This window comes from Lactobacillus fornicalis (assembly GCF_055362665.1).
The window spans coordinates 1-57,671 of the sequence record NZ_JBLTIM010000016.1 but is presented as its reverse complement, the minus strand read 5'-3'; the positions used below and the strand labels follow the sequence as shown (position 1 = coordinate 57,671).

Sequence of the window (57,671 nt, the reverse complement as noted above, 5' to 3'; positions counted from 1 at the left end):
TGATTGTTAACAATAGTTGTTATTTGATTATTAGTGATATTTGAACCATATTTAGCCATATCAGCTTTTGCTCCAGCAACAGCATTATTTAATTGTGCATCACTGTAGCCATCTTTATTTTTGTTATCTTGAGTGATTGAACTTAAAGTGTTTAATTCACTTTGTGCGGCATTTACTTGACTTTGATTAAGAGTATTGCCGGATTGCGCATAAGCAGCATATATACCAGCTAAAGCCCCAGAACCATCAATTGGCGTAGCACTAGTAATATAAATATGGGCATCAGTAATTCCGGCAGTTAAAGCAGCATTTTTATACTGGTTAGCTGTAATAGTAGTAATATTATTTGAACCATTATAATTCAAAATTTTTACATTAATACCACTGCCACTACTTGTCTTTTGAATCATTGCACTGGACCAGACACCAGATGAATTAGTAAAGGTTTCACCTGATGGATTAAGATATTTAACTAAGTCACTCCCTGTAACCGTAATTGTTTTGTAAGAAGCGCCATTTAATGACTGAGTTAAGGTATTAATAGTACCTTGTTTTTGACTGCTAGTTAAGGATGAACCCAAAGTTACAACTGGTGTTGTATCATCATCAGCTTTAGCAGTATTTTTGTTAGCGAAGCTGAATCCTGTTGCAATTATTGCTGCAACTAAAAATGCCATAAATTTTTTCATAATAACATTTCACTCCTTTATGGTTATATTATACCTATTTTGATAAATGAGAAGCTAACTTCGCAAAGAAAGCTTAATAGTTTTACAACTTCCTTTAACCTTTTACTTAAAATAGGAATTAAACTGGTTCGATGATATAATTTTAAGAAAAGGAGGAGCCGAATTTTGCAACAACCAAAGTTGACCGTGATTATGCCGGTCTATAATTTAGCAGAATATTTACCACGAGCTTTAGATGCATTACTTCATCAAGATGAATCTAATTTTAAGCTTTTGATTATTGATGATGGTTCTACTGACAAGACTAGCGAAATTTTGCAACAATATCGGCCAAAATTTCCATATTTTACTGTAATTAAAACTAAGAATGGTGGGCCTTCTTCAGCAAGAAATATTGGTTTAAGTCAGGTGGATACTCCATATTTTACTTTTCATGATGGGGATGACTTTGTTGATCCAGGATATGTTTCCTTTTTTATTAGAGCTTTTAAGCTTCATCCAGATTGTGATATGGTTTCTTGTGGTTATTATATTGATCGTCCTAAGGGAAGAAGCCATGTTGTAGGTAAGCCTGAAAGTGGAGTGTTGACTAAAGGAAATGCCTTTATGAAACTTACTGATATCTTTGCTTCTCCAATGAAGGGCTATTGCTGGAATAAAGGATATCGAACTAAATTAGTTAGAAAGCATAACTTGCTTTTTGATGCAGATGTAGCATTTATGGAAGATCAGATTTTTAATGTTAAATATATTTCAATAGCAAGAAAAGTTTACTATACACAAAAGCCATATTATCATTATTGGCAACGGTCTGATTCAATTGTCCATAAGCCTAATTTAAAGAAGACATCAGATTTACTTATGGGAAATTATTTAATTTGGAGTAAAATTATAAAAAGTATTATGAAAGAACGTGAGCAAGAAAAGGCAAAGAAAAAAGCTAATAAAATCTTGCTCAAGAATTCAAATATTGACTAAGGATATTTAGGAATAAGAATGAAAGTTACTGTTAATAATGTTGAATTGTATTATCAAAAATTAGGCAAAGGTGAACCGTTGATTTTACTTCACGGTCATCATTTAGATGGTGGAATGTTTGATAAAATTTTAGCACCGCTTTCTTTATACTATACTGTTTATGTCTTAGATATGAGAGGACATGGTCTAAGTGAAGGAGATGCTGCAGAGCATTATCAAGAAGAAGTTAGTGATTTGGCAGCTTTTATCCGTAAACTTGATTTAAAACAGCCATATATTTATGGCTATGATGCTGGTGGGGTTGTAACTCTAATGTTAGCTAGCCAATATCCTAATATGCTAAAAAAAGCGATAGTGGCAGGGGTCTTTGTACATGGTGCGGGAATTAAGCCATATCATTATGCTGTTGAAGGAGTGAAGCGTTTCATTAAACGTGATCCAGATAGCCAAGTTGAATTAACAGAAACACTCATTGAGCCAGAAAAATTAAGAAAAATTATTACTCCAACCTTGTGTGTTGTAGGAGAAAAAGACTGGGTAAAAGTTGAACATGTAAGATGGTATTCTCAAATTATGAAAAATGCACGATTGGTAATTATGCCTAGACAAACCCATGATAGTTATACAGTTCATAGTTTTAAAATGCTGGATTTAATTAAAGATTTTTGTAGATAAAAAGATAGCGATATATATCGCTATCTTTTTACATATATAAGCTCATGCAACTAATAATTAAAGCAATCAGTCCGGGAGTCATTTGAACAAAATAAATTTTTTGGTTAACAGTTAAACCACCAAAAAAACCAACTACACTAACAAAGCTTGAGAATAGCAAGTTTGCGTATATTGTATTAGTTCCAGTGAAAACCCACTGACCTAAAATAATAATTACAGCTAGCATTGCATTATAAATTCCTTGATTTGCCATAGAAATTCTAGCATCAGCTTGTTTGAGAAACTCTACATCAACTCCGAAAGCTTTTGCTTGTTTTTTTGGATTAGCAGTCATTTCTAAAAAAGCGATAAATAAATGCTCAATTGCAATTATCAATAATAAAACAATACTAAAAGTTCTCATAAAATCCTCCTAAATAATATATTTGGATATTATAGCAAAAAATATTGAAAGAAATTCAATATTTTTGGAAGCCTTTGTTTATCCAACGTCTTTTTTTGTCTATAATAGAATTGTATATAGATTTTTCTAAAGGGGCATACAATGAATAAAGAAGAACTCCATCAAATGTTACACCCAATGAAGTTAATCGGTTTAGGTGGTAATAAGGCTTTAAATGAAAAGTTTGCTAATATCTTGCATATGCCTTTGCTTGAAACAACTGTACATCATTTTAGCGATGGTGAAATTGCGGTAAACATTGCTGAAACTGTACGTGGTTGTGATGTATTTGTTATTCAATCAATTCAAGATCCAGTTAACGAAAACTTTATGGAATTGGAAATAGTTTGTGATGCTTTACATCGTGCATCAGCTCACCGTATTAACTGTGTAGTGCCATATTTGGCATATTCTCGTTCTGATACTAAGAGCCGTTCTCGTGAACCAATTACAGCTAAGTTAGTTGCTAACTTACTTCAATTAACTGGAATTGATCGGTTAATTACTTTGGATTTACATGCTTCACAAATTCAAGGATTTTACAATATTCCAGTTGACCATTTACACGCTTTGCCATTACTTGCACAATACTTCTTAGATAACGGGATTGCTACTAGCGATGATGATAATGTAGTAATCGTTTCACCAGATCATTCAGGCACTAAGTTAGCTCGTAACTTTGCGACTAACTTTAATGCACCAATTGCAATTGTCGATCAACGTGGTGCTCATTACGATGATTCAGTTCACGATATGATTGGTGATGTAAAAGGGAAGAAATGTATCATTGTCGATGATTTAATTGATACTGGCTCACGGATTGCCTCATCAACTCACTCTGTTTTAGCAGCTGGTGCAACTAAAGTTTATGTTGCAGCTAGTCATGCATTATTATCACATGATGCAGTTGATGTTTTGAATAAGTTGCCAATTGAACAAATCGTAGTTACTGATACTATTAAGCACGAAAAATATCCTGATAGAATTGTTAGAGTATCAGTCGATCAATTGCTTGCACGTGGAATTGATTATGTATACAATGATCGTTCAATTCACCAAATTTTTGATGAACAAAATAGAATTAAGTAATTGCTAGTTAATAATTAAGAAATTGAAAAACTGACTCTTATTAGGAGTCAGTTTTTGCTTATTACTATACAAAGCTAGAAGTAATTGATATAATTCTTTATAATTGTATAGACAAATTGATAGAGAGGATGACTATTGTGGCAAGACATAAAAATATGAAGCGGAGAAGAATTATTTTAGATAATACTTTCAAATTGATTCGTGAATATGGAATCGATAATGTATCGCTTCAAATGATTGCAGAAAAATCAGGAATTTCTAAGTCTTTACTGCAATCTTACTATCCACATAAACAAAAGTTAACCACTGATATTATGCATAATCTATTCAACACTTTGTGGGATGAAGTTTATACAAATGTTGTAGATCAAAAACAAAATTTATTTACTCAAGTGAAGGCATTTTGCTATATTATTGGTTCTTTAGGAATTCGTGATAACGGATTAGATCAAGTAATTAGACAGGCATTTAGTGATAATACTACTCTTGATTCATGGAGCCAAATGCTTAATTCATGGATTGTTGAAAGAAATTTGATTTCAGAATTTACACCTGATCAAATTGAAAGAATTCGTTCCGGGATTTCTTTTATTGCAGCTGGAGGTGGCCGACTTTACCTTAAACGCAAAACTCATAACCTTAACCCTGAAGAAATTGCTGATTTCATGACTTCAACTTTAATGGGAGTATTTATGAATTATGATACTTCCGAAATTAAGGAAGTCCTCGAAGAAGGGCATCAAGTAATTCGAAATGCAGATATTGGTAGCATTCATTTTGCTATTGATCACATGTTTGACGAAGGTAAAGAAATTTACAGTTAGGGAGAGTAATATGGCAGAAACGACGCGTTCAGAGATTAGACGTCTTGATGCTGAGCAAAATAGATCATATAAAAGATCCTTTATTGCAACAATTTTTGTAGTTGTAAGTTTAATATTATTTAGTTTTACATTAATGAATCCTTCTTTTATGAAGGGAATTACTCGGACAAGTAATGGGCAAGCAGTGGTTGATGCACAAATTAATGCAAAATTTGATCGCTTGGCAGTGTTAGTTAATGGTCAAAAAAACAGCAGTTCTAACTTATTGACAGCAGATCAAACTCAAGTATTATCTGATGAATTGATAGATTATACATTAGGAATTCATTGGTTTAAGACGGATAATGCTAATTTAGCAAATAAGATTTATTCTACTTTGAATAAAGAAATTAATTCTAATTCAGCAACAGAAGCTCAAAATGTTTTAAAGAGTTTAAAAAAACAAGGAGATAGTTCTGTATATACTATTATTTCGGCCTTTGAATTAGCTGATGTTACACAACAAGCAAATTTAGTAACTATGTTTTTAATCATTAATACTGTTTTGGTAATAGTTTTAATCTTATCATTGATTTCTACATTGATGGAAATGAGAGAAAAGCTACGTTTGAAGGCTATAATTCATGAAATAACAGGTGCAGGTATGTGGACAGGAGCTTTAATGATTGTTATCTATGTCATTTTAGCGATGATACCACTAATCTTTAATGTTGAAAGCATAAGTATTTTGGACTTTGGATACTGGTTAGAATTAGCAAGTTCTGTATTTTTAGAATATGTTATGTTCGGTGCAATTATTTTTGTAATTAATACTATTCCTTGGCAATTAACTTCTACAAAATAGGATTATTTCAGGAGATAAATTTTATGTTGCTTTTTTCAATATTGGTTTTAATTATTTTAGCTAATTCGATAAGAACTAAGTATTCAGATAATCCGACTATTAAATTTTTGAAAAAACATCGTGGATTAATATTAACAGCTTATTCTGTTTTAGTGTTTAGTTATTTTGTTTTAAAAAATGGATTTAATGTTCTTACAAGCACCTATATATTTTTTATACTTATCGGAATTTTTTATTTAATTCATGATAGGAATAAAATAAACGAGAGAATAGTAGAGCAATACAAAAAACGTTGATAAAGTCTTAAAAAACTTATCAACGTTTTTATTTATTATTTATTTAAAATGTTTTTTCTATGCTGGATTTTTACTTGGGATTTTTTGAACCCATTGATTTGGTCCGAGGTAATACCAAGTAATTCCGCCAATTATTATACTTTGACCATATGCATAACTAGTTTGTGGTTTGAGATAAGCATATGTTTTTGTTTGTAAGTTAGCATATGGACTAGTATAAATTTGTTTATCAAGCATGTTATCATCTGAATCTAAAATTCCAGCACTAATTAATGGATTTGAAACACGATAAAAGTCTCTAAACCATTGGTTTTTGCCAAGATTATAGAAGTTTTTACCATCTTGATAAGATCTTCCAAAAATAGCGGTATTTGTAATTCTATCTTTCATAAGTGTGTCGCTGATTTCTTCAGCCTTTAGTAATAAAGCTGATTTGATCTTGACATCTTTTTCTGCAGGAGTTGATGACTGGTTATTTGCGATTTGTTCAACTTGATTCTGAACATTAGTTGATGATTTAGTTGTTGTAGTGTTTAAACTAGGCTGGTTAGCGGCAACTTGATTAAATAGTTTAAAACTATAGGAGTAGATACCATTAATGTTTACTTGATATTGGTGCCCAGAAATAAGACTAATATTGCCAGGCTTATAAGTTATATTGGTTGAGAAGTTCCCATAAAAACTAGAACTATAATTATGAACATCTGTTGCAGTTACCTTTTGACCGGTATCTAAGTCAGTAACAGTAATTGTTGGAGTTGATTTAATTTGTTCATTTGCTAAATAAAATGACCAATAAATATTTTGTCCACTTAATAACTCTATTGGGAAAACTCCTTCACTAGGATAGGTAATAGTAGATTTAGCAGCGGTTTTCATTACATCTGATAGATTAATAACTCTTTGAACAGAATAACGATAGCCATTTGCTCCATAAGCAGCACCTATTCCTGTTGTATAAAGCCAAGGTGAAAGAATCCAAGCTCTGTGACCAGTGTCTCCACCTGTTAAATTGTTTCTGTCAGTCAAAAAGTCGGTAATTACATCTCCAGCTGATTGATTTAAGATATTGAAGTTAAGATTGGAATTTTTGGTTAAATCAACTGCTGTATCCCAGTCGCTCTCACTAATATAACTAGGCTTAGACTCATTTGGTAAACCGTGTTGATTTTGGAATGGGTTTGCGCCAATGGCAGCCATAACTGCAGCAGCAATTTGTGCATTTTGATTTTCAGTCTTACTTGCAGTGACACTTGGCAAACCAAAAAGTGCTCTATAATAATTAATCCAGGCTAATTGAGAGTCAATGTAATTTTGAGATATTTGCCCTGCAGAAAATGGTTCAGTTAAGTTAGGAGTAATTGTATATAAATTGCTTTTACTATATGGCGTTTGATCCAAACTTGCATAGCGATTTTGGAATGAACGAATAGTATTAAGTTCAGAGCTAGTAAAAGTTGCTGCACTAGCAATAGGTGTAGCAATAGTTGTAGTAAATGTTGGAGCTAACAACATGATACTTGCTGAAATAGTAGCAAGTTTTCGCTTGAAATTCATGGATTGAAGCCCTCCTTTTCTATAGATATATGATATCACATTTCTTTTGTAACAGTTTTGCAACATTTATGTAACAATTTAAACACATTTGCTAAAATTTTTCTAGTTTTTTTCCTAATAAATACGCCAATTAAGCTGTAAATGCGTATAATTAAAGATTGAACGATATAAGGAGATAAAAACGAACAATTAAAGGAGAAAAAAATGACAGATAAAACCAGAGTTGGCTTAATCTTTGGTGGTAACTCCTCAGAATATGAGGTCTCCATTGTTTCTGGCCACAACATTTATAACGCAATTGATAAAGAAAAGTATGATGTATATCCAATTTGGTTAACAAAAGATAATTATTTTGCAAGTTTAGAAGATTCCAAAAAGGTTTGGGATGATCCTACTTATACTATCAAAAATCCACACAAATTAGCTAATGTTTCAAACTTTGAACAATTAGCTAATTTACCTGAAATGGATGTTTACTTCCCAATTGTTCATGGAAATATTGGTGAAGATGGTGTTATTCAAGGGTTCTTTAGAATGCTTGATAAACCATTTGTTGGTGATGATGTATTAGCAGCAGCTGTCACAATGGATAAAGAATTTACTAAAATTTTGGCACAAAGAGCTGGGGTACCTGTTGCTGATTGGGTTGCTATTAAGCGCTTTGAGTACAATGATAAAAATAACTCTAAGCTTGATTACAATTATGTTTCTAAGAAATTAGGAACTGATTTATTTGTTAAGCCTTCTAACCAAGGTTCAAGTGTTGGAATTAGTCATGTTAAATCAGAAGCAGACTACTTACCAGCTCTTGCAGAAGCTTTTAAATATGATGATAAAGTATTAGTTGAAGAAGCAATTGATGGTACTGAAGTTGAAACAGCTGTTTTAGGAAATGATGATATTATTGTTTCAGGTGTTGGTCAAATTATTAATGCCAAAGGATCATTCTACAGTTATAAAAATAAATATGATGATTCTTCAACTACTACCTTACAAATTCCAGCAGATTTACCAGCAGAAATTGTGGAAAAAGTTCGCTCAAATGCAGAAAAAATTTATCGTGCAACTGAGTGTAGTGGAATGGCTAGAATTGACTCTATGTTAAGAACAAGCGATCATGAAGTTATTTTTAATGAATTGAATGCGCTTCCTGGTTTTACTAATATCAGTATGTATCCTAAATTGTTTGAAGAAGCTGGTATTAAGTATACCGATCTTATTTCTCGCTTGATTGAATTGGCTGTTGAACGCCATAATCACAAAAAAACTTTGCTTCATAAGCCTGAATAGGGGAAGAATTGATGAGTTTGAATGAAAAAGAATTAGTAAATCCAAGCACAGCAGCAGCTGAACTCAAAATTAGTGTAGCAACATTGAGAAAATATTCTTTGATTGTTGAAAAAACAACTGGGGATTCAGAATATTATGCACGTACTAGTCAACGTGCACGGTTATATTCTGCTAAGAATATTGAAGACCTTAAAGCTTTTCATAAATTAGCTAAGCAAAGTGGTTTAACGTTGAGTGATGCAGCGCAACAAATATTTGCAGTAAGTGATAAAAAAGTTGAGGACCAAAAAAAGGCTGATAAAAAAATCGAGGAACAAGCTAATGCCTTGATGGATTCCAAACAAGTAGTTAAGTTGTTATCAGCCTTGCAACAAACTATTGTCAATCAAAATCAAGCCATTGCCGATTTACAAAAGCAAGTTGCTGAAGTTCAAAAACAAAATGCAGCATTGATTGATAGTCAAAAGCAATTAGCTGCTCCACAAGCAACTGCAGATTTGCCTGAAATGGATGATGATTTCTTTGATGAAGAAATTGATGAAAAAACGCCTGAACAAAAGCGTAGTGAAGTTGCAAAGGATATGTCAAAAAGTGAAGATGAAGTACGTGGTGCAATTTTAAAGAAGGCCCAAGAAAACGCCGCAAAGCGCGCCAAAGAAAATGTTCACCGAACTTTAGCAGATATGCAACTTCCTAAGAAAAAGCACTGGTGGGAAAGATTTCTTGGTTAAGAAATGAATAAGAAGATGACCTATTTTTAGGCCATCTTTTTTTTGTAGGTAAAATAATAACAGGAAGGAAGAACATGATGTGGAAAAAGCAGATAACTAAGAAAAATTTGTTCACACTTTTTGTTTTGTTTTTAGGGTTAATAATAACTAGTTGGGTTTATTTTAAACCGTCTTCTTATGCAGATACGGCAATTATTGTAAACAAAAATTTAAATGATAAGGTTACTGATAAGACCGAAGATGAATATAAAAATTATGATGAAAAGCGCGTACAGACGTTAAAGCTAAAAGTGATTTCTGGTAAGTATCAAGGAAAAATTTACACAGTAAAAAATCATTATGTGAAATCGCAATTAGAAACGCAAGCTTATCGCTCAGGAGAAAGGGTATTAGTTTCATTCAATAAGGGACAAATTAGTTTATTAAGTCCAAAAAGAGATTGGATTTTGGCTTTAGCTACTACAATTGTACTGACACTACTTTTAATAATTGCAGGAAAAAATACTTTCTGGTTAGTATTATCCTTAGTTTTAAGTTGGATTATTTTTTACTTCATCATAAAGTTTGATATTCAAGAAAATGGGACAGAAATATTTGCAATTTATGGATTAGGGGTTGTTTTGTTTGCTTTTGTATCTTTGCTGATTGTGCAAGGATTTAATAAGAAAATGCTTGCAACTTATTTTGCAACATTGGTCGGGGTATTTGTTTCATTTGGAATATGTTATTTGATAATGAAATTAACTGGTGAAGCGGGGATGAAATATGAAACTGTTGACTATGCCACGCAATCACCACGTTCACTTTTTTTAGCTCAAGCCCTATTGGGGGTATTAGGTGCTGTTATGGATGAAGCGACAGATATAGTTTCTAGTCTTTATGAATTAACTCAACATAAAAAAGATTTAACAGCTAAGCAATTATTATTAAGTGGTAGAACTATGGGACAAGAAATTATGGGGCCACTTATTAACGTATTAGTTTTAATTTTTATTGCTGAGGCTTTACCAATGACTATTTTGTATTTACGAGATAATAATACCTTGGCTTTTAGTTTCGAATTTACTTTATCACTTGGTGCTATTCAAAGTTTAATGAGTGCTATTGGAATATGTTTAACAGTAATTTTTGCTAGTTTGACTAGTTTAGTCTTTTTAAAGAAAAGAGGGGAATAAGATGACTACTTTAACAGCATTGGTTTTACTCTTATTTGCCTTAATGGTGTTAATTGGTGGCAAAACTGGTTTTAATAGTTTTTTGAGTGTGATGGTCAATGGAATTTTGCTTGTCTTGGTAGCTTTGTTAATATCATGGGGAATCAATATCTTGGTTCTAACATTAATTTTTATTCCTTTAAAATTAGCAGCAATTATTTTCTTAGGTACACATGATATGATAGTTGCTAAAAATTCTTTTTATGCTGCAATTTTGGTTGCAACAGCTACGATTTTAATTATTATTTGTTTACAATATTTTGCCCAAGCAGCTGGATTTGGAGACGAAGCAGGAGAAGAATTGGTTGGTCTATCTCCGTATCCAGGTTTAAGTTATCCAGAAATAGCTATTACTGTTGCAATATTTAGTACATTAGGTGCAATAAGTGAAGCGAGTGTGGCAATGAGTAGTGGTATTTTAGAATTAAAAAAGCACAATCCAGAGATTACCCGCATTCAACTTGAAAAAAGTGGTGCTAATATTGGAAAAGATGTTTTAGGGACTAGTGTAAATACTATTTTATTTGGATTGTTCGGTAGTTTTTTGCCACTGTTTATTTGGTATATGCGTTTAAACTATCCTTTGGGGAAAATTTTAAATGACAAGTTATTTGTTAATGAAGTTTTGATAATGGTTTATTCGATAATTGGAGTAGCACTAACTATTCCTTTAACAAGTTATTTGTTAGCTAAAAAAGTTAGTAAAGAAAAAGCATAAGCAACGTGAAGAAAGTAAATCACGTAAGCTTATGCTTTTTTATACTGAAATTATTTTTTTGGCTTGAAGAAGTAGAATTGCTTAGCTGCTATCAAGCCATCGCTAGATTCAGTAATGTGCATTTGAATAGCTTTAGCTTTGACATCTCGCAAACCAACAACTTTATTTTTAGGATCATTAGGCCAATTAATTTCATTACGATATAGTTCAAAATGAATTCCATCTTTAGAAATAGCTAAACTAGCTTTAGTAATCCGTCCAACTTGATCGACTGTTCTTGGAAGATAAACCATTCTTGATAATTCTTCTTCTTTTGCAAAATTGAATGTTAAAGTTAACCCATCATTAGTCATTTTATCAGCAGTTCTCCATTCGCTGGCTAGAAGCATATCAGTAGCTAACGCCACATCGTGGCCTTCTTGACTAAGCATAGAAGAATGCATCTGGACATTTTTAACTGCAAACTTATATTGACTAGGTTTAGTTCTACCACCAAAGTAATCAGACCATTCTGAAACCTTATTATGTGATAAGTAACGCAAGCGCATTTTGTATAGAGTTTCTGATTTTAAATTGTTGAAAGTGAAATTCTTGCCACTGATTCCATCATAAATTAGGTCATTTACCTCAATTTGAACTTGAGCATCATTAGGCCAAATTGCTGTTAAACTGTGAGCTGTTGTCTTATCAGGATTAATTGAAGGCTTCCCAGGAGCACGTAAAGCAGAATCAATAATTGCATGAGCTTCATTTGCTTTAACATAGTGGGAGTTATCAATAAAGATATCAATTTTGGTATCAGTAATATCACGCTTGGCCAGTTTGATTTGTAAGGCAGTTTGGCGTTGCTTAGTGAAATCACTAAAAGCAGGAGCAGCAATAAAGTTAGTATTAAAGTAATATCCTTCTTTAGCAGTTAAAAAGGCATTGAAAGAACCTGATTCATTAAGGCGAACGGGTTCATCATTTATTTTAAGACTAACGTTTCCAGGATAATGATCAATTAAGATATTTAAATAAGTTGCTTGATCTTTAGCAGCATCTTCATGAAGATTTTCAACTGGTGCAAAAGATAAGTGTAACCGATCATCATTTAAGTTAGAAGTAATTGTAGTAGTATAAGTTTCTGATTCGCTTAAGTTATTATCATTTACAACTTCTGTAACTGTCTTTCCTTGAGGATAGATAGTAAAAATTCGATTACCTTGACTTAAAATTGCGCCTGAACGAATGAAGACAGGCAAGTGCCAAAGTGGAAATGATAAGTTGTTATATACTCTACCACCTGGATACTTCTTTCCAGTAAATAAATCAATCCAAATAGTGCGGTGATTTGGTAAATATAAACGATCCTTAATTGCATGACCTTTTTCATCTTCACGACCATCTGAAATTGGTGCAATTAATAAGTCTTTTCCTAGCATAAATTCACTAGACCATTCATCTGAATAGTTTGTTTTTTCATGTGGAAATTCCATGAAAAGAGGACGCATAATTAAGTCACCAGCTTGCGCTTTTTTAACTAAAGTATACAAATATGAACTAAATTGCTTTCTTAGAGCTAAATAGGCGCGATTAATTTTGGAAATTTTATTGTTGTAAACAAAAGGAAGCTTAGGAGTAGTTCCTTGACCATCCATGTTAAATAATAATGGTGTGAAACTTTTCCATTCAAAGTCACGGACACTTACTGTCGCATTTCCTCCGCCACGAATACCATCTACTGCACAGCCACTAATAGGTTGTCCTGAAAGAGATAAACCAAGTAAACTGGCTATTTGATCTTTCAAAGCGTCCCATTCACCACCATCTTCTCCAAAAGCTAATGCACTAGTGTGAAGACTTTTAGCATTTCCATTGCCAGTTAAAACAAATGGTCTTTGTTTCTTTAAACTATTGGCTAAAGCAGAATATGTTTTAGCTTCGTTTTGTTTATCAGTATAAGCAAGTTGCGTATTAGCTAGTAAAGTTTCAACATGAGCGGTTCCCGGCATAACCCCTTGGCTTAAAGCATATTCATTAAACTGTTGCAATTCATCAAGCTTAGCTGGTGTTTTTGAGCCAAAATCTGGAATAAAGTAACTGAGTGGAAACTTCATTTTTTGATAACGATCAATCATTGCTCTGGCAGAAAAAATTGCATTTTCTTCACCATTTAAAGATGCTTTAGTAGCAATATCCTCTGGATTAGTGGTCTTTTCATAATAACCACCATCTTCAAATTTTGTAGCTGTACGGTTAGTATTGTCACTTTTCTTCCAAGTGAAATCTAAAAAGTTACCCAGATAACCTAGACCTAAAGCGTATTTTGGTAGATTAAAAGGCTTGCCAGTTAGCTGATAAAGTTTTTGTAAGATAGATTGAGGAGAATTTCCAATTAAATAGAATGTATCAAATTCCTCACAAGCATGGCTTAATAAGCAATTACTTGAATTTTTAGAACCGAAATCATATGTCCCGATTGCGTTGGTATTACGCAATTCTCCAAAACCAGCATTTGACCAGAAAAATGGAATAGGGTTGATAACTCCACCATTTCCTGCAACTTTCAAATCTTTGATTTGAATTTTTTTCCCTTTATGACTAAAGTGACCGCCTTGCAATCCTCCACCATAATAGTATTCATTTTGATTTTGCTTTAAAAACTCGATACTTGCACCATCACCAATTTCTAATGGGCTGGTTTGACTTAAACGATTGCGGTGGACTTGTTCATCAAAAATTGTTAAAGTTGCTGGCTTTTGGCCAAAGACTAGCTTTATTGAGCCTGTTTGAATAATGAAGGCCTCACTAGTTGCTTTTGCATTACTTTTTTCATGATAGGAATTATCAAATGAAGATAAGTTTAAATCCAATGCATTTGTTTCAAATAAGCCTTTTGGATCAAGATAAAACCGAAAAATGCCATCCGATAAAATGTATAAGCGAGCTGTTTCACCACTTGAGTAATGTAATTCATAAAAATTTTCTGTTTTTTGTGCACCAACTAAAGCACCTAGTTGATGACGACCTTGTATAGTTTGTGCCATATCTACCACCTAAATATTTCTTTAATTACTTACATTATAACGAAAAATCATGAAATTTTTTGGCTATTTAGTTGACTTTAAAGATATTTATCGTCACGATATGATTAGTAACGATAGCGCTTTTATGAAAGAAGAGATAGATATATGACTTACTACATTCATGCAGCAAAATTTTTCTTAAAAAATAAAACAGAATTAGGTGGTTATTTAGAAATAACTGATGATGGAAAATTTGGCTTTTATTATCCAGAAAATGAAAAGCCTAATGGAGAAATAAAAGAATATCCTGATAAGGCAGTTGCTCCAGGGTATGTCGATACTCATATTCATGGTCTACTTAATGAAGATGTAATGAAGAGTGATTGGCAAGGTATTAACAAAATCTCAGAAGGTTTGCTTGCAGCTGGTGTGACTTCTTGGTTACCAACAACAATTACAGCAAGTGATGAAACTCTGACAAATATTTGTAAAATGTTTGCAGACCATAAGGATCAAGAAACAGGTGCTAAGATTCAAGGCATCCACTTTGAAGGACCATTTTTTACTCCTGAACATGGAGGAGCTGAAAATCCTAAGTACATGGTTGATCCTGATATTAAATTGTTTGATGGCTGGCGTAAAGCTAGTGATAATATGCTAATTAAGATTTCAATGGCTCCTGAGCGTAAAGGTAGTTGTGAATTTATTCGAGAAGCTGTAAAAGAAGGAGTAACTGTTTCCTTGGGACACTCAAGTAGCAATTTTGAAGATGCTAATAAGGCTATTAACGCAGGGGCTAGCATGTTTACCCATACTTATAATGGGATGAATTATTTATCGCAACATGAACCTAATATTATTGGGGCCGCTTTTGCTAGTCGATTAACTGATTGTGAGTTAATTGCTGATGGGCACCATGTAGAAATTCCAGCTTTGCGAGCACTTATTCAAGCTAAGGGGTGCGAACATATTTGTTTAATTACGGATTGTATGCAAGCGGGGATGATGCCTGATGGTAATTACATGTTAGGCGAATTGCCAGTCTATGTAAAAGATGGCATGGCTCGTTTGGTTAATGGCAATAATTTAGCAGGAAGTATTTTACTTTTAAAAGATGCTGTTAAAAACTTGGTTGATTGGGACATTGTAAGTCGAGAAGATGCTGTAATGATGGCTAGTTATGTCCCAGCTAAGAGTAGTAAAATTTTAGATAAATGTGGTGTTATTGCACCTGATCGAGCAGCTGACTTTTTGATTTTAAATAATGACATGACCTTGGTAGAAACTTATTTAGATGGAATATCAAGATATAAGGTAGAAAAATAATGATTTTTGAAAAGAGTTATAACAATAGTGCTGCTTTGGTTAAGGATGAGGCTGGAGTAGAGTGGATTGTTATTGGAAAAGGTATTGGTTTTGGCAAAAAAGCCGGCGACATAATTGAGGAAAGTAAAATAGAACGTCGTTTTAAAAATACTGACCAAGATACCACTTTAAAAACAGTTACTAGTTTAAGTTCACTAGCTCTCAGCTTAACTAATAAAATGGTTGAGCTTTCTCAAATAAAGATAGGAATAAAATTTGATAATTATGCTTATACTTCATTAGCAGATCACGTTGACTTCATGTTAACTAGAAATAAAGAAAACATGATTTTAGATAACCAAATGATGCAATGGGAAGTGGTAAAGCTCTATCCTAAGGAAGTAGCTGTTGCTAGAGAATTAGTAGCTATGGTTGAAAAAGAAGCTAAAGTAACTTTGCCAGAAAGTGAAGTTGTTTTTTTAACTTATCATTTGGTTAATGTTGGCTTTGATAAAGAGACTGTTCAAGAAACTATGGAACTTAGTAAGTTATTAGATGGGATATTACGTATTGTTAGTTTAGAAACTGGTAAAAGTTTAGATCGCACATCATTTAACTACAGTAGGTTTGTAACCCATCTTCGGGCCTTGCTCATTCAAATTATTAAAAAACAAGATCGCAAAAATGATGGACTAGATCCTGTTTTTGGTCAATTAATGAAGCAAAAATATCCCGAAACTAGCAAAGTAGTAGAAAAAATTGCTTATTTTATTAAAGAAAAGACGGGATATCAATTAGGTGAAGATGATGAAGTTTATCTGATTTTACATGTATGGAGAGTAAGCAATCGATAATTTTTATTTTATCGTTGACAGCGCTTACAGAGAATAGTATTATAAAAACATAAAGTTAATATTTAACAAGTAATCACTAAGGTGTGTTATTAGTTAAGCTAAGCATTAACCCGAGAGATTATGTCTATACTAACCGGAGTTTTTCTGGAGTTTTTGGCATGATTTCTCGGGTTTTTATATTGTTAAGAGGTGTAAATTATGGCCTACGAAGACCTAAGTAAAAAGATTATCGCTGGAGTTGGCGGTAAGGATAACGTAGTTAGTGTAGTTCACTGTACTACTCGTTTGCGTTTTAAGCTAAAAGATGAAAAGAAGGCTCATGATGATGAGCTCAAAAATACGGATGGCGTTGTAACGGTTGTTAAATCAGCTGGACAATATCAAGTAGTTATCGGTAATGAAGTTGCAGATGTGTATGACACTTTAGTTAAAGTAGGTGGCTTTAGTGATGGTGGACAAGTAGACGATGATTATGTTGATACTAGCAATATGTCAATTGCTGATAAGTTTATTGATATCGTTTCAGGTATCTTTACACCGTTTTTAGGTGCGTTAGCTAGTGCTGGTATGATTAAAGGAATCGTTGCTGCTTGTGCTTCGCTTGGATTATTGTCTAAAACATCAGGTGAGTATCAAATCCTTTATGCAATTGGGGATGCTTTCTTTTACTTCTTGCCAATTTTAATTGCAGTTAATGCTGCCAAGAAGTTTAAGGTTGAAATCTTTACTGCGATGGGAATTGCGGCAACAATGGTTTATCCAGCAATTGTTGCAATTAGTAGTAGTAAGACAACCTTGATGACAGTATTTAAGGGAACCTTCTTACAATCAGATATTCACACTACCTTCTTTGGTATTCCAGTGATTATGATGAACTATTCATCAACTGTTATTCCAATAATTTTAGCAGTCTGGTTTGCAAGTTATGTTCAAAAATGGGTTAAAAGTTGGGTTCCAGCAGTAGTTAGAACTTTCCTTGTTCCGTTCTTTACTTTATTAATTGTTGTTCCACTTACTTTCCTAGTAATTGGGCCAATTGCCACTTGGTTTGGTAACTTATTATCATTAATCACTGTTTCTGCTTACCACATTAGCCCAATTTTAGCAGGGATCTTGATGGGAGCATTTTGGCAAGTATTTGTTATTTTTGGTGTTCACTGGGGATTTGTGGCTGTGTTCTTTGCTAACTTGGCTGCAAATGGCTTTGATCAAATTCTTGACTTATCACTTGCTGCTTCATTTGCCCAAATCGGTGTTGTATTAGCAATTTTATTCCAAACAAAAAATGAAAAAACTAAAGCAATTGCCTTTCCAGCTTTTATTTCCGGCATTTTTGGTGTAACTGAACCAGCTATTTATGGTGTAACTCTTCCAAGAAAAAAGCCTTTCATTATTTCATGTATTGCTTCTGCTTTGGCAACTATTATTATTGCTTTAGGTAACGTAAAACTTTATATGATGGGTGGTATGGGGATATTTGTAATCCCAGCCGCAATTAATCCTAAGACTGGAATTAATAGCTCACTTTACTATTTAATTGCTGCAATGGTTGTAGCTTTCATTTTAGGATTTGTTTTACAAATGCTTTTTGGTAAGGATGCTGTTGATGCACAAGATCAAGAACACATTGCACAAGATGTTCAAACAGCAGCTAATGAAGCAACTGAAATTAAGAAAAATGCTGCAATTGCTAAAACAAATTCTGATTACAACAAGCCAACTACTTTAGTTAGTCCATTGAATGGTGAATTAATTCCATTATCTGAAGTTAAGGATGAAGTCTTTTCAACTAAGGCTATGGGAGATGGCGCAGCTATTAGACCAAGTGAAGGTATTCTGCGAGCTCCTGCTGATGGTCATGTAGTCTTGGTTTTCCCAACTGGTCATGCAATTGGAATGCATACAGATGATGGCGCTGAAGTTTTGATGCACATTGGTATGGATACTGTTAACTTGAATGGTAAAGGTTTTGAAACTTTGGTTAAAAAAGATCAAGTTGTTAAAGCAGGAGAGCCTTTAGTTAAATTCGATATTGAAGCAATCAAAAAGGCAGGTTATGACGTAACAACACCAATTGTGATTACTAATACAAAGAACTATCATAAAATTAGCTTAACTAAACAAGGAGTAGTTCATATTGGTGATAATGTTTTAGATTTGGATTAGGAGGAAAAATATGAGTACAAAGACAAGTTTCCCAAAGGATTTTCTATGGGGTGGAGCAACCGCTGCTAATCAACTTGAAGGCGGATATGATGAAGGCGGAAAAGGCCTATCAGTAACAGATATTACAACTGCTGGTAGTTTAAATAAGCCACGAATGTTAACTTATATGCTTAATGGCAAAGCCGGAGAAACACCAGCTATGCCAGGTGCTGGGCTACCCCAAGGCGCAAAAGGTGCAATATTACCAGGTGAATACTATCCTAATCATGTGGCAATTGACTTTTATCACCACTATAAAGAAGATATTAAATTATTCGCTGAAATGGGATTTAAGACCTTTAGAATGTCTATTGCTTGGACAAGAATTTTCCCTAAGGGAGATGAAAAAGAGCCTAACCAAGCGGGACTTGATTTTTATCGCAAGGTATTTGAAGAACTAAAGAAATATAATATTGAACCGTTAGTTACTATTTCTCACTATGAAGATCCATTGTATTTAAGTGAAAAATACAATGATTGGCAAGACCGAGCAATGATTGATGAGTACGTAAAGTATGCTAAAGTATTGTTCAAAGAATATAAGGGATTAGTTAAGTATTGGCTGACTTTTAATGAAATTAATTGTAGTTTGTTAATGCTTAATATGTTTGGACAAAAGATTAATGATGATGCAGTATATCAACATGCTTATCAAAAATTACATTATCAATTTGTAGCTAGTGCGCGTGCAGTTAAGGCTGCTCACGAAATTGATTCTGATTATGTTGTCGGCAACATGATTTGTGGCATTGTAAATTACCCACTAACACCAGATCCTAAGGATATTTTAGCTAATCGTTATGCTTGGGAACAAAATATTTTTTACTGTGGGGATGTACAAGCTTTGGGTGAATATCCAAGCTATTCTAAGCGTTTGTGGAATGAACACAATGTTCACTTAGATATTACAGACCAAGATTTAGCAGATCTTAAAGCTGGTAAAGTTGATATGTACACTTTCTCTTATTACATGTCTAATGTAATTACTACCCATGAAACTAAGGATAAAGTTGGTGGTAATTTTGCAGCAGGAGCTAAGAACCCATATTTGAAGTATTCCGAATGGGGCTGGGCTACTGATCCAATGGGCTTAGAATATTACCTTGAAGTGATGAATGATCGTTATCACTTGCCACAAATGGTCGTTGAAAATGGTTTAGGTGCAGTTGATAAATTGACTGCAGATAATGAAGTTCATGATGATTATCGAATTGACTATTTGAAGCAACATATTCAAGCAATGAAAGCAGCAATTGATAACGGTGTAGATTTAATTGGGTACACTACTTGGGGCTGTATTGACCTTGTAAGTGCTGGTACAGGCCAAATGAGTAAGCGTTATGGCTTTATCTATGTTGATAGAGATGATGAAGGTAACGGTAGTTTGAAGCGTTACAAGAAGGATTCATTCTATTGGTATAAGAAAGTTATTGCTTCAAATGGTGAAGATTTAAGCTAGGAAAATAAAGAGCCACTTAATCGTAAATTAAGTGGCTTTTTTGTGTTAATTCATAAGTGTAGTACTACAAAACTAGAGATTACTCCTGTTATATGCAAAATATATAAGGGCTACGTAAAAGAAGGGGGGAATACCTATCTTTTTTATTATTGTAAATTTAAATATGATTCTTTGATTGCTTAGTCTAAATTAACCTATCCAAAGTTTTACATGGCGTTTTAAGATAGATAATTGTTCAGGAGTTAAATCTTTTTTCTTGATATAAAGGATATTTTTACTAGAAAGATGTGGTATTTTAGAGATTTTTTTAACTAAAATAATATCATTGTATATTCCACCTACATCATAGAATTGAGCTTTTATAAAGTTTTCTTGAGCATGTTTTATGTAAGGGATTTTAATATTGGAATTTCTGAAAGTAGAAGTATCTATTTTTGATAAATTATCAGAAAAAGTTTTTTCGAAAAAAATTATCTGTTTTCTTTTATAGATAAGGCTTAGTATTAAAAAAACTGTAAATAGAGCCATAGGTAAAGGATAAAGTGTATAGAGTAATGCAAAGACAATTCTAGAGAATTTATTTAGTGTAACAAATTCTCTAGAATTATAATACATAAGAAAAAACACAATAAGAATTAGTAGTATTAAGATACCAAGAATAATTTGGAGAATTTTAGATTTTTTTGTATTGATATGGAATGTATTAGCCCAGATAACTTGTAAAATTTCTTTTAATGTAAATTCAGATATGACCATGTGATATTAAACCCTTTCTATTTGTTATTTTAGTTTTTAGATAATATCTTTTAGTCTATAGTATATTGTTTTCGTGTTTCAAGGGAATTTAATATAAAAGCTTTTTTACACAAAGTCTGAGGTGGATAAGAAACTAAAAAAGAAATACTTGTAGCGGAGAATGAAGAGCTAAAAAAGAAGTTAGATGAAATGAATCATCATGGATTTTAGCAAAGAGTGTTTTAAAAAAAAAGAGCAATCAAAAATGACTACTCTTTTCTTGCTCAACAATTAGTCTTGATTATCTTCTAAAAACTTTTTGAAGAGTTTTTTCAGGTACTTCGGAGGTACCACGATAATAAAAATAATGAATTAACGTGTAAGAAGAATTGAAAGGGAAATCAATCCGTCGTCGACGTTTTATGGGTGGTTCGTTAGAACCGCCTTTTCTATTGCCTCCATTTATGTAACGATTGAGTTTTTAAGTAAAAAGATTAAGTATGCCTCAAAGTTTGCAGTATTATTTGAAAAGTAATTGGAAAATAAAAAGCCACGGTTTCCCGTGGCTTACCATACTTACTTTTTAAAAAGTTCAAGAATCTTTCGAATTTCTCGAACAAGCAAGTATAAGAGAAGAAGAGTAACTGGCATATTCTCACCTCCTTTCATAAAAGCAGGTTTAGAAGATATGCAAACTTTATTTTAGCATATTATGTGTTATAATAAATAAAAGAAGAGTAACTGCATGTTCTCAAAAGATATGCAACGGTGGGCGGTCTGATGACCGCCTTTTTTATTGCCTACACTTACATAACGAATGAGTTTTAAAGCAAAAAGTTCAAAAGCATGCCTCAAAGTTTGCAGTATTATCCGAAAAACAATTGGAAAATAAAAAAGCCACGCATAATCGTGGCTTTGTACTACCTTACTTTTTATTGAACATAATGTTCAGTTCATGAATTAATTTTCGTAATTCACGAACCAGCAAGACAAGTAGTAATAGAAAGAAGTTCTGCATGCTGATACCTCCTTTCATAAAAAAAGTGGCATGAAAACATGCAATTCAATTTTATCACAAAATGTGATATAATAAGCACAGAGAGAAGTTCTGCATGTGTGAAAACATGCAACGGTGGGCGGTCTGATGACCGTCTTTTTTATTGCCTACATTTTAGAGCCTATAAATAGTACCAATTAATTTTGGAAACAATAAAAATCAAAAAGACAGCTGAGGATAACAGCTGTCTTTTTGATTCTGATTAGATCTTTAATTATACAACAACCTATGCAATTTTTATTGTCTATTTCTGTTCTCTTTTACGAATCTCTTTTGCATCTTCGTGATAAAATTCCTGCAATGCCCGATTCATAGAACGAATGCCACTGAACCCATTATCAATAGCAATTTCAGTTAAAGTTGCATTCTTTGAAAGTAAATCTTTTCTAGCTGAAATTGCTCTACGGTAACGAATATATTCTGCAACAGTCATTGCCATATTCTTTTTAAAAAATCTTGCAAGATATTCTCGTGATATATGACACTCGTTAGCAATTATTTCTAAAGATAAGTCTTGCTGTAAATTTGTAGTTATATACTCAACAATTTCTTGAAGTCTTTGAGTTATTACCTCTTTTTTAGCAGGAAGTTGTTTTCTTTTTTGAACAAAATTGTTCAGTAAATTATCTAAAATTTCTAGTGAAATAATTGATAATCGAATATTTCGATCATTAGAATTTAATTGAGCTGTTGCGATAAATTGAATTAGCTGGCTTTTAAGATTCAGATAAGCTAACTTTTGTAATTCAGTAAAGTTTTCAGGATGGTTGATTTCAATTCGATAATTATTAATTTTTGGAAATAGCCCCTCAATGTATGAGTACGGGTAAATGATTGAGAGAGCTAAATCATTTTGTTTGACTTGAGTTTTTATTGAATGAATTTCTTGAGTATTAACTACTAAAATTTTTCCTGAACTAGAAGAAAAATGGGCATCACCAATTCTGAAGTCATCAATCGATCCTCGCTCTATATAACTTAATTCGATTCCTCTGTGCCAATGAGCAGGAATATAAGCATTCCATGCTTGATTATCATCAAAAATATGGTACCAAATTGATAATTGACCAACGGGTTTAACAATTTCATGTTCATACATAGGCATTGCAGTCCTCCACTAGAACTGAGATAAACCTATTTTACAATATATTGCTTGAAGAAATCGATTTCATCTTTGTTACATTGCTGTCCAATTTCATCTCGAACATTGCAATGGAAGACATGTTGTCTAGGTTTATCGGGAGTGCCATAAATATGCAACTCATGCTTAATTCCTTTAGCTCTTAAAAAGCCATCTAAGCGAATAGCATTATCATGCAAAAAATCTTCATTGGCTGTCATGATAAATAATGGTGGCAAATTTTGGGTTAAGTATTGTTCAGTATTTAAAAGCTCTTTTTTATCCTTAATTGCTTCTGGTGCAAAGTAGGCCGCAACAGCACCTTGAGTTTGTTCTTTGTCCAACATAAAGTAGGCACCACAATTTAAGGCAGCAGCATTAAATTTAAAGCTTAAAGGTTGATATCCGAATAATTTACGAAAATCATCATTAGTAGAAATGGCTAAATATTGCTCAGTCATTTGCCCACCGGCACTATCTCCCAACAAGAAGATGTTCTTCAAATCCAAATCGTATTCTGCACCATGGTTTTCAATCCATTCCATTAACAGTTGAACATCATCTAAAATTCCAGGAAAAACAACATCAGGTCCTAAATGATAATTGAAGTTTACAAATCCAAAACCCATTTTAGCAAGAGACATGCCATAAAATTGATAGGTTTCTTTAGTACCATATACCCAGCCACCGCCATGAATGCTAATAATGGTGGGGACTTTTCCAGTTCTATTTTTTGGTAAATAAATATCTAACAAATTCCACTTTTCGTCAGGTCCATAACTTAAATTATCGATTCTCTCTACTTCGGGAATATTAGTAGGTAAACCGGCATCACGTGCATCGTCTCCTTTTTTAAAAATAGCACGTAATTCATCTACAGAAGTTGGTAAATCAGCCATAATTAATTCCTCCTTAGTCATAATTCAGTTACAGTGTACAGCTTATAAAGTGAAAAAAGTAACAACTCAATGACTAAAAAATGGCGATTTGTAACCAAATTTAAATTGGTCAATAAACGCCGTTTTTTAGATAACTAACAGTATTGTATACGCTTACTCATAAAGGTATGCTAGACAGTGAAAAATATAGGAGGGCTGTACGATGAAATATAATAAAAATAGTCTAATTTTTAAAATAGCATTGCTATCTATTTCAACACTGTTGATGATTGCACCAGCTGTGTCATCAGCTTTGCCACTACTTTATCCTGCATTTAGTGGAGTAAGTAAGGCTAGTGTTGAAGGTTTAATTACTTTACCTAATATTGGAATCATTTTAGGGCTGATTTTAAGTCCTGTTTTGATTAGATTTTTAGGGCAAAAGAAAACAGTTCTATCAGGATTAGTATTAGCTCTAATTAGTGGTACTTTTCCGATGTATGCAAGTAGCTTTATGATGATTGCAATTTCCAGATTGTTATTAGGAATGGGAATAGGATTATTCAATTCATTGGCAGTATCATTGATTCCCCAATTTTATAATGATGATGAAGAAGAAACTGCTTCAATGTTAGGTTTTCAAAATGTAATGGGAGCCTTAGGAACAGCTCTTGTTTCATTTATTTTAAGTTGGTTAGTTACCATTAACTGGCACATGGCTTTTGGTATTTATTTATTAATTATTCCCGTTTTTATTTTATTTGCCCTATTTATTCCTAATGATAAGGCTAATAAGACGATAACTAAAAAAGCTGCACCAAAGAATAGAGAAAAAATTAATTCAAAATTAGTTGTGATTTGGACCGTCTTTTTCATTCTATTTATTTTTTATATGCCACTTTCTTACAAGCTACCTCTCTTGGTAACTTCTGAAAAATTAGGTAGTATGAGTCAATATGCGGCATTAACTGGTATTACTGGGCTATGTGGAATTCCACTTGGGGCAAGTTTTGGGATATTGTTCAAGAAGCTACATGATAAAATTTTCCCAATCGGATTTTTGATTACTGCAATCGGATTTTTATTATTTGGTTTTGCGACCAACTTGGTTATGATTTTTGCTGGAAATATTGTTCTTGGCTTCGGTGCAGCTTTAGCTGTCCCATACTTGTATAATTGGCTTTCTTGGGCAGCACCACATGGTTCAGTTAACTTAGCTACAACGATTGCTTTAGTTTTGATTAACATTGCTTGTTCAGTTTCTCCATATATTCTTAATTCCTTATCTGGGGTGTTAGGTAATTCAACGCCAAGATTTGCGATGTTTATTTGTGCAGCTGCTTTTATACTTTTAACAGTTTATGGATTGGGACATTATTTGCGGGTACATAGGATTAATATAAAAACAAAGCACCAATTTTAGATTTTTGGCTAAATGGAAAGTAATAAAAAATTAGGTCAATTGATAACCTAATTTAGTTACTAATAATACATATAATAAATATAAAAAGAAGAGAAGAGACGTAATAAAATGACACAATATTTAGCTTTCGATATTGGCGGTACTAATTTGAAATATGCCCTTTTAAATAATGCAGGTGAAATTATTGAGCATGATAAAGTACCCACACCAACGGATAATTTAGCAGATTTTTTAAAAGCAGTTTATAAGATTGCAGATCAGTATCAGGGACAATTTGAAGGAATTGCTTTTAGTGCACCGGGTAAAGTAGATACGAAAGCTAACACTGTTTACTTTGGGGGAGCTTTACCTTATTTAGACGGTGTAAATTTTCAACGACTTGTTGGTGATAAATATCACGTTCCTGTTGGTGTTGAAAATGATGGTAAAGCTGCGGCATTAGCTGAGCTTTGGCTTGGTGAATTAAAAGGGGTTAATAATGGTGCTGCAGTTGTTTTAGGAACTGGTATTGGTGGCGGAATTATCTTAGATGGCAGAATTTGGAGAGGCAGTCATTTTCAAGCAGGTGAACTTAGTTTTATGCAGACTGAAGGAGATAAGTCAGGCTTTGAACGTTTTGGTTGCACTTATGGTTCAGCTGTAAAAATGATTGAAAGTGTTAATAAGTTAATTGGAAATTCTGATTTAAAAGATGGGTATGCAGCCTTTGATGCTATTAATAATGGCAATGATCAGGCATTAAAAATTTTAGAGCGAGAGTGTAAAGAAGTTGCCACTATTATTTTTAATATTCAATCAGTAGTTGATTTGGATAAATTCGTAATTGGTGGTGGCATTAGTGCTCAACCCAAGGTGGTAGAAGCTATCAATAAACAATACCGATTGATTACTAATGAAGTTCCATTTATTGCTAAAATGTTGACACGGCCAACTATCGTAAGAGCAAAATTTATGAATGAAGCTAATATTTATGGGGCTTTGTATGCTTTGCTGTTGAAATTAAATGGTGAGGACGAATAAAGATTAATATTTAGATATTGAAAAAATGAATGTAAATAATTATGCTTCAATTCGATATCATGCAATTTGGCCACAATCTGAAATTCATCTAATAGCTGAGAGTGATCATGGTCTTCATCAAAATAGACAAGAAGTATACAATCGAGTAATAAAAGTTTTATGCAATGATTTAGATTAATCTTTTTTAAAGTGAATTTGAAAGCGTTGATAAACTTAGGATGACACTAAGTTTATCAACGCTTTTTGTATGAAGAATTTCTTTGAAATATATTTCACTGGCTGACAATTTATTTTTAAACAGTGAAATACTAATTCTATAGTAATGAAAAGGCTTCCAAACAATAAAAATAATTGGTATAAATAAACATGTAAGGTACCTCACTTAATAAATGTTTATCATTTCTAAGGAGACAGATTTATGGTTAAAGATGATCGAAAGTTTTCAGTTGTAATTGCTGGTGGTGGTAGTACTTTTACACCAGGATTTATTTTAAGATTAATTAATCAACAAGATAAATTCCCACTTCGCCAAATTAAATTTTATGATATTGATGCTGAACGACAAAAGAAGATTGGTGATGCATGTGCCATTATTATTAAAGAACGTGCACCACAAATAAAGTTTTCATATACTACTGATCCAGAAGAAGCATTTACTGATGTTGACTTCGTCTTTGGTTCAATTCGTGTTGGTAAATACGAAATGCGTAGTCATGATGAAAAGATTCCTCTTAAATATGGTGTAAATGGTCAAGAAACAACCGGCCCCGGAGGAATGGCATATGGTTTACGTTCAATTCCAGCAATCATTCAAATTATTGATTACATGGAAAAGTATTCACCAAATGCTTGGATGATTAATTATTCAAACACCATTGCAATTGTTTCTGAAGCTTGTCGTCGCTTCCGTCCAAAGTCAAAGGTAATCAATATTTGTGATATGCCAATTGACATTATGACTAGAATGGCTCGCATCTGTGGCCTTAAAGATTACCATGATTTAGACTTTATCTACTATGGTTTGAATCACTTCGGTTGGTGGAAAGAAGTTAGAAACTACAAGACTGGCGAGGACTTAATGCCTAAGCTTAAGAAGTATGTTCGTGAAAATGGATATTATGTAGGTGGAGATTTCGATAAGGATACTGAAGCTAGTTGGGTAGAAACCTTTAAGAAAGCCAAAGATTGCTATGCTTTGGAACCTGATACGTTGCCAAATACTTATATGCAGTACTATTACTACCCACAATACGAAGTAGCACATGCTGATCCACATCATACTCGTACTGATGAAATTCTTGAATATCGCCAAAAGATTGTCTTTGGTGAATGTAAGAGAATCGTTGAAGCAGGTACAGCTAAGAACAATATTTGGGATAAGAATGCAATTCACTCAGAATATATTGTTGATATCTGTCATGCAATTGCCTACAACACTCATGAAAAATTCTTAGCAAACATTCCTAATAATGGTGCTATTTCAAACCTTCCAGACGATATAATTGTAGAAGTTCCATGCTTATTTGGTGCAGATGGTGTTCAACCAATTGCTTGTGGTGAAGCTGGCAGATTCCAAAGAGGGATGATTATGGAACAAGTAACTTGTGAACAATTAGTTGTTGATGCTTATGAACAACATTCATATGAAAAGATGTGGCAAGCATTTGCTCTTAACAAGACAGTCCCAGATGCACTTGTTGCAAAGAAGATTCTTGACGATATGATTCCAGTTAACGCACCTTATTGGCCAGAATTAAAGTAATCAAAATCTGAATATAGTTGTAAAGATATAAAAGGTGCTAATTACTAGCACCTTTTTGCTTACGAGGTGAAAAATTATGATGCAGAAACTCCAAAGGTTTGGAGCCGCAATGTTTGTTCCAGTCCTTCTATTCTCATTTGCAGGTATTGTCGTAGCTTTATGTAGTTTATTTACCAATCCATTGATCTTTGGTTCGCTTGCCAAAGAAGGGACATTTTGGAACGGAATCTGGAATGTTGTAGCTAATGGTGGATGGACCGTATTTAATCAAGTTAATTTATTATTTGTTGTAGGTTTGCCAATTGGTTTAGCACATGCAGCTAAAGGTAGAGCTGCAATGGAATCGCTAGTTATCTACTTAACTTTTAATTATTTTGTAGCTGGCTTTTTACAATATTGGGGTCCATTTTTTGGCGTAAATAATTATGCTAAGGATTTAGTTGCTAACTCAACAAATGGCGGTCTTACAATGATTGCCGGTATAAAAACTCTTAACACCAGTATGGTAGGGGCATTATTAGTAGCCGGAATTGTTATTTATTTGCATAATCATTTCTTTGATAAAAAGTTACCAGATTGGTTAGCTACTTTTCAAGGTTCAACATATGTTGTAATGTTAGGTTTCTTTGTAATGATTCCTTTTGCATTCTTGACTTGTTTAGTATGGCCTAAGATTCAATTAGGAATTACAAGTATGCAAACCTTTATTGTACATAGCGGCTTAGTTGGTGTTTGGATTTATACATTCTTAAACCGTATCCTTATTCCAACAGGGTTACACCACTTAGTATATATTCCATTCCAATTTGGTCCAGCAGTTGTTGAAGGTGGATTACAACCATATTGGCTAAAGCACTTGGCAGAATTTGCTCAAAGTAGTAAGCCACTTAGTGTTTTGGCACCAGAATTAGGCTTCCAACTTTATGGGAATGAAAAAGTATTCTTAGTTCCAGCAATTTGTTATGCATTTTATGCAACTGCAAAAAAGAGCAAGAAAAAGCAAACTTCAGCATTACTTATTCCAGCAGCTTTAACTTCGGTTTTTGCTGGAATTACGGAACCTGTTGACTTTACTTATTTGTTTGCGGCACCTGTATTATGGGTGATTTATTCTTTGCTTTCAGCAACTATGAACACTACTATGTGTGCTTTTGGTGTTGTAGGTAATATGACTGATGGTGCAATTGGTATTGCTGCTCAAAACTGGATTCCACTTTGGCCACACCATTGGCAAACATATATTATTCAATTTGTTATTGGGTTTATTTTTGCAATAATTGTGTTCTTCGTCTTTAAATACATGATTTTGAAGTTTAATTATATTACTCCAGGTCGTGAAGCTGATGATGAAGATGTTAAACTTTTGTCAAAAGCTGAATACAAAGCAAAGAAAGCTGCTGAAAAAGCAGGAAGTGCAAATGCTAATGATCCATATATTGCACGTGCATCTGCTTATCTTGAATTATTAGGTGGTCCAAGTAATATTGAAGATTTAACTTCATGTGCAACAAGATTAAGAGTGACTGTTGTAGATACTAATAAAGTTGCCTCTGATTCAGCATTTAAGCAAAATAAAGCTGTCAGTGTTGTACACCATGGTAAAGCTTTGCAAGTAATTGTCGGATTAGATGTTGCTCAAGTTCTTGAAAGAATGCAAGCGATGATGCAAGAGCAAGGCCACGATAATGTTGCTTCAACAGAAGTGGATCCAACTCTTGAAAAGGCTACTGGATTTATTGATCTATTAGGTGGCCAAAGTAATATCGAAAAACTAATGTCATGTGCTACAAGATTAAGAGTAACTGTTGTAGATCCAAGCTTAGTGGCAGATGAAGTTGCATTTAAACAAGTTGGGGCATACAACTTAGAAATAAAAGATAAAGAAGTAGATATTGCAGTAGGGTTAGAAACAGATGACATTATTGCTAAAATGAAAGAAATAATGTAAAAGTGTTAAAGACTTTCATTGTACACAAAATGGCAATATTTTAACAGAAAAATATTCAAAATATCAACGTCTGTAGTCCTTTGTATTAGTCCATTGTGCTATATTTAAATTAGCATAATGGGGGATGAGAACATGAATTTACAAACGCGTATTTATGAAAAACAAGGTGACTTGAGTGGATCTGAAAAAGAGATTATTCAAGGTTTATTAAGCTCAGCTAAAGAAAATTCTCAGCTTAGTTTAAAAGATTTATCTAAAAAATTATATGTTTCAGAATCAGCTATTTTTAGATTGTGTAAAAAATTGGGACTATCTGGTTATAGTGAATTAAAATTTGAACTTTCAGCAGTTTCTTCAATAAAAAATCACCCAAATAATAATTTTGTTAAAGAAATGGCTGACTTAACTACTAACACTATTAAACAGTTTGAAGCACGAAACTTAACTAATTTTTATATTGATGTTCAAACAGCTAAAACAATATATTTGTATTCAACCGGTTGGCAGCAAGAGTTATTAGCTAGTTATATTTCTAAAGAATTATTTTTATTTGGCAAGCAAACTGTGTTGTTGCCATCAGCGTTGGATGAGTTGAAGATGAGAGGTCAATTCTTCAATAAGGGAGATATGTTATGGACAATTTCATATTCCGGAAATAATTCATCCATAGTAAATGAATTAAAGAAGATTAGTTTAGTTGGAGATAAGATTAAATTAGTATCTTTAACTAAAATGGGAAGTAATGATTTAGCTACGATTTCAGATTATAGTTTCTTTTTCCAAACAATTGATTTTAGTTATAAAAATAATGGGGGGGTAGCCCCCGCTCCTGTTTCTCTCCAGCATATATTTTGATTGATTTGCTTATGAATGGATATTTTGATTGGCAACAGAAGAAGGGATAGCTATGATTTCACATTTAAACTTTTCTAGCTTTTTAGATAGAATTGTTCAAAATTTAAAATTAACGCCTAAAAAGTTGCTGAAGTGGTATTCATATGTATTAATTTTTGTGCCACTTGCTTGTGCAGCATTAGTAGGCCTACATTTAGTAACATCAGCAACAACTTTTTCTAATCTTCTAAAAAATCAAGCAGGATTAGCAGTTGGAGTGATTATAGCTTTATGCGATTTGATAATTGGCTATTTTTGTCTTTTAAATTTAGAAATATTCTATAAAAGAAAAACTTATAGAGTGTTTATGGTTACGCAAGTTATTACACAAGCTTTAGTTGGTAATTTTATGTGTGTAATTATGGCAATCTTAGGAATTTATTTAAGCCAAGAACTTCCAAATGAAAAACAAATCAATCTTAAAGCCAAGCTAGTTATAAATTTAGGTACAGCGTTATTATTACTTAGTTTTGTTCTATTGGTAATAATTGAATTTAAGAAATAGAGGTTAAGCAATGTTCGGTTTATTTAAAAGAAATTCAAAGTTAAAAGTTGTATCACCAGTTAAGGGAGATTTAATTCAAATTACTGACGTTAATGATGATGTCTTTTCAACAAAAATGTTGGGTGATGGTTTTGCTGTTGAACCTTTTGATGGGACGATTGTTGCTCCTTTATCAGGGAAAATTACCACTCTATTTCCTACTAAACATGCTCTTGGAATTACAACAGATAAAGGGTTAGAAGTCTTGATTCATATGGGAATTGATACTGTTGAATTAAAGGGAACTCCTTTTGATGTATTTGTAAAAATGAATCAAGAAGTTAAGGCAGGCGATAAATTAGCCCAAATAAATTTAGACAAGATAAAACAAGCTGGGTTAGCAGATACAATTATTGTGGTTTATACTAATATGGATTTACTAAAATCAGTATCCGCAGTTGACCCAAGGCCACTTTCAGCCGGTGATGTTGTTCAAGAAATTGAATATAAGTAATTAATATCCGTACAGAAATGAACAGAAGCAGGAAGATACCTGCTTCTGTTTTTTTATGTTACAAAAAAATATTAAAAATTTTCATTACCCCAATATATTGAATATATCAATGATTTGTATAGCACATCTTGTTGCTTGCATATTACAATTTTGATTGACCCATTTTTGGAAAGTAGTATATTCATACCTGTAAGCATTAACTTAGCTTGATACTTTGGAGGTAAAAATTGAAAAGAAACCGTTATGTTGTCGCCCTTGCTGGCGTTGTTTTACATTTAATGATTGGTTCTGTTTATGCTTGGAGCGTTTTTACAAAACCAATCGCTGCTGAAACTGGTTGGTCTATTAAAGCAGTAACATTTGCTTTTAGTTTAGCTATTTTCTTCCTGGGAATGTCTGCTGCTTTTATGGGACGATTAGTTGAAAAATATGGGCCTACTGTAACTGGTACAGTTTCTGCCATCTTGTTCGGGTTAGGCGTAATGCTTACCGGTGTTGCAATTGGAGCTCATCAACTTTGGCTACTTTATTTGTGCTATGGAGTAATTGGTGGTGTAGGGCTAGGAGCAGGATATGTAACTCCTGTTTCTACAATCATTAAGTGGTTCCCAGATAAACGGGGGCTAGCTACTGGACTAGCAATTATGGGCTTTGGCTTTGCTGCTTTGTTAACAAGTACTGTTGCTAATCACCTCTTGAGTCTTAAAAGCGTTGGCCTTGAAAAGACTTTTTATATTTTAGGTGCTGTTTACTTAGTAGTAATGCTCTTGGCAGCTCAATTAATTAAGCGCCCACGACCTGGAGAAGTTCCTACTCAAACTAATTTGCCAAAAAATAGTACAGGTATTCAAATGAGAGCTAATGACGCTTTAAAAACACCAGCCTTTTATTGTTTGTGGTTTATGTTTTTTATAAACATTACTACTGGTATTGGCCTTGTTTCGATGGCTTCTCCGATGGCTCAAGGAATGGTCAATATGAATGCCGCAAAAGCTGCTGCTTTGGTTGGAATTATTGGTTTATTCAATGGTTTTGGCCGATTGATCTGGGCAAGTTTATCAGACTATATAGGTCGTCCCCTAACATATACCTTGATTTTTGTTGTTGATATTCTTTGTCTAGGCACGATTCTTTATTTGCGACAAGAACTACTATTTTCAATGGCACTTTGTCTTCTTCTATCGTGTTACGGAGCTGGTTTCTCCGTAATTCCTGCTTATTTAGGTGACGTGTTTGGCACTCGTGAACTTGGTGCTTTGCACGGTTACACTTTAACTGCTTGGGCAGTTGCTGGAATGGTTGGTCCTACAATTATCACCTATACCAGTCACGGCAGTGACTATTCCAAGACTTTACTTATTTTTATTATTATTGATGTTATATCTTTACTTGTCTCATTTTTTGTAAAAACTCAAATCAAACACATGAAAAAAGCCTAATTAAGCAATAAAAAGACCTCGGGATTTCCGAGGTCTTTTTATATTATTTATTTTAATAACTTTTTGGCTAATTCAAAGTCACCTAAAGTTGCTGAACCATTGTTGGCAACTGCTGGTCGAACAATTAATTCATCAAGGTCAGGAGTTGCTACATAGTTATTATTTAAGTCATCAAAGTATTTGCGGATTTGTACTAAATCATCTTCGTTTAAAACGGAACCACCAACAACCATTACGTCAGGTCGAGTGGTCATGTAGGCGTTGTAGAGCATTTGTGCTACATAATATTGTAAAAAGCTAAATGCTTTATGATCTCTTGGTAAATCTTCTCCAGGGATACCAGTTCTACCTTTTAAGCTAGGACCTGCGGCCATGCCTTCAACGCAAGCACCATGGAAAGGACAACCACCTTTATAATCATCACCTTCAGCTCTTACTACCATCATATGACCCATTTCTGGGTGGTAGTTACGACCAATAAATTTACCTTCTTGGATAATACCGCCACCGATACCAGTACCGATAGTTACGTATAAGTAAGTTTTGGTATTATCAGCACCACGGGCAATATATTCACCATAACAAGACCCATTTACATCAGTTGTGATGTAAACTGGAATGTTTAATTCTTTTTCGAAAAATCCTTTGAAGTTAGCACCTGACCAACCTGGCTTAGGTGTATCCAAAATATAACCATAAGTACGTGAATCAGGATTAATATCAACTGGTCCAAAGGTTGCAATACCAAGGGCATTTACTGGATTTTTCTTAAAAAATTCTGCACAAGCTTTGAAAGTTTCTTCTCTACTTGTAGTGGGAATTCGGTCAGTTGCAATTATTTTACCGGATTCAATATCTTGAACAGCAACAATGAACTTGGTACCTCCAGCTTCAATGCTGCCGACAGTTTTTGCATTTGTCATTAGTGTTTTCCTCTCCGTTTTTGATTTTTATAAAATGTAAAGGCTTTAAAAATCATAACGATTTTAGCACAAATTAGACATTACTTGTAGCTTTAACACATTTTTTCTTAAAAAAGATACCAAGTATTTTTAGATGGAAGATATAAGTGGTTTTATAAGATTGATTGTTTATATCTATCGATTTAATGGTAAAGCACAATTGATTGAATAAACGCTTACAAATATACTTGAGATAAGCTTATAGGTACGAGGCTGATAGATATGGCTAGTAAAAAAATAAATAATTTAAAAATAACTGCAAGTATTTTATATTTGTCATATTTTATGATGGGATTACGTTTATCAATGGTTGCACAATATAAACCAGAATTCGCTACTATATGGCATACTGATGTAAGTGGAGTTTTGCAAGTGGTTGCAGCTATAGGGCTAGGCGGTATTATATCGATTTTGATAACAGGACCAGTGTCTGATTATTTTGGTAGAAAATTTTGTGCTGTTATAGGTCATTTGATCTGGGCAAGTTATTTTATAGGGTTACTTTATGCACCTAATCTAACTGTTGCGTATATAATTGCTACTACTTCTGGGATAGGACAGAGTTTCGTTAATTCAAGTAATTTTCCTTCTCTAATGGAAATATTTCCTAAAAATGCTTCAATTGCTGGAATTATGACAAAATTTGCAATTAATATCGGTCAATTTGCTTTACCAATTTTTGCTTTTGTTGTTAGCCTTTTGGGAGCAAACTATCGGATAGTTTTTTGGGGTACAGGGTTGGTTTATTTAGCATTAGCTTTTTTATTAATATGCTTGCCATTTCCTCAACACCATTCTAAAAAGCAATTGGTGAAACAATCATTTGCTTTTACTGATAGACTGCCAATTAGTGTTATTGCTTTAGCTTTAATTGGTTATACTTCTACTGCAGTATTTTTATTATGGGTAAATACATATCAAGAATTAGCTAAAAGTTATGGAGTAAGTAATCCCATCTATCTTCAAACAATTTATGCTTTTGGAGCAAGTATAGCAGTAGTTTTTAATTCCTTCATTATAAAAAAGGGTATTAAAGAAGTGGCCCTTTTGCTATATTATCCTTTATTTACCGCACTTAGCTTAATTCTTACTGTTTTAATTAAAGCAAGCTGGATAGTGTCATTTGCAAATCTGGCTGTAGGCTTTTTTGCTGCCGGTGGTTTGTATCAGCTTGCTTTAACAGTATTAGGTAATAGCTATCCAACAATTAAGGCAACAGCGCAATCGTGGGCAGCTTTCTTTTCAGCTTTATCTAATTTGACAATTTTTTCTATTGCGAGCTGGATAACTGGTTTTTCAGGGGCTAATTCCGCGAAATATATTGTAATTATGAATATATTTTTATCTTTATTAGGTTCAGTATTAGCTTTAATTGTAAAAGTATGTAATAAAAAAGGTTAGCTTCAGTTGGATTAAACGAAAAACTATCAATAGTCTGAATCTATTAATAATTATGTCATTGTTTGTTTTTTTTAATTAAAAAACATTTTAAAATGAAACCGATTACTATTAGTGATAGGAGAGGTAAAATATGACAAAACAAACTTTGCAAGCTGAAGCTAATGGTCGTAATGGCAAGATTAAATTTGATATTAATATTGATAATAACGAAATAAAAGATATAAAAGTTACCAAATCTAGTGAAACACCAGCAATATTTAATCAGGTTTTTGATAAATTAAAAAATTCCATTATAGAGGAGCAATCATTTGATGTAGACGCTGTATCGGGCGCTACTATTATGACAAGTGCCTTACTTGATTCTGGAAAAAATGCCTTAAATCAAGCAGGAGTTACACCAGTAGCTAAAGAGAGCGATAAAACAAATCGGGAAGTAAACCTAGATGTAGATGTTGCCGTCATTGGCTCAGGAGCTGCAGGATTGATTGCAGCTTGCCGAGCTCTTTCAATGGGAAAAAATGTAGTAGTTCTTGAAAAGAATGGTTATTTAGGTGGAGCTACAATATTAAATGGTTCAAATGTAGTAGCTACAGGTTCTAACTTGGCTCAGCAATTATTTGGTACTGAGGCGCAAGAAGACAGCAGTAAACGACTTTTTGATGATATTACTCGTGAATGCCGAGGTACCAATTATCCTGAATTATCAAAGATTTTAGTTAATAATATTGGTAAGGCTGTTGATTTTATTAAAGAGTTTGCTAATTTGACTTATCAAAAAGCAGAAACACAAACAATTGAGCATTCGGTTAATCGGCAAGTGGAAATGCCAAGTGAAAGTTCATATGAATTAATTAAGAAGATAGCAACTGCTTTTGAAGAAAAAGGTGGCAAGATTTTACTTGATGCGCGTGTTGAAAAAATCAATTCTGAAGATGGTGTACCTGTTAGTTTAGTTGCTGAAGGAAAGCACCAAACTACAAACGTTAAGTTTAAATCTCTTATTTTGGCTGCCGGTGGTTGGGGCGCCAAAGACTTCAAAGAAAAGCGGACTTCGATTCCTTATTATGGCCCAATGACTTCAACTGGAGATTATTTCTTCTTTAACAAGGGATTAAATCTGGCTAGCCGTAATTTAGATTGGTATAAAGTTTATCCACATGGATTAGAAGTTGAACCTGGAATTGCTAAACTTACAACTTATTCAACAAAAGAAGCAAGTGATATGGGGGCAATTTTTATTAATCGGGCTGGTAATAGAATTGTAAATGAATCAGATCCATACACTCATTTTAGAGATGCAATTGCTGCTCAAAAAGATCAGATAGCTTTTGTTCTTATGGATCAAAGAATTTGGAACAGATTTTATGAACTAATGCTTAAATATGGTTTTACTGCTGATGAAATTAGTCATTATTTTGCACTTGATGGCAAGCAAAGCCCAATTTTAGTAAAAGGAAATCTTGAAACAGTAGCTAATAAAGCTGGTATTAATTTTGAAAATTTACAGCATACCTTATCTAATTATCAAAATTATGCTAAAAATGGTAAGGATCCTGAGTTCGGACGTGAGGCAAAATTTATGCATGAATATTCAGGTGATACTTACTACGTTATTGAACAAAAACTTCGCTTCTGTACAACTTTAGGTGGGTATGAAACTAATAGCCAAATGCAATTATTAAATAGTGATATGAAGCCAGTAGCTAATTATTATGCAGCTGGTGAAATAATTGGTGGTGCCAATGGTCATGACTCTATGCCAAGTATGATGAATTCATGGAGCTATGCTTCAGGCTTTTTAGCTGGAACTAATGCTAGTGACAATTGCAATAATCGATAAAAAATAAGCTATTTTTATCCTTTAAGAGATAAGAATAGCTTATTTTTTTAAATCATAGTATTTTTTTCGTTAAAACTATTTCGACAATATTTTTCAGCGTAACTTTGAAAACGTTGCACAACTGGTGGTAAAAAGTGATTTGCTTTAGTAATGGCATAAATTGGGTGGACTACTGCCTTATCTTTAATAGGTAACAGTTTCACTATCCCACTACTTAATTGTGACATATGAGGTACGATTGCAACCCCAAAGTTATAACGAACAAACCCTAAGACCGAATGATCTTCCTGAACTTCGACAGCTACTTTTGGTTTTATGTTTGCTTGATCGAATATTTTTTTGAGAAAAATTCCTAAGCCACTGTTACGCTGATAAAGTACCATAGGATATTTAGCTAGTTCGGAAAGAGTAACCTCATCTTTTTTAGCAAGAGGATGGTTAAAGGGAACAGCAGCTAATAATTCTTGATTTACTAGGTGAAATTGGTTAACTTGCGCTACCAGAGCAGGAGTTGTAGCTTTTGATGCAAAAACTAAATCAAGTTTTTCTTCTAGTAATTCTTCAATTAATTTATCTGTAATATCTTGGCTATACGAAAAAGTGATTTTCTTAGCAGTTGGATTATTTTTAAAGGTTGAAACTAACTCAGGTACTAGGTCTTGGCCCATAGTATAGGTAAATCCTAAATGAATATGTCCTTGATTAATATCATGCAATTCTGCAACGTATTCATTGCCCTTTTTTAAGGCATCTAGGCTTGCTTCTACGTGCTTTAAATAGATGCGACCATAATTGGTTAACTTAATATTACGACCTTCTTTTTCAAATAATGGCACTCCTAATTCATCTTCAATACTGTTAATTGCATATGAAAGAGAAGGTTGGGAGATACCTAAAGATTCTGCAGCTCGTGCCATGTGTTCAGTATGAGCTAATTCTACAAAGAATTCCAAGTGTCTTAAATTCATAAAATTTCTCCTCGAATTTACAGGATAAATAATAAACTGTCTTTATTGATAAATTGAACTAGTTTTATTTATTGCTTACTTTGAAAACGATACCATAAAAAGTGAATTGAGAACATATTAACAAAGATTTTTATTAAGGAGATTTTAATTATGACAAATAAAATAACTGGTGTAAATGGTCCTATTAATGGTTGGCTTGATGGTCATACCTACTTAATTGGTTTGATGGCTTACCCAATCCGCCACTCAATGTCTCCAACAATGCACAATAATGCTTTTGCAAAATTAGGTTTAAACTTTACTTACCTTTGCTTTGAAATTGATAACAAGAAGTTACCTAAGGCAGTTGAAGCTATTAGAACTTTGGATATGCGTGGTTCAAATGTTTCTATGCCTAATAAAAAAGAAGTTATTAAATACTTAGATAAATTATCTCCAGCTTCAGAAATGTGTGATGCTGTAAACACTATTGTTAACGATAATGGCGTTTTAACAGGCTACACTACTGACGGAATTGGCTTTATGAAGAGCTTGGAAGATGAAGGTATTGATATCCGTGGTAAGAAGATGTGTTTAGCTGGTGCTGGCGGTGCCGCAACTCCAATTGCTGTTCAAGCTGCTCTTGATGGTGTTAGTGAAATTGAAATTTTTAACCTTAACGATGATAAATGGTCTCAAGCTGAAAAGAATGTGAAGACAATCAATGAAAAGACTAACTGTAAGGCTAGTTTACACCACTTGGAAGACAAAGATGACTTCAAGCGTGCCATTAGTGAATGCGACATCTATTGTGATGCAACAGGTGTTGGGATGAAGCCTCTTGAAGATATGACTTTAGTTGAAGATCCTAGTTGGTTCCACGAAGATATGACTGTCTTTGACACCGTTTATGCTCCAAGAACTACTAAGCTAATGAAAGTCGCTCAAAAAGCTGGTGTAAAGCATGTTTTAAATGGTATCGGCATGATGATTGAACAAGGGGCTGCCGCATTTAAGCTTTGGACTGGTGAAGACATGCCAACTGATTATATTCGTCAAGTTATTTTTGAAAATGATGCTAAAGATAATAATTAAAAGCTATTATTTTACTGAGTAGATATGGGGATAGTTATGAAGAATAAATATACACCTACGGCCCTAGCGCTTTATTTCAATTATTTTGTTCATGGGATGGGCGTTATTATCCTGTCTCAAAATGCAGCTAATTTGGCTCACCAATGGGGAACTACGGAAACTGGTGCTCTTGCAGTAGTTTCTTCATTAGGAATTGGACGAATTATAAATCTTTTAGCTTCAGGAGTTTTATCTGATAAATTTGGGAGAAAACCATTTGTTCAATTAGGAATTGTTACTTATTTTATTTTCTTTGTTGGCATTTTAATGTCACCGAATACGGTTATTGCGTATATTCTAGGAATTTTAGCAGGAATGGCTAATTCGTTCCTTGATACCGGTACTTATCCAGGTTTGATGGAAATTTATCCAAATTCTAAAGGAACTTCTAATGTTGTATTAAAGGCATTTATTAGTGCAGGGCAATTTTTCTTACCCTTTATTGTTAGCTTTTTAGCAGCTGCACATATGTGGTATGGATGGTCATTTTTAATTCCAGCAACTATTTTGGTGCTTACTTTTCTTTATTTCATGTTTGGTGGAGCTTTCCCAGACTCAAATTCAACTAATAAAACTGTTGAAGAAAAGATAACTGATAATAATGTAAAAACTAATTTATGGTTAGATGGCACTTTATTTATTATTTATGGATATATTTCACAAGCAACCTTTTATTTGGTAAGCCAGATGCTTACACAATATGGTCAAAAAATAGGTAATCTTTCGCAAGTAACAGCTCACTCATTAGTTAGTTGGTATTCTTTAGGATCAATTATTTGTGTGCTAACTACTGCTGTTTTGGGTAAGAAATTTAGTGAAATTCAATTTGTTCCTATTTACACTTTAGGTGCATTTATTTCATTAGCCCTAATGTGGTTATATCCTACTAATGCTAGTTTGATGATTATTTTATCGATATTGGTTGGATTTTTTGCTGCAGGTGGTGTAATGCAATTAGCATTAACAGTCATGGCTGAATTTTTCCCTGCTGGTAAAGGAACAGTTACAGGTTTCTTTTATACAGCAGGTTCAATTGCATCATTTACGATACCTTTAGCAATTAATTGGATTGGAAACATGCGAAATGTGATGCTTTTTGATGTGATTATTGCATTAATTGGATTTATTGATACTAGTATGATTGCTATGCGGTATAAAAAGATGTTTGGCAAATTAGGAAAGTAGGAAGTATTATGGCGACTGTAAAAATTAGAAATGTGGTTTTAGGTGAAGGATTACCTAAAATAGCCGTACCTAATGTCGGAAGGACAAGGGAAGAAATTATATCTGCAGCTAAAGAAATTATACAGGCTAAGCCAGATTTGATGGAGTGGCGGATTGATTATTTTGAAGCAGGTATAAATAATTTTGATACATTGAAAATGGTAGCCCAAGAACTTCGTAAGGTTATGGAAGAAATACCTATTTTAATAACTTTCAGAACCAAAAACGAAGGTGGAGTATTATCATTACCTGAAGAAAGATATTTATCTTTGCTTAATCAAATTATTGTAAATAGGTTAGGTGATGCTGTTGATATTGAACTCTTCCATGATGAAGATACAGTTAAACGGTTAGTTAAAGTGGCGCATCAATATAATGTAATTGTAGTTATGAGCAATCATGATTTTGATAAAGTACCTAGTAAAGATATAATCGAATTTAGATTGAAAAAGATGGCCGAATTAGGTGCTGATATCCCTAAATTTGCATGTATGCCACATTCAAGCATGGATGTTTTAACTTTATTGATGGCTACTACAGTTGTAAATGAAACTATTTCTAATCCAATCATTACAATGGCAATGGGGGATTTAGGAAAAGTCAGTCGGATAGCTGGACAGGTATTTGGATCAAGTTTATCATTTGGTGCTGTTGGTCAGACATCTGCTCCAGGTCAATTAACTATTTCTGATTTGAGAAATGCTGAGAAGTATTTAGAATTACATTAATAATGCATAAAAAACCGTTAAAGCAAGGCTTTAACGGTTTTGTTTTTATTTTTTATAATATTCTTTGATATAAGCAAGTATTCGTTTAGTTGCGGGAGATAAAAAGTGATCTTTCTTAGTTGCTACATAAACTGGATTAATAGCAGCATCACTATCAATATCTAGAAATTTTATTTTGTGTTGATTAATTAGTTCACTTTTAGGCACAATGGCAACGCCAAAATCTGAATTTACAAAGTTCATTATAGGTGCCGTATCTGCCAAAACCATTGAAATATTAGGTTCTATCCCGGCTCTTTCAAAGAAAGTATCAATATTTTGTCTTAAACAGTTGACGTGGGGATATGTAATCAATGGATATGAAGCAAGGTCATTAACACTGATTTTATCTTGATTAGCTAATGGACTATTAACAGAAACAGCTAAATATAGCTGTTGATCAAATAAATGAGTTAGATTCACTGCTTCTAAATCATCAGGATTAGCTACAATTGCTAAGTCTACTTTTTCATCTAGTAGTTTTTTGATAATAATTGATGTGATATCTTGTTCAAAGTAAAAACTGATATGTTGTTCAGGATTTTCATGTTTAAAGTTATTTACTATTACAGGTGCTACTTCACGTGCTGCGGATGAAAAACCGAAACGAACAGTTCCACTATTAGTATCAACTAATTCACTAATATAAGTGTTTCCCTTACTAAAATCTGCTAAGCCAGCTTTGACATATCTTAAATATATTTCTCCATATTTACTTAACTTAATATTACGTCCATCTTTTTCAAATAATGGCACACCTAATTCTTTTTCGATACTGCTAATTGCATATGACAAAGATGGCTGCGTTATACCTAAATTTTCAGCAGCTTTTGCCATATGTTCAGTATGTGCTAGTTCAACGAAAAACTCTAAATGACGTAAATTCATTGAAAAAATCCACTCTTTCTATGAAATCCCTAATACCCTCTCTATGAATATAAAATAAAATAACTAATTATGCAATAGTGTTATATTTAAATAACAAAAAATGTTTACTAAAAAAGAAGCCCTATAACTATATTGATAGAGCTTCTTTTTGGAGAATTGTTTACTTAATTGTCATAAACGATTACTGCTTCATGCATTTCAACAGCATCCCAAACCTTTTTTATTTCACTAGGTCGAATATTTACACAACCATGGGAGCCACCTTTTAGATAGGCAGTCTTTGACCAATCAGTTCGCCAGCTAGCATCGTGTAGTCCACAACCACTTAAAGTAAATGGCATCCAGTAACTTACTTTAGATGAATAACTTGAGCCATCATCATTAGTACCTGTTAAAGTACTTGGTGATTGTTTGTATTCAATGTACCAAACACCAGTTGGAGTAGCATCAGAAGATCCGGAACTAGTTTGAGCAGTTCCAGTTACTACATCATTCAAAGTCACAGCCACTACACCATTTTTAATAATCCATAATTTTTGTTCTTTGATAGAAACTACTACATAATTTTTACCTAAGCCATTATTAGTTGTTGTGTATCCAGTACCATAAGTACTATAGCCTTTACCATAAATGTAATTAGAACCATCTATGGTGGTATCTCCGTTGCTTAGAGCTTTTTCAATTGCAGGAATAGCTGTTTTAGTATTAATGCCCCATCCGTAAGATTTATTAGTTACAGTAATTGTCTTTCCATTAGGAGTTGTAAATGAATATGATTTATCTAAAGTTGAGACTTCTGAGTTGATTTGGGACAATTTGGCAGATAAAGCAGAAGTATCAGTAAAGTGGAATTGGCCACCATAGTATTCAACTGTCTTAAATAAGTTCTTTGCTTCAAGTGAGAAATCTTTTCCCCCAACTTTATAAGTTGTTTTGGCATTGTAAAATTCGGATAATTTCTTTTTTGCTTCTTTTAAGGTGTTATCAGCAAAATTCCATTTCTTATCTGATGGAAGAGAAGTATGCTGTTTATTGAAATATTTAGTAACAGTTTTTTTATCTGTTACTTGAATACCATCTAATTTCATGCTGGTAATTTTACCATCAGTCATTGTTGCAGCTGTTTTAGCGTTTTTGTTAATTTTAGTAACAGCCTGATTGATTGTTAATCCACCAACTTTAACGCCAAATATTTTTACATTTTTATTAAAATGTTTGCTTGTGTACTTTAGTGTAGCTTGTCGCTGCTCTTCGATATGATTGTGATAGATAAAACCACCAAACAAAGAAAGGATAACAATTGCAGAAAAAAGAGAAACGAGTATCTTATTTTTTTTAAACCAATTATCTGCAGTATTTTTTGAATGTTTTCCAGTCAAAATTTTTTCGCCACCTATTTAAATTTGAATATATTTTACCAAAAAAAGCATTCTATTGCTAAAATGTTGCACTTTTTTGGTATTATCTAATTAACAGCTTTTTATTAAGTTAAGGAGAAAAAATAATGGGAAAAATCAATCGTTTTTATGATACATTTCACCCTAATCATTATGATTTATTCATTAATGTAAATCGGGCCGATAAAAAAATAAATGGTACTTCAACTATTGCTGGTGAAGCATTATCTAAAGAAATATCTGTTCATCAAAAGTTTATGAGCATTAGTAAGGTAACTCAAGATGGCGAAGCAGTACCTTTTGAAGTAGATGAAAAAGCTGAAGCAATTAAAATTACATTAGCTAAAGCCGGCAATACTACTATCAGCATTGACTATAGTGCACCGCTTACTGATACAATGATGGGTATTTATCCATCGTATTACCAACTAAATGGCAAAAAAGAAGAAATTATTGGTACTCAATTTGAAACGACTTTTGCTAGACAAGCCTTTCCATGTATTGATGAACCAGAAGCAAAAGCTACTTTTAGTTTAGCTCTTAAATTTGACGAGCATGAAGGTGAAACCGCTCTTGCTAACATGCCAGAAATTAAATGTGAAGATGGCGTTCACTATTTTGAAAAGACTGTAAAGATGTCAACTTATCTAGTGGCCTTTGCCTTTGGTGATTTGCAATCTAAGATGACAGAAACTAAGAGTGGCGTTAAAGTTGGTGTGTTTGCAACTAAGGCACACAAGGCCAAAGAATTAGACTTTGCCTTGGATATTGCTAAGCGTGCAATTGAATTTTATGAAGATTTCTACCAAACACCGTATCCATTACCACATTCATGGCAATTAGCGCTACCAGATTTTAGTGCTGGTGCAATGGAAAACTGGGGCTTGGTAACTTATCGTGAAGCTTACTTGTTGCTAGATCCAGACAACACTCCACTTGATATGAAGAAGCTAGTGGCAACTGTTATTACGCACGAACTTGCTCACCAATGGTTTGGTGACCTAGTAACCATGAAGTGGTGGGATAATTTATGGCTTAACGAAAGTTTTGCTAATATGATGGAATACTTATCACTTGATCACTTGGAACCTAACTGGAATGTTTGGGAAATGTTCCAATCTTCTGAAGCTCCAGCAGCTTTGACAAGAGATGCAACTGATGGTGTTCAATCGGTTTATGTTGAAGTTAAAGATCCAGCAGAGATTGATACTTTATTCGATGGTGCCATTGTTTATGCTAAAGGTTCTAGAATGCTAGTAATGGTACGAGCACTTTTAGGCGATAAGGCTTTACAAAAAGGACTTAAGTACTACTTTGACCATCACAAATTTGGTAATACTACTGGGGATGACTTATGGAATGCCTTGTCAACTGCAACTGATTTGAATATTGCAGAAATTATGCACTCATGGCTCAATCAACCAGGTTATCCTGTAGTGAATGCTTTTGTTGAAGATGGCCACTTGAAGTTAGCGCAAAAGCAATTCTTTGTTGGTGAAGGTGAAGATAAGGGCAGAACTTGGCAAATTCCATTAAATGCCAACTTTGAAGCACCAGCTATTATGACTGAAAAAGAATTAGACTTGGGTGATTACAAGACTTTACGTGAAAAAGCGGGTCATGCATTAAGAATTAATGTTGGCAATACTACTCACTGTGTTGTTAAGTACGATGAAACTTTAATGAATGATATTCTAGCAGAAGTAGAAGATTTAGATTCAATTAGTAAGTTACAACTTCTTCAAGATTTACGCTTACTTAGTGAAGGTCGCGAAAGTTCATATGCTGAAGTTGTTCCTTTACTTGATAAACTTAAAGATTCTAAGTCAAACCTTGTAAATAATGCAATTTACACTACAGCTAGAAAGTTACGTCAGTTTGTAACTCCAGATTCAGATGCTGAAAACTACTTGAAGCAGTTCTACAACCGCTTAAGTGAAGAACAAGTTAAGAGATTGGGTTGGGATGTAAAACCTGATGAAAGTGATGAAGATAAGTTAACTCGTCCATACGTTTTAAGCGCAAGTCTTTATGGAGGAAATATTGATTCAGTTCGTGCAGCACACAAGCTTTACCAAGATCATGAAGATGACTTAGAAAGTTTAAATGCGGATGTTCGTCCATATGTTTTAATTAACGAAGTAAAGAATTGTGGCTCAAGTGCATTAACTGATAAGTTAATTAATCTTTACCAAACTACTAGTGATGCAAGCTTTAAGAGTGATTTAACTGCTGCAATTACTTCATCTAAGAGTGAAAGTGAACTTGAAAAAGTGGTTTCTTACTTTAAGAATGCTGATATTGTTAAGCCACAAGATTTACGTGGTTGGTTTGCAAGTGTCTTAAATAATAAGCTAGGTGAACAACTTGCCTGGGATTGGATTAGAAATGAATGGGCATGGCTGGATAAGACTGTTGGTGGTGACATGGAATTCACTACGTTCATTACAGTAATTGCGAGAAACTTTAAGACAGCTAAGCGCCTTGAGGAATTTAAGGCATTCTTTGAACCTAAACTTGATCAACCAATGTTAACTCGTGAAATTAAGATGGATACTAAGGTTATTGAAACTCGTGTTGAATTAGTTGAAGCTGAAAAAGTTAAGGTTAATCAAGCAGTTAAAAATTTATTTATAGAAGAATAAAAGAGAGGCGCTAGATGCGCCTCTCTTTTTTATGTTTAAAATTGTGTTTCTTTAATATCATCTTCAGGACGGTGCTTCATAATTCTTAAAACACGCCACTTGTAGTCAATACCATCCGGATAAGGTGATAATTCTACTGTTACTTCCTTATTTTGAAAACTAAAGGGTAGTTCAACTCTTTCATCAATCCATTCAGCTCGCATTGGCTTATGATCGAATCCTTCAACTTTAATAGTTTTAGGTAATGGAGACTTAATAAAAACATATACTTGATATTTTGCATGACGATTTTCGCAAATAAAAGAATTAGAGTCTGCTGTTTTTAAAGTGCTTTTACCACTTTCATTATAGGCGTGACCAAACCAGTGCATCCAATCATTAAGTAAAGTTAGTGCTGCTTTTTGTTCATCAAGTAAATCACCTATTTCGTCCAATTCTACATTAAAAACTGCATGTTGTTCATTACGTTTAAAATTGATTAACTCATCAATTGCATTAGCACTAGTTAAGTCAATGCCATGTGCATTAACCAATTCAATAGTATAGTCTTTGCAAGCTTCCTTATATGGAGCTAAATCATTAGCTCCCTCAACACTAATAGCACGAGCGCCGATATTTCTTGCTAAACGGACTATTTTTTGTGCATTAGCATTGGCATTTACTTTGAAATTTAAAATAATTCCATAATCTGGATTCACTTTTTAAGCCCTCCCTTAGGTATTCATTTATATTTTACCGTATAATTGCAGTAAGGAGAAATTTTAGCATTCTCCACATATTAAAAAAGGAAAGATAGTCATATGAAAACTATTATTTCACCAGCTAAAAAGATGGTAGTTAATCAAGAAAGTTTTTTAGCAAAGACTAAGCCGGATTTTCTTGAACAGGCTAAAATTTTAGCTGATTTTTTAAAGAGGCAAGAAGCAGATAGATTAAAGCAAATCTGGGAAGCAAGCGACAAGATAGTGCAAGAGGGAATATCTCAGTTAAAAACCATGGATTTAGAGAATGCAAGAACTCCAGCAATTGTTTCATATGGAGGAATTCAGTATCAATACATGGCTCCAGACTTGTTTACTGAACCTGCCTTAATTTATATATAAAAAAATTTACGAATTCTTTCTGGTTTATATGGTGTCTTACGTCCTTTTGATGCAGTTAGCCCATATCGGTTAGAATTAAAAAATAAGCTGATAGGTTTTAAGGATTATAGCTTGTATCATTTTTGGGATAGTTTAATTCATGATAAATTATTCGAAGATGATGATACAGTTGTTAATTTAGCTTCTAAAGAATACGCTAGAGCAGTAATACCATATTTACATGAAGGAGAAAAATTTATAACAGTTGATTTTTTAGAAAAAAGAAAAGATCAATGGAAAATGATTGGGACACATGCAAAAATGAGTCGAGGAGAAATGGTGCGATGGATTGGTGAAAACCAAATAAAAACGCCTGAAGAACTTCAAGCGTTTAGTGATTTTGGATATAAATTTGATGAATTAACTTCAAGCGCTGATAAATATATTTTTAAAACGCAGTATGATTTTAAAAGACACTAAAATCAGGTTTTAAAAAGTCCGCCGTTAAATCACTGGCAATGTTTTGATATGTGTCACTAAAGCGATGATCGGCACCATTTATAAAATGCAATTCGCTATTTTGGTAAATAGCTTGGTATTTTTCAACATATTTAGCAGGGACTACTTGGTCATTGGTACCATGAATTAAACTAACTGGACCACAATAATTTTGAGCTATTTCATAAATTGGAAGATTTTGAGCAACACGTAAGTAGAAACCACCTAAGTTTTTGTTTCTAAAAGGCACAGAATCTGGAATCTTTTTTGGATTATAAGATACTCCTTGAGTATTGCCTTTTAGGGCATCATCTTTTAAACAGGCTGCTGGAGCTAGTAAAACCACCTTTTTTATTAAATCAGGATAAAGGCCAGCAAGCATAGATGCAACTACTCCCCCTTGAGAGAGACCAACTAAGTAAATATGGTTAACATGAGGGTCAGATTTTACATAAGATAATATTGCGTTGGCATCTTCAATTTCGTTCCAGACTGTCATATTTTCGAAAGCACCATCACTATCACCATGCCCATTAAAATCGAATCTAATACTGGCAACATTTTCATCGCGCAATTTGTTTGCGATTTCTTTAATTAATGCCGTATTTCGATTGGCTGTAAAACCGTGCATAATAATGGCTAAATCGTATTTTTCACCAAAGGGATCTTCCCGTTCACAGACTAAATTTAAGCCATCGCGTTGGATTGTGAAAATTGACATTATAGTCCCTCCTTCTCTTATAACTTTATTTTAGCGCTTTTAGTTCGAATAGTAACAACTAGAAAGGAAATAATATGAAATTAACATTTATTAGACATGGACAAACAGACTTAAATAAGGATAATCGTATTCAAGGTGGAGAAATTGACCAGCCATTAAACGAAACGGGAATTAAGCAAGCGACAGTTGCAGCTAGTCATTTTAATCCAGAAAAATATGATTTAGTCTTCTCAAGTCCTTTGCAAAGAGCCAAAAAAACAGCAGAAATCTTTGTTAAGGGGAAAAAGGAAATTAATTTTGATGAGCGAATTAAAGAAATGGATTTTGGCGAATGGGATACATTAAAAGTTGACGACTTAATTAAAAAATATCCTAAGGGCTTCAATCAAGCAAGATATGTAACTAATGGATATTTAAGATATGCTCCAAGTGGTGAAAGTTTTGAGGATGTCGCAAGACGTGGAAGTGAATTTATTGATGAATTGATTTCTAAATATCCAGATAAAAATATTTTAGTTGTATGCCATGGAACGTTAATTAAAACCTTAGTAGCCCACTATTTTTCTAATGGAAATTTAGAAGTTTTTGAGCAAGTTGATAATTGTGCAATTAGTGAATTCGAGATGACTGAAAAGTTAGCTAAAGTTATTCGCTATAACCAAATTTTATATTAGTAGAAAGAGCGAGATGCTCTTTTTTTATGTTAAAATATTGACATGGTGTCACAATAGGTTAAAATATTATTTGCAAGTGACATTATGTCACTTGATAGAGAGAGTAAAAGATAAAGATATGGTAAAGTCGACTTTTCAAAATTTGAATCAAGAAAAAAAGAAGCGAGTGACTGATGCGCTGATAACTGAATTTAGTTCTTATTCATTGGCTGATGCCCAGGTGGCTAGAATTGTTAAAAGTAGTGGAATAGCACGGGGGGCTTTTTACAAGTATTTTGATGATTTAACTGATGCATATGAATATGTTTACCAATTAGCGATGAAAGATATTCATGCTGGCTTAAAACCAAGTAAAGCGTTTGATGTGGAACTTTTGTATAAAACAACTGCTGATTTTGTGGGAAAGTCAGAAAAAAGTCCATATTTAGCTTTGATAAAACTTCATTTAAGTAAAAATGAAGCAATGCTGACTCATGATTTTAAACAAAAAGCAGTCAGATTAAAAGATCTTGATGTTAAAACTTGGTCAGCAATGGTGTTGAGTCATGAAACTATTAAGCTCGTTTTATTTGATCCTGATCATAAGAATATTTATCTTGAACGTTTTAAACACAGTTTAAAGTTGTTAAATGAGGAAGGTTAAGTATGTATTTAGCTTTTAAAGAAATAAAAAAAGAAAAACTCAGATATGGTCTGATAGTTTTTATGATTTTTTTAATCAGCTATTTGATATTTATTTTAAGTGGTTTGGCTTTTGGACTAGCTTCAGAAAATACACAAGCTATTTATGCTTGGCAAACTAAAAAAGTTATTTTAAATCAAAATAGTAATGTTAGTTTAAGTCAATCATTGATAACCAAGCAGGATGTACCTAAAAAATTGTCAACTAATGAAGCGCTTGTCGGACAGACTCCATTAGTCATAAAAAATAAAAAGAAATCTACAGTATCAGCTCAATTTATTGGGATAAAAGCTAATCAATATATCTATAAGAATTTAGCAATTACAGCTGGTCGAAAAGCTAAAAATAGTAATGAAGTTGTAGTTAGTCAAACACTAAAAAATAAGGGCTATAAGTTAGGAGATAAGTTAACACTTAATGGTTCAACTGACCAATACAAAATTGTAGGCTTTGCTAAAGATGCAATGATTAATATTGCTCCAATTATTTATGGAAATCTAGCAACTTGGCGCAAATTACGTAGTGTAAATAATGAAGTTGTTGCTAGTGGGATAATTTCTAAAAGTAGCAATTTTAAAGTTAATAGTAAAAACCTTAAAGTATATGAATTGAAAACTTTTCTAAATAAGTTGCCTGGTTATAGTGCTCAAAATTTGACTTTCGGTCTAATGATTGGCTTTTTATTTATAATTTCTTTAATTATTGTTGCAGTATTTTTGTATATCTTAACCATGCAAAAATTACCTAATTTTGCAGTGATGAGAGCACAAGGTATTCCAAGCAAGACTTTGATAGGTTTTACTGTTAGTCAATCATTCATCTTGGTTTTATTCGCTAGTTTGCTTGCGCTAATTTTGATGGAGTTAACTGTATTTGCTTTACCAGCAGCAGTGCCAATGAAGTTTTCGCCATCAATTGCTATCGCAGGTTTACTAGGGATGCTAATTATGGGGATTATTGGTAGTTTAATTCCAGTACGGAGCATTTTAAAAGTTGATCCAACAATGGCAATTGGGGGTTAAATGATGAGTACAATTGAATTAAAAAATATCAAGAAAATTTATGGGTCAGGTAATGCGCAAACAATTGCTTTAAAAGGGGTTGATTTTGAAGCAGAAAAAGGCGAAGTAGTACTATTAGAAGGGCCAAGTGGTGCAGGTAAGTCTACTCTTTTAACTATTATGGGAAGTTTGCAAAAAGCAAGTAGTGGGACAATTTTATTTAATGGAGAAAATATTACTAAGTTCAGTGATAAGCAAAGAGATAATTTACGGTTAAATAAAATTGGTTTTGTTTTGCAAGCTTATAACTTGGTACCTTTTTTAAAGGTTAAAGAACAATTTGAATTAGTTGATCGAGTAAAAAAAGCAGGAAACTTATCATCTGATGAGCTAACAGATTTAGTTAAATTGTTAGGAATTGATCAGCTACTTAACAAATACCCTAATGAACTCTCAGGTGGGCAAATGCAAAGGGTGGCGATTGCTAGAGCTTTATATGCCAATCCACAAGTGGTTTTGGCTGATGAACCGACAGCTTCGCTTGATAGTGACAGAGTTAAAGAAGTAGGAGCTTTATTCCAGAAGTTAGCTAAAGAGCAAGGAAAAGCAGTCATTTTAGTTACACATGATCAACGTTTGGAAGCTTATAGTGATCATACTTATGATATGTTAGATGGAAAGTTAACCAAAAGAAAATAAAACAGGTCCGGTTTTCCGGACCTGTTTTGATTTGAACTATTATAAATTGGGATCCATAGTAAAACTAAGAGGTGAGCTTGCTGTTTGCTTAGTAACTAATTGAGCAATTAAAGTTTGATAATTTTTAATTGCTAAATTTGCCATCTTTTCATTTGCTTCGTCGACTAATTCAATTTCTTTTTCACGGTCACTAATGGTAAGTAACTTTTGATCATATTCATGACGAATTTGCATCAATTCTTTACTGGTATTGTCTTGGGTTGTTGATAAATCTTTACCATATTTACCCCAATCGCGGTCTGCTAATACGCTAGCTAGTTTAAATACCCAATATGCAGAATCACTTGAATATGTTTCAGTTCCTTTATCCCACATAGCAGGAGTTTTAGTGCCTTGTGGATAGAAAGGTACATAAACTCCTTGAGAAGTAATCCCCATGCAGAGCCATTGTGTCATGCTTTCACCATTGAGTTCAAGAAGGTGACTTTCTTGAGTAGTGGCTACACTGATAGGTCTAAAAGTAGCATTTGAGCTATTTTTCTTATTCGTTAAATCAAATGGTGTGTTTTGATAGTGATCTTTTAGTACCCGTTGAGCATCTTGAATAGTAATTGGACGATCAGGTTTTTCTAAAAATGGCAAATAAAAGTCTTGTGGTTCTTTCTTTTTCGAAGGAGTCAATAACTTTTGTCCAGCCCATACACGTGGAGTATTGTAATGTAAGTCTGAATCATCTTGTGTTCCAAAAATTTCTCTAAAGTTAAATGGTTTATCTTTAGGCCAAAGTTTATTTTGATAAACAAAGTTTGGTAAATCAGGTGAGAAAATAAAGTTTAAATGATCAGTGAAATCCACTTCTTGAATGGCAAGTTGATTAGATACTACAGCGTAAGAATCATCAGGAATACGTTGCGCTACATAATGATGACCTGAACCAATTTCTAAGTACCAGGCTTCGTCCGGGTCTGCAAATAAAATACCATCAGCTTCTGCGGCTCCATGTTCAGTAACGATTTTACCTAGTCTTTCAACACCTTCGCGGGCTGTTTTGACATAAGGCAAAACGCAAGTAACCATGGCTTCTTCTAAAATTCCTTTTTCTGTGTCAAAAGGATCTACAGCTAGTACACGTCCGTTTGCATAAGCAGATTCAGTAGCACTCATTGCTACATGGTATTCATTAATACCATCTTCTTCAAATACACCGTATTTGTCGGTCCATTCAGGTGTACTTGAGTATGCATAACTTCTATCTGGTAAATCCATTTCAAACTTATTATCATTTGAAGAAAAATGATTATGAGCGCAAATTGTTGCTGGATTAAATTTTAAATGTTTTGGCCAAGCAGTTTTGCAATCTTCGTTACGACCGATAATAACACTACCACTAATTGAAGCTTTTTTTCCAATCAAAATGGAAGTACAAGCTGAACGTCCATGTTTTGTAATCATATTAGTCACACTTTCATTGAATGTTATATTATAATCTATTATAAGTTTTAATTAGTATTTATGAAAAGAGAGGACTTCAAAATGGAAGATAAAAGAATAACTTTAACTACAGATTATGCAAATAGTAGTATTAACATAGACTTCTCTGATAACTTAACTGATGAAGGAGAACGTGGCTACATTTTGTCGGCTTCTTTTTTATCATACGCAATCAGTGAAGGCTTATCTAAAGAGGAGATTGTTGAAATGATTTCTAATGGATATGACCAATTTACTAGCGAAAATAACTAAATAGCAATATAATTTTTAATGTAATGTAGTTTTTTCTACATAAACGTTATTTAATTGGGGTTATTCTATGGCTAGAAAAAAAGAAATTCGCCGCCAACAAATTTTAGATGTGGCGTATAATCTGGCATTAAGTGAAGGAATAGAGAGCTTAACTGCAAGAAACATTGCTCAAGCCGGTGACTTTTCAACCCAGCCCATTTATCTTGAATTTAAAAATATGGAGGATTTACGAACTCAGATTTTAGAAATCATCTCTGTAAACTTAAAGACTAAGATTTTGCAAAAGAGTTATACTGGTGGAGCTTTAATTGATTTAGATCTTTCATATATTAACTTTGCGAAAGAACATATTGATTTGTTTAGAGCTATGTTTGTTGATGGAAAGCTAGGTAGTGCCATTATTGCTGATACTTTGTTAAATTTAGGAATCGAAAAGTTTAATGAAGAATATAGTGAATATGATTTAAGCGAAAAGAAAATTAAACAAGTGGTAATGGCTAACTGGATTTCTGCAACTGGAATTGCGGCATTAATTATTAACCAAGTTGCTACATTCAGTGAAGAACAGATTATTAACGTCTTAAAAGCACAAATTTTGGATGCTATTAATAACGAAAACTTATCTGAAGTTGAAAATAATCGTATGTTTTCAACTAATGATAGAGATTAATAGGGAACGTTAATATTAACGTTCCCTTATTTTTATTGTTTATATTATCGAATTAACACTATAATAATAATATAGATTTCTGGAAAGGTGGTTTTTTTATGAAAATCCTTGCTATTGTTGGTAGTAATGCAGAAAATTCATATAATCGTAAGTTGTTACTCGTCATAAAGAAACGATTTACTAAGCATGATATTGAACTTGCTGAAATTAAAGGTTTGCCTTTATATAAAGAAGGCCAAGATACACCTCAAGTTGTTAGTGACCTAGCGGAAAAAATTGAAACCGCTGATTTGGTTTTAATTGGTTCGCCAGAACAACAACACTCTGTTACGAGTGCTTTAAAGAGTGCACTTGAATGGTTATCATCAAATCTTCATCCATTTAAAGGAAAGCCTGTATTTATTGTGGGAACATCTCCACTTGCTCAAGGTTCTGGTCGTTCACAGACTCGGTTGAAGAATATTTTAGCTGCGCCAGGTTTTTCATGCCCTGTATTTAATGGGGATGAATTTATGCTTGGCCTTGCTTCACAGGCTTTTGATGAAGATGGTTCAATTAAAGATGAACGAACACTTGAATTTCTAGATCATTTCTTTGGCGAAGTTGAAGAATGGTATGAACAAATTACGAAATAGGAGGCAATTTTGATGAAATTACTAGCTGTAGTAGGGACAAATGCTGACTTTTCATTTAACCGCTTTTTAGCTAAATATATTGCAAAAAGATATGGAGACAAGGCAGAAATTGAAGTTGCTGAAATTAATACTCTTCCACTTTTTAATCGCGAAAGTTCAGGAAATAAAAATGTTGCTGAATGGCGTGAAAAAATAAAAACAGCTGATGGAATTATTTTGACAACGCCGGAATATGATCATGCTATTCCAGCTGCTTTAAAGAGTGCACTGGAGTGGCTAGGTTCACATGCTGGGGCTGATTTAATGCATATGAAGCCAGCAATGGTTGTTGGTACTTCTTATGGTATGATGGGAGCAGCTCGTGCACAAGAAGAAGCAAGAGAAATCTTATTAGCTCCTGATATGAGTGCAAATGTTTTGCCAGGAAATGAAGTGTTAATTGGTAGAGCAGCGGATAATTTTGATAAGGCAACTGGTGATTTAACAAATCAAACTTATATTGATCAGCTTGATACTGTGATGGATAATTTTATTAAGTTTGTTGCCCAAAATCAAAAATAAGATACTTTATGAAAAGAGACAACAAGTTATTTTCATAGCTTGTAGGTCTTTTTTTTATTACAATAAAGGACTAGACTAAAACTATTAAAAAGTATTATCTAATTTGGAGCGAAAAATGCTGGGGTTTTCAATAAATTTGGGTGAGCCGTTAACTGCTCAAACTCATAACTATATTTTAAAAATGCGAAATGTTGGTTTTAAAGGAATATTTACTTCTTTACAGGCACCTGAGCAAGATAGTGAGCAGGTCTTGAAGGGATTAACTGAATTAAAAAAATGGTGCCACGATTTGGGGTTAGAGCTAGTGGGTGATATTTCTAAAACTGGGATGCAAAAACTGGGTTTAGAAACAGATATTACTAGTTTAAAAAGCTTGGGACTAACTGGCGTTAGAATTGACGCAGGTTTTGATAATGAAGAAATCGCTAAAATATCCAAGGAATTAAGAGTAGCATTAAATGCTAGTACAATTAGTGAAGAAGATGTTATTTGTCTACGTGAAAATCAAGCGAATTTTGATCATTTAGAAGCTTGGCACAATTACTATCCACGGCCTAATACTGGTCTGGATCAAGGATGGATGATTGAACGCAATAAATGGTTAAAAAATTATGGCTTTAAAGTGGTGGCATTTGCGCCTGGGGATGGGATTAAGAGAGCTCCAATTTTTGAAAGCTTACCAACTTTAGAAGAGCATCGTAATGTAAGTAGCTTTTTTGCTAGCTTAGATTTATTTGATATGGGTTTAGATCATGTTTATATTGGAGATTGCGATTTAAGTGAAGAGAGCTTTGAGCAATTTTCAGAATACTTAGATAAGAAAGCAATTTTACTTCATTTAACTAGAAAAAATAGTATATTAGTTAAACATTCTTGGCATCAACGGGCGGATTTATCAAGAGATGTTGTTAGACTAGAAGAAGGAAGAATTAGACAATTATTTTCACAAGTTGAATTGAAATCTGGAAAGCGTCCTAAAGGTACAATTACTAGTGATAATGAACGCTATTTGCGTTATGAAGGAGAACTAGAGATTACTAAAAAAGACTTACCAGAAGATGAGCGTGTGGGAATTGTTGACAAAGTAGCTGATTTTGATTTGCCATTACTAGATATAATTAATTCAAATCAAATGATTATTTTTAAGTAAGCTACATTTTGTTAAAACTAAATATTTTATAATAAGCTAAATCAAGTGTAGAATTACCGGGTAGATAACTATCCGGTTTTACTTTCGAAGGAGAATATTCGTGCAGGCAAAAGTTTTACCACTAAAAACCATTCGTAATCCTCGTGACTTAGGAGGATATTTAACCCAAGACGGTCATAAAGTAAAAATGCAAAGATTACTTAGAACCGGGAGAATTTGTAACTTATCTAGGCATGATCAACAATATCTAATTAATTATGGATTAAGAAAAGTGATAGATTTACGTTCAGAAAAAGAACGCAAACAAGATCCAGATACACTTATTTCCGGAACTAAGCATTTTAATATTTCGATTTCACCAGAAGATAATACTGAAGCTGGTACTAGTTTTGAAGACTTATTTAAAAAGTTTGATGCTAATCCAACAGCTGCTTTTGAGCATATGAGGGAAAATTATCGCTTGATGATTACACGTCCTCATAGCCAACGGGCTTTTCACCGTGTTTTAGAAGAAATGGCTAATACCCCTGAGGGTGCAATTATTTTTCATTGTTCTGAAGGAAAGGATCGGACGGGCTTAACAACCTTTTTCATTTTATATATTTTAGGTGTTGATTTAGAAACTATTAGACAAGACTATCTTTTCTCAAATTATATGCTTAATGATTATCGAGCAAGACGTGACTTAGAAGCAAAAGAAAAAGGAAGTAGCTTGGCATTTAGAGCCAATCTACGTTCGTTAGGTTCAGTAGCTGATGAATATTTAGATAATGCTATTATTACAATGTGTGAAGAGTATGGTGGCATTGATTCATATATCAAAAAGCAGTTAGCAGTTAGTGATGAATTAATTGACTTGCTTAGAAAGTTATATTTAGAATACGCGTGGTGCTAGTTA

The 57,671-nt window shown here is 33.3% G+C and carries 52 protein-coding genes and 1 pseudogene (1 of these 53 running past the window's edge); 39 read left to right on the top strand and 14 right to left on the bottom strand.

What is annotated here, in order from left to right; genetic code table 11:
- Window positions 1-689, bottom strand: the 5' portion of a protein-coding gene (locus tag ACNDLV_RS04450; protein ID WP_006587567.1) for a DUF1002 domain-containing protein. The gene continues 271 nt to the left of window position 1, outside the view; the window shows 689 of its 960 coding nt (coding positions 1-689); it begins with the start codon at window positions 687-689; its stop codon lies off the left edge, out of view.
- Window positions 690-851: 162 nt separating this feature from the next.
- Here ACNDLV_RS04450 and ACNDLV_RS04445 point away from each other — a divergent pair, with 162 nt between their 5' ends.
- Both ACNDLV_RS04445 and ACNDLV_RS04440 read left to right on the top strand, forming a co-directional pair.
- Window positions 852-1,667 carry a glycosyltransferase family 2 protein gene (locus ACNDLV_RS04445; RefSeq protein ID WP_034530443.1) on the top strand — a complete coding sequence of 272 codons (816 nt, stop codon included), beginning with the start codon at window positions 852-854 and terminating at the stop codon, window positions 1,665-1,667.
- An 18-nt stretch (window positions 1,668-1,685) separates the two neighbouring features.
- Window positions 1,686-2,342 carry an alpha/beta fold hydrolase gene (locus tag ACNDLV_RS04440; RefSeq protein ID WP_006586170.1) on the top strand — a complete coding sequence of 219 codons (657 nt, stop codon included), beginning with the start codon at window positions 1,686-1,688 and terminating at the stop codon, window positions 2,340-2,342.
- 28 nt (window positions 2,343-2,370) lie between these two features.
- Here ACNDLV_RS04440 and ACNDLV_RS04435 read toward each other — a convergent pair whose 3' ends face one another.
- Window positions 2,371-2,745: a DUF1304 domain-containing protein gene (locus ACNDLV_RS04435; RefSeq protein WP_006586171.1), complete on the bottom strand. Its 375-nt coding sequence runs from the start codon at window positions 2,743-2,745 to the stop codon at window positions 2,371-2,373.
- Between the two features lie 141 nt (window positions 2,746-2,886).
- Between ACNDLV_RS04435 and ACNDLV_RS04430 the strand changes: the two genes are divergently transcribed.
- The 3 genes from ACNDLV_RS04430 to ACNDLV_RS04420 all read left to right on the top strand — a co-directional run bounded on the left by ACNDLV_RS04430 (window position 2,887) and on the right by ACNDLV_RS04420 (window position 5,541).
- Window positions 2,887-3,873, top strand: coding sequence for a ribose-phosphate diphosphokinase (locus tag ACNDLV_RS04430; protein ID WP_498882934.1), 987 nt, complete (start codon window positions 2,887-2,889; stop codon window positions 3,871-3,873).
- A gap of 137 nt (window positions 3,874-4,010) precedes the next feature.
- The gene (locus ACNDLV_RS04425) at window positions 4,011-4,697 is read left to right on the top strand and encodes a TetR/AcrR family transcriptional regulator (RefSeq protein WP_022091376.1); all 687 of its coding nucleotides are present in this window, start codon (window positions 4,011-4,013) and stop codon (window positions 4,695-4,697) included.
- A 10-nt stretch (window positions 4,698-4,707) separates the two neighbouring features.
- Window positions 4,708-5,541 (top strand): hypothetical protein, encoded by an 834-nt coding sequence (locus ACNDLV_RS04420; protein WP_006587569.1) that lies wholly within the window; start codon window positions 4,708-4,710, stop codon window positions 5,539-5,541.
- 353 nt (window positions 5,542-5,894) lie between these two features.
- Here the strand turns inward: ACNDLV_RS04420 and ACNDLV_RS04415 are convergent, their stop codons facing one another.
- Window positions 5,895-7,394 (bottom strand): CAP domain-containing protein, encoded by a 1,500-nt coding sequence (locus ACNDLV_RS04415; protein WP_048588371.1) that lies wholly within the window; start codon window positions 7,392-7,394, stop codon window positions 5,895-5,897.
- A gap of 204 nt (window positions 7,395-7,598) precedes the next feature.
- Here ACNDLV_RS04415 and ACNDLV_RS04410 point away from each other — a divergent pair, with 204 nt between their 5' ends.
- The 4 genes from ACNDLV_RS04410 to ACNDLV_RS04395 all read left to right on the top strand — a co-directional run bounded on the left by ACNDLV_RS04410 (window position 7,599) and on the right by ACNDLV_RS04395 (window position 11,347).
- A complete protein-coding gene (locus ACNDLV_RS04410; protein ID WP_006586177.1) occupies window positions 7,599-8,684 on the top strand; it encodes a D-alanine--D-alanine ligase family protein in 1,086 nt (361 codons plus the stop codon).
- An 11-nt stretch (window positions 8,685-8,695) separates the two neighbouring features.
- Window positions 8,696-9,415, top strand: coding sequence for a hypothetical protein (locus ACNDLV_RS04405; RefSeq protein WP_006586179.1), 720 nt, complete (start codon window positions 8,696-8,698; stop codon window positions 9,413-9,415).
- A gap of 74 nt (window positions 9,416-9,489) precedes the next feature.
- A complete protein-coding gene (locus ACNDLV_RS04400) occupies window positions 9,490-10,590 on the top strand; it encodes a YibE/F family protein (protein ID WP_006586180.1) in 1,101 nt (366 codons plus the stop codon).
- A gap of 1 nt (window position 10,591) precedes the next feature.
- Entirely contained in the window at window positions 10,592-11,347 is a 756-nt protein-coding gene (locus ACNDLV_RS04395) for a YibE/F family protein (RefSeq protein ID WP_006586181.1), read from the top strand.
- 50 nt (window positions 11,348-11,397) lie between these two features.
- On the opposite strand, the gene ACNDLV_RS04390 is transcribed toward ACNDLV_RS04395, so the two are convergent.
- A complete protein-coding gene (locus ACNDLV_RS04390; protein ID WP_022091380.1) occupies window positions 11,398-14,376 on the bottom strand; it encodes a glycoside hydrolase family 31 family protein in 2,979 nt (992 codons plus the stop codon).
- A gap of 144 nt (window positions 14,377-14,520) precedes the next feature.
- On the opposite strand from ACNDLV_RS04390, the gene nagA reads away from it, so the two are divergent.
- The 4 genes from nagA (at window position 14,521) to ACNDLV_RS04370 (ending at window position 20,178) form a co-directional block, all read left to right on the top strand.
- On the top strand, window positions 14,521-15,681 hold the full coding sequence (nagA, locus tag ACNDLV_RS04385; protein WP_006586183.1) for an N-acetylglucosamine-6-phosphate deacetylase: 1,161 nt from the start codon (window positions 14,521-14,523) through the stop codon (window positions 15,679-15,681).
- Window positions 15,681-16,514 (top strand): PRD domain-containing protein, encoded by an 834-nt coding sequence (locus ACNDLV_RS04380; protein WP_006586184.1) that lies wholly within the window; start codon window positions 15,681-15,683, stop codon window positions 16,512-16,514. Before nagA ends, ACNDLV_RS04380 begins: the two co-directional genes overlap by 1 nt.
- A gap of 198 nt (window positions 16,515-16,712) precedes the next feature.
- Window positions 16,713-18,680: a beta-glucoside-specific PTS transporter subunit IIABC gene (locus ACNDLV_RS04375; protein ID WP_006586185.1), complete on the top strand. Its 1,968-nt coding sequence runs from the start codon at window positions 16,713-16,715 to the stop codon at window positions 18,678-18,680.
- Between the two features lie 10 nt (window positions 18,681-18,690).
- Complete coding sequence (locus tag ACNDLV_RS04370) at window positions 18,691-20,178, top strand: glycoside hydrolase family 1 protein (RefSeq protein WP_006586186.1); 1,488 nt, start codon at window positions 18,691-18,693, stop codon at window positions 20,176-20,178.
- Between the two features lie 189 nt (window positions 20,179-20,367).
- On the opposite strand, the gene ACNDLV_RS04365 is transcribed toward ACNDLV_RS04370, so the two are convergent.
- From ACNDLV_RS04365 to ACNDLV_RS04355, 3 genes are all read right to left on the bottom strand, one after another.
- Entirely contained in the window at window positions 20,368-20,934 is a 567-nt protein-coding gene (locus tag ACNDLV_RS04365; protein ID WP_006587573.1) for a hypothetical protein, read from the bottom strand.
- 1,280 nt (window positions 20,935-22,214) lie between these two features.
- A complete protein-coding gene (locus ACNDLV_RS04360) occupies window positions 22,215-23,075 on the bottom strand; it encodes a helix-turn-helix domain-containing protein (protein ID WP_006586188.1) in 861 nt (286 codons plus the stop codon).
- 29 nt (window positions 23,076-23,104) lie between these two features.
- Window positions 23,105-24,010 carry an alpha/beta hydrolase gene (locus ACNDLV_RS04355; RefSeq protein ID WP_006586189.1) on the bottom strand — a complete coding sequence of 302 codons (906 nt, stop codon included), beginning with the start codon at window positions 24,008-24,010 and terminating at the stop codon, window positions 23,105-23,107.
- A gap of 181 nt (window positions 24,011-24,191) precedes the next feature.
- Here ACNDLV_RS04355 and ACNDLV_RS04350 point away from each other — a divergent pair, with 181 nt between their 5' ends.
- The 9 genes from ACNDLV_RS04350 (at window position 24,192) to ACNDLV_RS04310 (ending at window position 33,452) form a co-directional block, all read left to right on the top strand.
- Complete coding sequence (locus tag ACNDLV_RS04350) at window positions 24,192-25,391, top strand: MFS transporter (RefSeq protein WP_006586190.1); 1,200 nt, start codon at window positions 24,192-24,194, stop codon at window positions 25,389-25,391.
- A gap of 108 nt (window positions 25,392-25,499) precedes the next feature.
- Entirely contained in the window at window positions 25,500-26,411 is a 912-nt protein-coding gene (locus ACNDLV_RS04345; protein WP_006586191.1) for an ROK family protein, read from the top strand.
- A 25-nt stretch (window positions 26,412-26,436) separates the two neighbouring features.
- Window positions 26,437-26,589: a hypothetical protein gene (locus ACNDLV_RS04340; RefSeq protein WP_006586192.1), complete on the top strand. Its 153-nt coding sequence runs from the start codon at window positions 26,437-26,439 to the stop codon at window positions 26,587-26,589.
- 240 nt (window positions 26,590-26,829) lie between these two features.
- Complete coding sequence (locus ACNDLV_RS04335; RefSeq protein WP_006586193.1) at window positions 26,830-28,173, top strand: family 4 glycosyl hydrolase; 1,344 nt, start codon at window positions 26,830-26,832, stop codon at window positions 28,171-28,173.
- A 76-nt stretch (window positions 28,174-28,249) separates the two neighbouring features.
- Window positions 28,250-30,121, top strand: a complete 1,872-nt coding sequence (locus ACNDLV_RS04330) for a PTS sugar transporter subunit IIBC (RefSeq protein ID WP_006586194.1) — start codon at window positions 28,250-28,252, stop codon at window positions 30,119-30,121.
- Between the two features lie 132 nt (window positions 30,122-30,253).
- Window positions 30,254-30,976, top strand: a complete 723-nt coding sequence (locus ACNDLV_RS04325) for a MurR/RpiR family transcriptional regulator (RefSeq protein WP_022091385.1) — start codon at window positions 30,254-30,256, stop codon at window positions 30,974-30,976.
- A gap of 28 nt (window positions 30,977-31,004) precedes the next feature.
- Window positions 31,005-31,520, top strand: a complete 516-nt coding sequence (locus ACNDLV_RS04320; RefSeq protein WP_006587575.1) for a hypothetical protein — start codon at window positions 31,005-31,007, stop codon at window positions 31,518-31,520.
- A gap of 10 nt (window positions 31,521-31,530) precedes the next feature.
- Window positions 31,531-32,013, top strand: a complete 483-nt coding sequence (locus tag ACNDLV_RS04315) for a PTS sugar transporter subunit IIA (protein WP_006586197.1) — start codon at window positions 31,531-31,533, stop codon at window positions 32,011-32,013.
- 227 nt (window positions 32,014-32,240) lie between these two features.
- Complete coding sequence (locus ACNDLV_RS04310; RefSeq protein ID WP_006586198.1) at window positions 32,241-33,452, top strand: L-lactate MFS transporter; 1,212 nt, start codon at window positions 32,241-32,243, stop codon at window positions 33,450-33,452.
- Window positions 33,453-33,499: 47 nt separating this feature from the next.
- Here ACNDLV_RS04310 and ACNDLV_RS04305 read toward each other — a convergent pair whose 3' ends face one another.
- Window positions 33,500-34,375 carry an ROK family protein gene (locus tag ACNDLV_RS04305; protein WP_006586199.1) on the bottom strand — a complete coding sequence of 292 codons (876 nt, stop codon included), beginning with the start codon at window positions 34,373-34,375 and terminating at the stop codon, window positions 33,500-33,502.
- 261 nt (window positions 34,376-34,636) lie between these two features.
- Here ACNDLV_RS04305 and ACNDLV_RS04300 point away from each other — a divergent pair, with 261 nt between their 5' ends.
- A complete protein-coding gene (locus ACNDLV_RS04300; protein WP_498882933.1) occupies window positions 34,637-35,815 on the top strand; it encodes an MFS transporter in 1,179 nt (392 codons plus the stop codon).
- A 130-nt stretch (window positions 35,816-35,945) separates the two neighbouring features.
- Window positions 35,946-37,655, top strand: coding sequence for an FAD-dependent oxidoreductase (locus ACNDLV_RS04295; RefSeq protein ID WP_498882932.1), 1,710 nt, complete (start codon window positions 35,946-35,948; stop codon window positions 37,653-37,655).
- Window positions 37,656-37,702: 47 nt separating this feature from the next.
- Here ACNDLV_RS04295 and ACNDLV_RS04290 read toward each other — a convergent pair whose 3' ends face one another.
- Window positions 37,703-38,623: a LysR family transcriptional regulator gene (locus ACNDLV_RS04290; protein ID WP_006586202.1), complete on the bottom strand. Its 921-nt coding sequence runs from the start codon at window positions 38,621-38,623 to the stop codon at window positions 37,703-37,705.
- A gap of 150 nt (window positions 38,624-38,773) precedes the next feature.
- Between ACNDLV_RS04290 and ACNDLV_RS04285 the strand changes: the two genes are divergently transcribed.
- Genes ACNDLV_RS04285 through aroD form a run of 3 tightly spaced genes read left to right on the top strand, consistent with a single transcriptional unit; the run spans window position 38,774 to window position 41,688 of the window.
- Entirely contained in the window at window positions 38,774-39,697 is a 924-nt protein-coding gene (locus ACNDLV_RS04285; RefSeq protein WP_006586203.1) for a shikimate dehydrogenase, read from the top strand.
- 36 nt (window positions 39,698-39,733) lie between these two features.
- A complete protein-coding gene (locus ACNDLV_RS04280) occupies window positions 39,734-40,921 on the top strand; it encodes an MFS transporter (protein ID WP_006587577.1) in 1,188 nt (395 codons plus the stop codon).
- An 8-nt stretch (window positions 40,922-40,929) separates the two neighbouring features.
- The gene (gene aroD, locus ACNDLV_RS04275; protein WP_006586205.1) at window positions 40,930-41,688 is read left to right on the top strand and encodes a type I 3-dehydroquinate dehydratase; all 759 of its coding nucleotides are present in this window, start codon (window positions 40,930-40,932) and stop codon (window positions 41,686-41,688) included.
- Window positions 41,689-41,733: 45 nt separating this feature from the next.
- Here the strand turns inward: aroD and ACNDLV_RS04270 are convergent, their stop codons facing one another.
- Window positions 41,734-42,615, bottom strand: coding sequence for a LysR family transcriptional regulator (locus ACNDLV_RS04270; protein WP_006586206.1), 882 nt, complete (start codon window positions 42,613-42,615; stop codon window positions 41,734-41,736).
- A gap of 164 nt (window positions 42,616-42,779) precedes the next feature.
- On the bottom strand, window positions 42,780-43,994 hold the full coding sequence (locus tag ACNDLV_RS04265; RefSeq protein WP_006586207.1) for a L,D-transpeptidase family protein: 1,215 nt from the start codon (window positions 43,992-43,994) through the stop codon (window positions 42,780-42,782).
- A 125-nt stretch (window positions 43,995-44,119) separates the two neighbouring features.
- Here ACNDLV_RS04265 and ACNDLV_RS04260 point away from each other — a divergent pair, with 125 nt between their 5' ends.
- The gene (locus tag ACNDLV_RS04260; RefSeq protein WP_006587578.1) at window positions 44,120-46,657 is read left to right on the top strand and encodes a M1 family metallopeptidase; all 2,538 of its coding nucleotides are present in this window, start codon (window positions 44,120-44,122) and stop codon (window positions 46,655-46,657) included.
- 35 nt (window positions 46,658-46,692) lie between these two features.
- On the opposite strand, the gene ACNDLV_RS04255 is transcribed toward ACNDLV_RS04260, so the two are convergent.
- Complete coding sequence (locus tag ACNDLV_RS04255; RefSeq protein WP_006586209.1) at window positions 46,693-47,355, bottom strand: hypothetical protein; 663 nt, start codon at window positions 47,353-47,355, stop codon at window positions 46,693-46,695.
- Between the two features lie 102 nt (window positions 47,356-47,457).
- On the opposite strand from ACNDLV_RS04255, the pseudogene yaaA reads away from it, so the two are divergent.
- Window positions 47,458-48,219: pseudogene (gene yaaA, locus ACNDLV_RS04250) on the top strand (peroxide stress protein YaaA).
- On the opposite strand, the gene ACNDLV_RS04245 reads toward yaaA, so the two are convergent.
- Entirely contained in the window at window positions 48,206-48,958 is a 753-nt protein-coding gene (locus ACNDLV_RS04245) for an alpha/beta hydrolase (RefSeq protein ID WP_006586212.1), read from the bottom strand. The pseudogene yaaA and the gene ACNDLV_RS04245 sit on opposite strands and share 14 nt — an antisense overlap.
- Before the next feature lie 74 nt (window positions 48,959-49,032).
- Here ACNDLV_RS04245 and ACNDLV_RS04240 point away from each other — a divergent pair, with 74 nt between their 5' ends.
- From ACNDLV_RS04240 to ACNDLV_RS04225, 4 genes are all read left to right on the top strand, one after another.
- A complete protein-coding gene (locus ACNDLV_RS04240) occupies window positions 49,033-49,632 on the top strand; it encodes a histidine phosphatase family protein (RefSeq protein ID WP_006586213.1) in 600 nt (199 codons plus the stop codon).
- Window positions 49,633-49,750: 118 nt separating this feature from the next.
- The gene (locus ACNDLV_RS04235; protein WP_006587580.1) at window positions 49,751-50,275 is read left to right on the top strand and encodes a TetR/AcrR family transcriptional regulator; all 525 of its coding nucleotides are present in this window, start codon (window positions 49,751-49,753) and stop codon (window positions 50,273-50,275) included.
- A gap of 2 nt (window positions 50,276-50,277) precedes the next feature.
- Window positions 50,278-51,336 (top strand): ABC transporter permease, encoded by a 1,059-nt coding sequence (locus ACNDLV_RS04230; protein WP_006586215.1) that lies wholly within the window; start codon window positions 50,278-50,280, stop codon window positions 51,334-51,336.
- Between the two features lie 3 nt (window positions 51,337-51,339).
- A complete protein-coding gene (locus ACNDLV_RS04225; RefSeq protein WP_022091386.1) occupies window positions 51,340-52,014 on the top strand; it encodes an ABC transporter ATP-binding protein in 675 nt (224 codons plus the stop codon).
- Between the two features lie 39 nt (window positions 52,015-52,053).
- Here ACNDLV_RS04225 and ACNDLV_RS04220 read toward each other — a convergent pair whose 3' ends face one another.
- Window positions 52,054-53,466: a C69 family dipeptidase gene (locus ACNDLV_RS04220; RefSeq protein ID WP_006586217.1), complete on the bottom strand. Its 1,413-nt coding sequence runs from the start codon at window positions 53,464-53,466 to the stop codon at window positions 52,054-52,056.
- Window positions 53,467-53,526: 60 nt separating this feature from the next.
- Between ACNDLV_RS04220 and ACNDLV_RS04215 the strand changes: the two genes are divergently transcribed.
- The 6 genes from ACNDLV_RS04215 (at window position 53,527) to ACNDLV_RS04190 (ending at window position 57,668) form a co-directional block, all read left to right on the top strand.
- Window positions 53,527-53,757: a hypothetical protein gene (locus ACNDLV_RS04215; protein WP_006586218.1), complete on the top strand. Its 231-nt coding sequence runs from the start codon at window positions 53,527-53,529 to the stop codon at window positions 53,755-53,757.
- 67 nt (window positions 53,758-53,824) lie between these two features.
- Window positions 53,825-54,427: a TetR/AcrR family transcriptional regulator gene (locus tag ACNDLV_RS04210; protein ID WP_006587581.1), complete on the top strand. Its 603-nt coding sequence runs from the start codon at window positions 53,825-53,827 to the stop codon at window positions 54,425-54,427.
- Between the two features lie 98 nt (window positions 54,428-54,525).
- Window positions 54,526-55,062: an NADPH-dependent FMN reductase gene (locus tag ACNDLV_RS04205; protein WP_006586220.1), complete on the top strand. Its 537-nt coding sequence runs from the start codon at window positions 54,526-54,528 to the stop codon at window positions 55,060-55,062.
- Between the two features lie 12 nt (window positions 55,063-55,074).
- Window positions 55,075-55,623, top strand: a complete 549-nt coding sequence (locus tag ACNDLV_RS04200; RefSeq protein WP_006586221.1) for an NADPH-dependent FMN reductase — start codon at window positions 55,075-55,077, stop codon at window positions 55,621-55,623.
- Between the two features lie 115 nt (window positions 55,624-55,738).
- Window positions 55,739-56,773, top strand: a complete 1,035-nt coding sequence (locus ACNDLV_RS04195; RefSeq protein ID WP_006586222.1) for a MupG family TIM beta-alpha barrel fold protein — start codon at window positions 55,739-55,741, stop codon at window positions 56,771-56,773.
- Window positions 56,774-56,873: 100 nt separating this feature from the next.
- Window positions 56,874-57,668, top strand: coding sequence for a tyrosine-protein phosphatase (locus tag ACNDLV_RS04190; protein WP_022091388.1), 795 nt, complete (start codon window positions 56,874-56,876; stop codon window positions 57,666-57,668).
- Window positions 57,669-57,671 lie beyond the last annotated feature (3 nt).

Excerpts from the sequence above, each read along its gene's own strand:
- ACNDLV_RS04380 (WP_006586184.1), top strand. The coding sequence starts at position 15,681 with ATGATTTTTGAAAAGAGTTATAACAATAGTGCTGCTTTGGTTAAGGAT.
- ACNDLV_RS04295 (WP_498882932.1), top strand. The coding sequence starts at position 35,946 with ATGACAAAACAAACTTTGCAAGCTGAAGCTAATGGTCGTAATGGCAAG.
- ACNDLV_RS04260 (WP_006587578.1), top strand. The coding sequence starts at position 44,120 with ATGGGAAAAATCAATCGTTTTTATGATACATTTCACCCTAATCATTAT.
- nagA (WP_006586183.1), top strand. The coding sequence starts at position 14,521 with ATGACTTACTACATTCATGCAGCAAAATTTTTCTTAAAAAATAAAACA.
- ACNDLV_RS04200 (WP_006586221.1), top strand. The coding sequence starts at position 55,075 with ATGAAATTACTAGCTGTAGTAGGGACAAATGCTGACTTTTCATTTAAC.
- ACNDLV_RS04245 (WP_006586212.1), bottom strand. The coding sequence starts at position 48,958 with ATGTCAATTTTCACAATCCAACGCGATGGCTTAAATTTAGTCTGTGAA.
- ACNDLV_RS04430 (WP_498882934.1), top strand. The coding sequence starts at position 2,887 with ATGAATAAAGAAGAACTCCATCAAATGTTACACCCAATGAAGTTAATC.
- ACNDLV_RS04225 (WP_022091386.1), top strand. The coding sequence starts at position 51,340 with ATGAGTACAATTGAATTAAAAAATATCAAGAAAATTTATGGGTCAGGT.
- ACNDLV_RS04220 (WP_006586217.1), bottom strand. The coding sequence starts at position 53,466 with ATGATTACAAAACATGGACGTTCAGCTTGTACTTCCATTTTGATTGGA.
- ACNDLV_RS04280 (WP_006587577.1), top strand. The coding sequence starts at position 39,734 with ATGAAGAATAAATATACACCTACGGCCCTAGCGCTTTATTTCAATTAT.
- ACNDLV_RS04240 (WP_006586213.1), top strand. The coding sequence starts at position 49,033 with ATGAAATTAACATTTATTAGACATGGACAAACAGACTTAAATAAGGAT.
- ACNDLV_RS04195 (WP_006586222.1), top strand. The coding sequence starts at position 55,739 with ATGCTGGGGTTTTCAATAAATTTGGGTGAGCCGTTAACTGCTCAAACT.
- ACNDLV_RS04215 (WP_006586218.1), top strand. The coding sequence starts at position 53,527 with ATGAAAAGAGAGGACTTCAAAATGGAAGATAAAAGAATAACTTTAACT.
- ACNDLV_RS04355 (WP_006586189.1), bottom strand. The coding sequence starts at position 24,010 with ATGACTAAGGAGGAATTAATTATGGCTGATTTACCAACTTCTGTAGAT.
- ACNDLV_RS04290 (WP_006586202.1), bottom strand. The coding sequence starts at position 38,623 with ATGAATTTAAGACACTTGGAATTCTTTGTAGAATTAGCTCATACTGAA.
- ACNDLV_RS04370 (WP_006586186.1), top strand. The coding sequence starts at position 18,691 with ATGAGTACAAAGACAAGTTTCCCAAAGGATTTTCTATGGGGTGGAGCA.
- ACNDLV_RS04415 (WP_048588371.1), bottom strand. The coding sequence starts at position 7,394 with ATGAATTTCAAGCGAAAACTTGCTACTATTTCAGCAAGTATCATGTTG.
- ACNDLV_RS04405 (WP_006586179.1), top strand. The coding sequence starts at position 8,696 with ATGAGTTTGAATGAAAAAGAATTAGTAAATCCAAGCACAGCAGCAGCT.
- ACNDLV_RS04335 (WP_006586193.1), top strand. The coding sequence starts at position 26,830 with ATGGTTAAAGATGATCGAAAGTTTTCAGTTGTAATTGCTGGTGGTGGT.
- ACNDLV_RS04325 (WP_022091385.1), top strand. The coding sequence starts at position 30,254 with ATGAATTTACAAACGCGTATTTATGAAAAACAAGGTGACTTGAGTGGA.
- ACNDLV_RS04205 (WP_006586220.1), top strand. The coding sequence starts at position 54,526 with ATGAAAATCCTTGCTATTGTTGGTAGTAATGCAGAAAATTCATATAAT.
- ACNDLV_RS04340 (WP_006586192.1), top strand. The coding sequence starts at position 26,437 with ATGAATGTAAATAATTATGCTTCAATTCGATATCATGCAATTTGGCCA.
- ACNDLV_RS04420 (WP_006587569.1), top strand. The coding sequence starts at position 4,708 with ATGGCAGAAACGACGCGTTCAGAGATTAGACGTCTTGATGCTGAGCAA.
- ACNDLV_RS04315 (WP_006586197.1), top strand. The coding sequence starts at position 31,531 with ATGTTCGGTTTATTTAAAAGAAATTCAAAGTTAAAAGTTGTATCACCA.
- ACNDLV_RS04270 (WP_006586206.1), bottom strand. The coding sequence starts at position 42,615 with ATGAATTTACGTCATTTAGAGTTTTTCGTTGAACTAGCACATACTGAA.
- ACNDLV_RS04440 (WP_006586170.1), top strand. The coding sequence starts at position 1,686 with ATGAAAGTTACTGTTAATAATGTTGAATTGTATTATCAAAAATTAGGC.
- ACNDLV_RS04435 (WP_006586171.1), bottom strand. The coding sequence starts at position 2,745 with ATGAGAACTTTTAGTATTGTTTTATTATTGATAATTGCAATTGAGCAT.
- ACNDLV_RS04375 (WP_006586185.1), top strand. The coding sequence starts at position 16,713 with ATGGCCTACGAAGACCTAAGTAAAAAGATTATCGCTGGAGTTGGCGGT.
- ACNDLV_RS04210 (WP_006587581.1), top strand. The coding sequence starts at position 53,825 with ATGGCTAGAAAAAAAGAAATTCGCCGCCAACAAATTTTAGATGTGGCG.
- ACNDLV_RS04235 (WP_006587580.1), top strand. The coding sequence starts at position 49,751 with ATGGTAAAGTCGACTTTTCAAAATTTGAATCAAGAAAAAAAGAAGCGA.
- ACNDLV_RS04230 (WP_006586215.1), top strand. The coding sequence starts at position 50,278 with ATGTATTTAGCTTTTAAAGAAATAAAAAAAGAAAAACTCAGATATGGT.
- ACNDLV_RS04360 (WP_006586188.1), bottom strand. The coding sequence starts at position 23,075 with ATGCCTATGTATGAACATGAAATTGTTAAACCCGTTGGTCAATTATCA.
- ACNDLV_RS04300 (WP_498882933.1), top strand. The coding sequence starts at position 34,637 with ATGGCTAGTAAAAAAATAAATAATTTAAAAATAACTGCAAGTATTTTA.
- ACNDLV_RS04305 (WP_006586199.1), bottom strand. The coding sequence starts at position 34,375 with ATGACAAATGCAAAAACTGTCGGCAGCATTGAAGCTGGAGGTACCAAG.
- ACNDLV_RS04390 (WP_022091380.1), bottom strand. The coding sequence starts at position 14,376 with ATGGCACAAACTATACAAGGTCGTCATCAACTAGGTGCTTTAGTTGGT.
- ACNDLV_RS04365 (WP_006587573.1), bottom strand. The coding sequence starts at position 20,934 with ATGGTCATATCTGAATTTACATTAAAAGAAATTTTACAAGTTATCTGG.
- ACNDLV_RS04345 (WP_006586191.1), top strand. The coding sequence starts at position 25,500 with ATGACACAATATTTAGCTTTCGATATTGGCGGTACTAATTTGAAATAT.
- ACNDLV_RS04330 (WP_006586194.1), top strand. The coding sequence starts at position 28,250 with ATGATGCAGAAACTCCAAAGGTTTGGAGCCGCAATGTTTGTTCCAGTC.
- aroD (WP_006586205.1), top strand. The coding sequence starts at position 40,930 with ATGGCGACTGTAAAAATTAGAAATGTGGTTTTAGGTGAAGGATTACCT.
- ACNDLV_RS04400 (WP_006586180.1), top strand. The coding sequence starts at position 9,490 with ATGATGTGGAAAAAGCAGATAACTAAGAAAAATTTGTTCACACTTTTT.
- ACNDLV_RS04410 (WP_006586177.1), top strand. The coding sequence starts at position 7,599 with ATGACAGATAAAACCAGAGTTGGCTTAATCTTTGGTGGTAACTCCTCA.
- ACNDLV_RS04350 (WP_006586190.1), top strand. The coding sequence starts at position 24,192 with ATGAAATATAATAAAAATAGTCTAATTTTTAAAATAGCATTGCTATCT.
- ACNDLV_RS04395 (WP_006586181.1), top strand. The coding sequence starts at position 10,592 with ATGACTACTTTAACAGCATTGGTTTTACTCTTATTTGCCTTAATGGTG.
- ACNDLV_RS04285 (WP_006586203.1), top strand. The coding sequence starts at position 38,774 with ATGACAAATAAAATAACTGGTGTAAATGGTCCTATTAATGGTTGGCTT.